The organism is Candidatus Omnitrophota bacterium (assembly GCA_016929445.1).
Classification (GTDB): domain Bacteria; phylum Omnitrophota; class Gorgyraeia; order JAFGIU01; family JAFGIU01; genus JAFGIU01.
In genome coordinates this window covers 1-47,968 of the sequence record JAFGIU010000001.1, presented here as the reverse complement: position 1 = coordinate 47,968, position 47,968 = coordinate 1, and the positions used below count along the sequence as shown (strand labels likewise).

The following is a 47,968-nucleotide window of genomic DNA, read 5'->3' as shown; positions in this document are numbered from 1 at the left end:
TCTTCCTGTCAGGTCCGGCCGCATGCAGTATTATGCAGCAAACCGTATCACGAACCGTATCATTAAGCTCTTTAGTGGTTCTTCTTTATATATCTTTGCATTCCCCAAAGTTAATTAAAGGAGCATCAGGACCTTTATAGGCCACCAGCTCCTTTGTTAACCAAAATCGTAAACAGATTTCACATGAAACAGTAACTAGAATTCTGTCTGGGGTACATCAGACTCCTTAACAGAAATGCGGACTTTGGCAAGCTTCGCGCCGCCCATTCCAAAGAGGCCCCTATTTTCTTCTGCCAAGACTCTGATTTCGACTTGATCACGTCCTACGCCCAACTGCCGCAACCCTTCGTCTATCGCTTCCTTAGCAGTCCGGCCCTCGACCTCAACCATTCTTCTTGGCTCACTCAAGAGCGTCTCCTTCTATGCGTTTGCTCCGACTTTTTGAGCAAAAAGCAGCTGGTTCCCGATCATCACAATCGTGTTGGTGAGCCAGTAGAGTACCAGCCCGGAAGGAAGATTGTAGAACACAAAACCCAGCATCAGGGGGAACCATGTCATCATCTTTTGCATCTGTTGCTGCTGATCCGTGCCCCCTGACCCGATATTTTTCTGGGACAATCGTTGCTGCATCACCATTGCTCCCATCATCATCAACGGAAGCAGATTAACGTACTCTCCCACAATGGGTAAGGCTGCAGGTATTTTCCAAAAATGGTCAGGCGCAGACAGGTCTTTGATCCAGAGAAAACCCGCCCCCCACAACTCAACGGACTGGCCCAGAACTCGATACAGCGCAATGAAAATGGGCATTTGAATAAGCAAAGGCAAACAACCTCCCATCGGATTGACCCGGTGTTCCTTATATAGGGCCATCATCTCCTTACTCATCCGCTCGGGGCTTTCCTTGTACTTGGTCCGGATCCCCTCGATCAGCGGCTGGATCTGCTGCATTTTCCGCATGGAGCTCAGACTCTTCAGACTGAGCGGAGCCAAAATAATGTTCACCATAATCGTGAGAACAATAATGGCGACACCGTAGTTCTTAAATACTCTTTCCAGGCTCCCAAGAATCCAGCGCAAGGCCTTGGCCAAGCGGCCAAAAACCCCGCTATCGATCATTCCTTGAAAGTCAGGGCTCACGGCTCCCAGGCTTTGCAGTTCATAAGGGCCGATATACATTAAGTTTGCAATACTTATCGTTTCACCACCATCCAACACAATATCATCAACGAGCTCCCACACACGAAGATCTTCTCTCCCACGCCCTTCTGCCCGCCAGCGCATCCCATCCTTGAGTTGACTTTCTTTCCAGGCCACAACAAAGTACTTGTTGGCCATGCCCACCCAACTCACCTCTTCGGACCACCCCTTCTCCAAGTTCTTGCTCAGCTTCACCTTCTGACCTTCGACAGAATCTCCCACCCGCAGCTGTGTATAATGCTGGTCTCTCTTACCGTCCAAAACAAGACCGGCCAGGGCCAGCCGCTGTACGGAAACCCTCTTCGCGTCTTGCCCTGTATTCCGGATGCTCCACTCCACCCGCATACCATACGGCATAAGCTGAGGATCCGCCTGCCACCTGGCCTGCACATGAATCTCTCCTACAGGCGCATAGTCCAGCAGGACTTGATTCTCACCAACCCTTGGGGCTTGGCGCAGCACAAGGGATTCCTCATTCAAGCTCATTGCTCCCGGACCCGGCATACCGCGCTTCACCGCCAGCACCTCCACTAAACCCTCTCCCTCACGCTTCTCGTATTCTGACATCTCTATTACTTTAATAAACCCATAGGTCTTATCAAAATAGACCTTCAGTTGGGGGCCCGGCCAAACCGTATCATCTTCGTTGTAACCCGTTGTAAACACGTCGTCTTCTGCTTTTGGCGCCTTGGACTTATCCACAGGGTGTTCCATTTCGGAATAGCTGGCGCCTTGATCCCCAAGGCCCTTCTCAGTCCTGGGCGCAGGGCTCTGTTCGGCAGGAATGAATTGTTGCAAGTAAAAGCGGTATCCCACAAGAACCGCAAGGGAGAGAACGATTGCAAGAAAAAGTCTGGGTTGCTTCATGGACGTGTCTTCCTATGGGCCGGCGAGGGCACAGGGTCAACCCCTCCGGGATGGAGAGGGTGGCACCTGGCAACACGCCAAAGGGTCAGGCCAAGGCCCTTGATAAGCCCCTTTTGGGCAAGAGCTTCCCGACAGTACTCGGAACACGTTGGGTGGAATCGACAGTGCGGGCCCAGCAGCGGACGAACCAAAATCTGGTAGCCCCGTACTATAGCCCGCAAGAAATCAGCGGGGCAGGGGAGACTTAACTGCTTGTCCAATAAGGGCTTGCATTTCATATCTTAATCTCCCCCAAGCAAGGTCCCCGTCTCCCCGATACAGAAAGACAAGGGAAGCCCCTTCCAAAGGGACTCCATCCAGACGCAGGATCTCCTTCAGTCTGCGACGGAGCCGATTACGCTCCACACTAGCGGAAACCCTCCGTTTGGGAATCACGAAGACAGGGGGTATTGTGCGATCGCCCGCTTCTTGGCAAAGCACTAAGGTCAAGGTAGGACTCTCGAATCGCTCGCCTTCGCGCAAAATCCGCGACACCTCCGCCCCCAAGCGAGTTCGAGCGCGACGTCTTGAGCCACGGCGAGAAGGCCTCTTGCCGGTCATACACCCAGGCGCGCTCTCCCTTTGCGACGGCGCGACGCCAAAACCAAACGGCCTCCGCGACTCGCCATCCGCAGCCGGAATCCGTGGCTTCGCTTTCTTTTCAAGATAGATATGGTCTTCAGGTTCTTTTTCATAATCCGGACATTATATCTATGCGCCCCAGCGGAGTCAATCGAGCATTGCCCCTTGCCTTGTATCAAAGCCCCTTGCTATACTACCTAGCACCCCTGGCCATCCCAGGCTTTCTGTGGAAACTCTGTGGATACTGTGGATAAGGGCCTTGGGAATACCTGGAATAAGCCAGGGGGGTCGCTCCTTTTAACCTGTTACCTACAATAGGGTTGTGTGGGATCCAGGTTATACTAGCTCTCCTGGGATAACCGGTGGATAACCTCTAGATATCATGACCACATCCGAGCTTTGGGAGAAATCTTTAGCCCTCTTGGGCAATAGCATCGGGGACCGAAACCTCCAGACTTGGTTCGGCCCGACACGGCTCCACAGCTGGACGGACGCCGGCGTCACGATTGCAGTCCCCAATCAGTTCCTGAGGGATTGGCTGGAAGATCACTACACGGAGGCCTTGGAAAAGGCCTGCACCACGGTGGCAGGAACCGTGATGGATGTCGAGTTTGTCACCTCTCCGGAGATTCAGGCCCCACGCGCTGTAGAAAAAAATCAATCTCTCCACGCACCTCCCTTGCAGACGCACCCACAGACAACCTATTCAGGACAACAAACCCGGCGAACAGAACGTCCCTTAAACGAAAAGTATGCCTTTGACAATTTTGTCGTGGGCCCAAGCAACCGATTTGCCCATGCGGCTTGCATGGCCATTGCCGAATCTCCGGGACGCGCGTATAACCCGCTTTTTCTGTACGGGGGCGTGGGCCTGGGCAAAACGCACTTGATGCAAGCAATCGGCAATTATCTTTTGGAGAGGGATCCGCAAACACGCGTTCTGTATATGTCGGGGGAGGAGTTTACGAACGAACTCATCAAGGCCATTCAGCACCGGTCCACCGAAGCCTTTCGCAATAAGTACCGCTCAGTGGATGTGCTGCTCGTGGATGATATCCAATTCATCGCGGGCAAAGAATCCACTCAAGAAGAGTTCTTTCATACGTTTAACGCTCTGTACGACGCGCACAAGCAGATCGTGATGTCGAGCGACCGCTCGCCCAAACAGATTCCGTCCCTGGAGGACCGCCTGGTCTCCCGCTTTGAGTGGGGCCTGGTTACGGATATTCAGCCCCCGGACATTGAAACGCGTATCGCCATTATGGGGAAAAAGTCCCAGGCAGAGGGGATCGAGCTGCCCCCGGATGTCATCCACTTCATTGCCGAACGAATCACAGCCAATATCCGTGAACTCGAAGGGGCTTTAATCCGGGTCGTGGCCTACTCCACGCTTATTAATAGAGAGGTAAGCATCCCTCTTGTGGAGGAGGTCCTGCGGGACACAATCAACAACGAACAGCGCAGGATCAGCGTGGATGCCATTCAAAAGAAGGTCGCAGACCATTTTGATATCCGGCTCTCGGACATGAAATCCCGGAAACGCACGCGAGCCGTAGCTTACCCGCGACAAATCGCAATGTATTTATGCAGGGAAATGACAGACTTTTCGCTCCCTGAGATTGGGGAGTTCTTTGGCGGCAAAGATCACACGACCGTAATGCACGCCTACGGCAAGATTCAAAAAGAGATCGCAGCAACGACACAGGTGAGGAACCTTGTGGATAGATTGCGCAATGAGATCCTCAAGCCGTCTCTGTAGTGTGGAGAACCCGCGAAACCGAACCGTATCACAGTCCGTGATACGGAATACTGGGGACTCCCGGGACGAATGCTCCACAGGGTTGTTCACACGACAACACCGTTGCATTATCATCGTTTATGGCTTTGTTCAAGGAATCCCCAGCCCTATTACGATGACTATGGGTTTTATTTAATTAAATACGTATAACCGGAGGGGAAAACGCATGCGTGTTGAAATCGAAAAAGAGGACTTGCTCAACGCAAGCCTGACAATTCAGTCGGCCATCTCGACACGAACCACTTTGCCCATCCTGGCGAATGTGCTGGTAGAGACCCAGAGCTCCGGCTTGACTCTGACGGCTACGGATCTGGATATCGGGATCTGCGCGACTGTTTGCGCCAACGTTTTGGACGAAGGATCCCTCACAATTCCGGCGCGTAAGTTCGGGGAGATTATCAAAGCCTTGCCGCCCGGAAAGGTTTTGTTGGCAGCCCGGAAAAATAATAGTTTTACAATCGAAAGCGGTCAAAGTGTATGCAGGCTTCTAGGAATTCCAAAGGAAGAGTTTCCAAAGATTCCGGAGTTGGAAAACGCGGCCGAAGTGCGGATGAATGCCTCGCGGCTAAAGGAACTGGTTGCTCTAACGTCAATCGCCATGTCTCACGACGAGACGCGCTATGTCTTGAATGGTATTCTATTAGAACTCCGCGGGAAAGAATTGAGGCTGGTTGCCACCGATGGCCGCCGGATGGCGCTGGTTCGCGAAGAACTCGAAAAGCCCTTCAAAGATAGTAAGAGAGTAATTATCCCGGTCAAAGCGGTGAATGAACTCTCACGTATGCTGGGAGAATGCGAAACCGTAGGGATTCGTTTTGCAGAGGGTCAAATTGGTTTCTGGAGTGAGAATACGTCCATTGTTGCCCGGCTGGTAGATGGCGAGTTTCCAGACTATGAGAAAGTTGTTCCTCCGGAAGCGAAGCAAAAAGTCACGGTAAATACGGAGAATTTTCTCTCCGCCGTGCGCCGGGCAAGTGTTTTCACCACACCCGATTCCCAATCTGTGCGAATCGAGGTGCGAAGTGACCGGTTGATTCTTTTGAAGAATACTCCGAGTCTAGGCGAGTTGAGAGAAGAGATTGCCGCAGAGTATGCGGGGGGCGAATTTTCGATCGGATTTAATCCCGGATATCTTATCGATGTTTTGAAGAACATTAAAGACGAGACATTGGAATTGGAATTAGTGGCTTCGGATAAGCCGGGGGTGATTCGTCTAGAGGACCGATACGTTTATATCGTATTACCTATGCAACTGAGTTGAGTGGCGGAGTGAGCGAAGCCGGCGCGTTATCCACAGTTGTTTCACAGGTGTTGAAGAGTATTCGTCAACGCCAAGGCGAAATCAGCCAACAAGACTGGCCTCGAATCGCGGGCAAGCAAATTTCAAACCACACAAAGAGCCTGGGCCTGAAAGATGGGGTGCTAACCATCATCGTAGATCACCCTGCGTGGGCCCAGCAGATTGCCGAAAGAAAAAAGAGACTGCTTGATCGCTGGAACGAGCAGGTCCCGGGGGCTCCGGTAAACGACCTGAGTGTTCGAGTGGGAGATAGATAATGGGTAAAAAGAAAGCTGCTGAGACTAAAGCCGGATCCAAATATGACGCTACCAATATCCAGGTGCTTGAGGGGATAGAGGCAGTTCGTAAACGACCGGCCATGTATATTGGCGATACTTCTGTGAGAGGGCTTCATCACTGTGTTTACGAGGTTGTGGACAATAGTGTGGACGAAGCCATGGGCGGGCACGCGCAGAATATAAATCTTGTGATTCACCAGAATGGCAGTATCACCATTACAGATGACGGGCGCGGCATTCCTGTGGATATTCATAAGTCCATGAAGAAGCCGGCCGTTGAGGTCGTTCTGACCACACTGCACGCGGGCGGCAAGTTTGACGGCGCTTCGTACAAAGTGTCCGGGGGCTTGCATGGAGTGGGGGTGTCTGTTGTTAACGCGCTTTCCGAATGGCTCGAGGTGGAAGTGAGCCGGGAAGGTAATGTCTACCATCAGCGATACGAAAAGGGTAAGGCAGTAAGTGCGCTTACGAAGGTCGGCAAATCCAGACAATCCGGTACAAGCATCACCTTTCTTCCGGACGCAAAAATTTTTGAGCAAACCACAGAATTCAGTTTTGACACACTCTGCAACCGTCTGAGAGAACTCGCCTTTCTAAACAAGGGCCTACGCATCACCATGGAGGACGAGCGCTCCGACAAGAACGTGGAGTTCAAGTTCGAAGGCGGCATTGTCGAGTTTGTCAATCATTTGAACAAGAACAAGAATCCTCTGCATCGCAAGGTGATTTATCTCCAAAAGGAGAAAGATAATGTCATTATTGAGATCGCCCTTCAATACAATGATACGTATGCAGAGAATATTTTCAGTTTTGCCAATAACATCAATACGATCGAAGGCGGGACACATCTCTCGGGGTTTAAGTCGGCGCTCACCCGTGTGATCAATCAATACGCAAAACAGAAAAAGGCTGCCAAGGACAAAGCCGCTTCGATTTCCGGCGAGGACGTGCGCGAAGGCCTTACGGGAGTGATCAGCGTTAAGCTCCCGCAGCCGCAGTTTGAAGGCCAAACAAAAACGAAGTTGGGCAACAGCGAAGTCGAAGGGATTGTTGCTTCGTTAACCATTGAAATTCTGGGCTCGTTCTTCGAGGAAAACCCCTCCGTAGGAAATGCCATTGCGAACAAAGCAATTATGGCCTCTCGCGCCAGAGAGGCGGCGCGCCACGCGCGGGATCTGACGCGGCGTAAATCAGCGTTGGATTCGGGAAGCCTGCCGGGCAAGCTGGCGGACTGTTCCGAAAAGGATGCGGCCCTATGCGAAGTCTATCTGGTCGAGGGGGATTCGGCCGGAGGCTCTGCAAAGCAGGGAAGAGACCGGCGATTCCAGGCGATCCTGCCGCTAAAAGGAAAGATTTTGAATGTGGAACGCGCACGTCTGGACAAGATTCTGAGCAACGAGGAAATCCGCACCATCATCTCGGCCTTAGGCACGGGGGTGGGGCAGGACTTCGACTTGGAAAAGCTGCGTTACCATAAGATCATTCTAATGTGTGATGCCGATGTGGATGGATCGCATATCCGGACACTGCTGTTAACCTTCCTGTTCCGTCAAATGCCGGCTTTGGTCGAAATGGAACATGTCTACATCGCCCAACCGCCTCTTTACAAAATCAAGAGGGGCAAGCGCGAGGAGTATATACAAACAGAAGGGCAGATGAGTGGTCTTCTCTTGGATCTTGGGTGTGAAGATCACGAACTGACTGTTAAGGTCGGGAAGACCCGCAAGAGTTACAAAGGCCAGGAGCTGTTGGACCTGATGCATTTTGCGACTGATTTGGAGCGTTTGGCCTCCGCGGTGGAAAAGCGTGGAGTGTCGTTGGAAAAGTATCTCGTACAGCGGGAACGCAAGACAGGCCGGCTTCCGCGATTTTTAGTGCGTCGTGAGGAGGAAGAAAAGTTCATCTACGATGACGAAGGTTTAGCGAAGTACCTTGCAGAATCCAAGGGCGAGGGAGAAGAAGAAATCCAGGTGACGGGTTTAAGAGCTGCGGGCGGAACGGATGTTCTTCGATTTTTCGGATCCAACGAGATTGAGGAAGTGGTCAACAAACTGGATAAGCTGGGGATAGATGTGCAGTCAGGCGCCTTTTCATCCGAGGATTCCAATCACGTCTTTGTCTTTGCGAACGGCAACGACTCCCAGGAAGTGCCGAACCTAAAACAGCTTGTGATCCGTGTTCGGGAGCTGGGGCGCAAAGGAATGCATATCCAGCGTTACAAAGGTTTGGGTGAGATGAATCCGGAACAACTCTGGACAACCACCATGGATCCGGAAAAACGCACAATTCTAAAGGTGACGATGGAAGACGCGGTTCAGGCAGACGAAATGTTTACCGTTCTCATGGGGAGTGAGGTTGAGTCACGGCGTAAGTTCATCGAAGAACACGCTCCCGAAGTAAAGAATTTGGACATCTAAAATGTACACACGCAACGAAAAAATCATTCCAATTTATATCGAAGACGAAATGCGGGACTCGTATATTACGTATGCCATGAGTGTGATTGTCGGCCGTGCGCTGCCCGATGTGCGTGATGGTCTTAAACCGGTACACCGGCGTATTCTTTACGCGATGAAGGAACTGGCTCTCGAGGCCAACAAACCCTACAAGAAGAGCGCGCGTATTGTCGGTGAGGTTTTGGGTAAATACCACCCACACGGTGATTCCGCCGTATACGATGCGCTCGTGCGTATGGTTCAAGATTTCTCATTGCGTTACCCGCTTGTGGACGGCCAGGGAAACTTCGGTTCTATTGACGGAGACTCTGCCGCCGCTATGCGGTATACCGAAGCCCGTATGGCGCGGCCGAGCCAGCTGATCCTCGAAGATATCGACAAAGAGACGGTCGACTTTGTTCCGAATTTCGACGAAAGCCTGCAAGAACCCACGGTTATGCCCGGGATGTTACCGAATTTGTTGGTCAACGGATCCGGGGGTATTGCCGTGGGAATGGCCACAAATATCCCGCCGCAGAATCTCACCGAGGTTGTGAAGGGGATTTGCCATCTGATCGACAATCCGGATTGTACGGTCAAGGACCTGATGCGTTTTGTGAAAGGTCCGGATTTTCCTACCGGAGCGCTGATCAGCGGGCGCGAGGGCATCAAGTCCGCTTACGAAACCGGACGCGGGAGCATCAAGGTAAGGGCCAAAGCCCACATCGAAACACAAAAGAACAACCGGCAGTCCATTATCATTACGGCAATTCCTTATCAGGTGAATAAGGCCAACCTCATCGAGTCGATTGCCAATTTAGTGCAGACCAAAAAGATTGATGGAATCAGTGATATCCGTGATGAGTCTGACAGGGACGGTTTGCGCGTTGTGATAGATCTGAAGCGCGATGTGATCGCAGATGTGGTTCTGAACCAGCTTTACAAGCACACCCAGATGCGCACCAGCTTTGGTGTAATCATGCTGGCGTTGGTGGATAACCGCCCGAAGATTCTGACGCTCAAGGGGATGATGGAGGAGTATCTGCGCCATCGTAAACAGATCATTATCCGGCGCACGCAGTTTGAGTTGGATAAGGCGCGCCGGAGAGCGCATATTTTGGAAGGCTTTAAAATTGCAATAAAGTTTTTGGACGAGGTGATTCGGTTGATCCGCCGCTCCAAAACTCCGCAGGAAGCCAAAGACGGACTGATGCAACGCTTCAAGCTTTCGGATGTCCAGTCACAGGCCATCCTGGAGATGCAGCTTCAGCGTTTAACGGCGCTGGAACGGGACAAGATCGATAACGAATATCTCGAGCTCATCAAGAGGATTGAATACCTGGAGTCGATCCTCAAGAGCGAGGCCAAAATCCTCCAGATAATAAAAACCGAACTCGAAGAGCTCAATGAAAAGTTCGGGGATGCGCGGCGAACGGAAATTGTGGCCGATGCCGGCGAGTTCTCGATAGAGGATTTGATTGCAGAGGAAGATGTGGTCATCACAGTCAGCCATGCGGGCTATGTGAAGAGACTTCCGGTGAGCGCCTACAGAAAACAGAACAGGGGAGGTGTCGGAATCTCTGGAGCGGGAACCAAGGAAGACGATTTTATCGAGAGTCTTTCGATAGCCTCCACCCATGATTACATGCTTATCTTTACGACTACGGGCAAGCTCCACTGGATCAAAGTCCACGAGATTCCGCATGCCGGACGCACCTCGCGCGGCAAAGCGATTGTGAACTTTCTGCAACTGGAGGGCAACGAGAAGATCGCCTCGTACCTGGCGATTCGTGAGTTTGCGGAAGACAGGTATGTTGTCATGGCCACGAGCATGGGCGTGATCAAAAAGACCCCTCTTGCGGCCTTTGCCAACCCGCGCAAGGGAGGCATTATTGCCATGACTTTGGAGAAGGAAGAGGAGCTCATCGGGGTGGAGATCACGGATGGCGATCAGGACCTTATGTTGTGCACTCAAGACGGGCGGGCGATTCGTTTTCATGAGACCGATGTGCGGTCCATGGGCCGGAGCGCGCGCGGCGTGCGGGGGATTGTGGTGGGCAAGAAGGAAAAGGTGATCGCCCTGGAGGTCGTGCAGTCGGACCAAAGCCTGCTGACGGTGACTTCAGGCGGCTTGGGTAAACGCACTAAGCTCAGCCAGTATCGTGTACAGACCCGGGGCGGTAAAGGGATTACCAATATCAAGTTAGCTGCCAAGAGCGGCCTCGTAACCGGCCTGGCCATGGTGACAGATGAGGACGAAATTTTGGCGATGACGAGCGGGGGCATGATTGTTAGAATGTCTGTTTCCGATATCCGGACTTCGGGCCGCAGCACCCAGGGAGTGCGGGTCATGCGGCTCAAGGAAGGAGACCGGATTACAGGGATCGCGAAGCTTCCTGTGGCGGGCACGGAGCCGGATCAGTTGAATGGGGCAGTCATCCAAACAGAGACCCCGGCGGTGCACGCCGAGCTTCCTGGCGATCTTGAAGAAGAGCCGGATGATTTGGAGGATGCGGGGGCCGGGGCGCTTGATGCCGGATCTGAGCCCGAGCCTGCAAAAAAGAAGGCGACTGCAAAGAAGTCGCCGGCTGCTAAGAAAGTTGTGAAGAAGGCTGCTCCCAAGAAGGCGCCGGCCCCAAAAGCCGTCAAGAAGAAGTCCTCCAAGAAGAAGAGCCGGTAATTAGCGTATTTTCTGCGACCCCATCGTCTAGCCTGGCCTAAGACAACGGCCTTTCGAGCCGTCGACGGGGGTTCGAATCCCCCTGGGGTCGCCATTTTTGGGTGTCAGACAACAAAGGAAACATTATGCACACTGCCGCACTCACACAAGCGCAAATCCGCGAGCGCAATCTTGTCTCCAGCGCCTTCGGTTGGATGGCAATAGGCCTGGGCGTGACCGCGCTCCTGGCTTGGGCCACGGCGCACAACGAGGCCTTGCTCCGGCTCCTGTTCAGCAATCCAATCCTTATGATCGGGCTTTTTGTTGCACAGATTGGGTTGGTCATTTATCTCTCCGCTCGTATCCAAGCCATGTCTCTACAGGCGGCCATGGGGGCCTTTTTTGTCTATAGCGGTCTGATGGGCCTGACCCTCTCCTCCATTTTTATCATCTATGCGCGCGCCACCCTCACCTCCGCGTTTACCGTGACAGCCGGGACTTTCGCCCTGACTGCGGTCTATGGATTTAGCACCAAGCGCGATTTGACCAGTGTGGGTAATTTGGCTTTTATGGGCTTAATCGGTATTATTCTGGCGAGTCTGGTGAATATGTTCATGCACAGTCCGGCTGTTTACTGGGCGACCACTTATCTCGGTGTCTTGATTTTTGTGGCCCTGACTGCCTATGATGTTCAGCGCATTAAGGCGATGGACCAGATGTCCTACTCAGGTGAGGAGAGCTACCAGAAAGCCGCAATTTTGGGTGCACTAAGGCTCTACCTGGATTTCATCAATCTCTTTCTTTTTATTTTGCGGATTATGGGCTCTAGAAGATAGTCGGAGGATAAGATGGCTCATGTAGTAACCTCTGTTTGTGAGAACTGCAAATACACGGATTGTGTGGCGGTTTGTCCGGTGGATGCGTTTCGCGAGGGCGAAAACCGGCTCTATATTGATCCGGATACGTGCATTGACTGCGAATTGTGCGTGCCGGAGTGTCCTGTGCATGCAATTTACAGCGAGGACGATCTTCCTGAAGGGCAACAGGACCAAATCGAGCTGAACGCGTTGAAGGCTGCAGAGTGTCCTGAAATCACGGAGTCGAAAGACGCTCTCCCAACCGCGCCGCCCCGTCCGGAATGACGGGCGAGACCGATGACCTGAGAAGCGCAGCGAAGAAGGATCTGTGTAAATAGGGCCCTTCCCCACGATTGTGGGCGAGGGGCTTTCTTCTGAGAGGAGAAATTACATGGGGATGGATGAGCGTATCTTGGTGGTGCCGCGAACGGAACTTTTTGCCAAAGAGGCTTTGCAGGGCTTTTGTGCGCTGAATGACCGGGATTACCTGGCGACGATTTTGAATTCGTATCAGTATAGGGTGCGCGGCGAGGTAGAGTCAGACCCTTCGTTCAAACAGATTATTCCTTATGTCATGATCCGTGAGATGGGCGATCCTGGGGCGGCCCCGCGTTACTTTGTGTTTCAGCGCACCAAAAAGGCGGGGGAGAATCGCTTGCATGACCTGTTTTCCATCGGGATCGGAGGACACATTTCTCAAGAGGATGAAGGAGTGATCGAAGTTCCGTTGGGCCTGGAGACCGGGCAGCTGGAGCAACAGCTGGGAAAGGACAGCCGGACCTTTTTGAAGGGACCTCTCTTTGCTGGATTTTTGCGGGAGTTGGGGGAAGAAGTCAGCTTGCCGGAACGCACGGAGGTGAGTCTGGCGGGCTTTCTCAACGACGATTCTAACGAGGTGGGCCGGGTTCATCTGGGTTTGGTTTTTGAGATCGATGCTTGGGGCCCGGTGAAGCGGTCGGCCGAAGTGCAGGAGTTGCTCGGACAGACCCGGCCTTTGGATGAGATCGAAACATTGGTTGAGAAGATGGAGACGTGGTCTCAGATTCTGGTGACCCAACATCTCCTTGTGAAGCATGCCTAGCGTTCCGCTGGATCATGATTTGTATTTGGTAGCCACTCCCATCGGGAATCTGCAGGACATGAGCCCGCGGGCCGTGGAGGTTCTTCAAGGGGTGGATCTCATTGCCGCAGAAGACACCCGGCATACACGCAAGCTTTGCGCGCACTGGAATATCTCCACCGACATCCAGAGCTTTCACGAACACAACGAGCGCGACAAAGCCCCGGGGCTTGTGGCTGCCATGAAATGCGGACGCCGCGTGGCGCTGGTTTGCGACGCGGGCACGCCATCCATTAGCGACCCGGGATTCCCTTTGGTGCGGCTCGCGATCAAAGAGAGCCTGAAGGTGGCGGCTGTTCCCGGCCCGTCCTCTCTCTTGGCTGCGTTGGTTGTGTCGGGCCTGCCCACGGACCGATTCCATTTTGAAGGATTTCTCTCCAACAAAGGCGCTACCCGGCGCCGCAGGCTCAAAGAACTTTCGGAGTACAGCCACACGCTGGTCTTTTTTGAAAGCCCTCACCGCATTGTGAAGGCCCTGATCGATGCGGCGGAGATCCTGGGCGATCGTCCTGCCAGTCTTTCCCGTGAACTCACCAAGAAGTTCGAAGAGACCCTGCACGGTACCTTGCCGGAACTGCTGGACCATGTGCAGACCAAAGCCCCCAAAGGCGAACTTGTGCTCGTCATTTCCGGCGCTAAGAAATAACGGTGCCAGGCACCGGTGCCTGGCACCGAGTGGGACACCGAGGCTTGACCCCGATGCGATCGAGTGATACGCTTAACAACAATCCACGCCAACCTTTAACTCGGTCCGGAGAGGCTGAGAAGGTCAGAGAGAAATGCTAAACCTTAGAAAACAAACGAGTTTTAACCCCGGCTCTGTGCAGGGTGCGCGCAGGGGACGGGGTATTTTTTTGCCTTGATGGGAGAGGGAATGAATTCTGGACACCAGATTATGGATTCCGAGGGGATGAACCGGGCGCTCACGCGCATGGCCCATGAAATCCTGGAACGAAACAAGAGCATTGAAAACTTAATCTTGATCGGGGTTCGTCGGCGGGGGGCGGTGCTGGCAGAACGCCTGGCCGAGCTCATCAAGAGTATTGACGGTACGCCTCCTCCGGTGGGGGCCATCGACATCAACCTGTATCGGGATGATCTCTCTACAGTGGCGAGTCAACCCATTGTGCGCGAAACCGAAATCCCATTGGATCTCAAGGACCAGAAGGTGGTTGTGGTTGACGATGTTCTCTTCACAGGGCGCACGATTCGCTCAGCGCTTGTGGCTCTTATGGACTTTGGCCGGCCCCAATACATCCAGCTGGCCGTATTAGTGGATCGCGGGCACCGGGAACTTCCGATACGTCCGGATTATGTGGGAAAGAATCTGCCTACCAATTTCCGGGATGTGGTGCATGTGAATGTGCGGGAGATCGACGACTCCGACGAAGTCATGGTGGAGGTTTCCAATGAGTAGACTCCAAGAAAAACCCGCAGCCAAATGGAGTCGCAAGGATCTGCTTGAGTTACGGGAGATGAGTGCTGAGGAGATTCTGTTGATTCTGGATACGGCGCGTTCTTTTCGCGAAGTCACTACACGGGCCGTTAAGAAGGTGCCTGCCCTGCGTGGTAAGACTGTGGCAATACTCTTTTCCGAGCCTTCCACGCGCACCCGGATCTCTTTTGAATTGGCAGCCAAGCGGCTGAGTGCGGATATCATCAGCGTCCAGACAGCTCAATCGAGTTTGGTCAAGGGCGAAAGCCTGCACGATACGGCCCGTAATATTGAGGCCATGCGCGCAGACATCTTGGTTGTGCGGCACGGTGCAAGCGGTGTGCCCCATCAGCTGGCGCGTGTTGTGTCCTGCTCGATCGTCAACGGGGGCGACGGCTCTCACGAACACCCCACCCAAGCTTTGCTGGATCTATTTACCATCCGCGAACACATCGGCCACATCGAGGGACTCAAAGTTAGTATCATTGGCGACATCGCGCACTCGCGTGTGGCGCGTTCCAATATCGCGGGCATGACCAAGCTCGGTGCCAAGGTGACCGTGTGCGGACCGCCCACGCTCATACCAAGGGGTATTGAACAGCAGGGTGTGGATGTGACGTATGACGTACACGAAGCCATTGAGGATGCGGATGTGATTTATGTGTTGCGCCTGCAACTGGAGAGACAGGACGAAGGACTCTTCCCTTCCATCCGGGAATATGCTGCGACCTTCGGCATTAACAGTGCCAAGATGCAGAGGGCTAAGCCCACGGCGTTAGTGATGCACCCGGGTCCGATCAACCGGGGGATTGAGTTGTCTCCGGACGTGGCTGACGGGTCGCACTCGGTTATTTTGGAGCAGGTTACTAATGGGATTGCGGTTCGCATGGCTTGTTTGTATTTGATTGCAGGAGTGAAGGCCGGAGAGTGAGGAGAGTTGAACGATGCGTATTCTGATTAAGGGCGGCCATGTGGTGGATCCGGCCAATAAAATTGACGAGCTGCGCGATGTATTGATCCAGGACGGCCGGATCGTAAAGGTGCAAAAGAATATCAAAGAAGCCGTGGACGAGATTATCAATGCCTCGGGCAAGCATGTGTTTCCGGGCCTGGTCGATGTGCACACTCATCTGAGACAGCCGGGACAGGAAGGAAAGGAAACCATCGAGAGCGGCAGCCGGGCCGCAGCCAAGGGCGGTTTTACAAGTGTTTGCTGTATGCCCAACACCAAGCCGGTGATTGATGAGCGCTCTCTGGTGCAGATGATCTATGCAGAGGCCGAGCGGGTAGGACTCATCAAAGTGTTTCCTTTCGGAGCCGTGACCAAAAACTTGGAAGGCAAGTTGCTGTCGGAGATCGGCGAACTCAAAGATGCGGGTGTGGTCGCCCTCTCCGATGACGGCCGCCCGGTGTATTCCAGCAAGGTCATGCGACACGCCTTGGAATATGCCAAAATGTTTGATCTGCGGATCTCCGACCACTGCCAAGACCTGGATTTGTCCGAGGGTGCGGTGATGCACGAGGGTGTCGTATCCACCGAGCTGGGGCTTAAGGGGATGCCCGCGGCCAGCGAAACCGTGATGGTGGCCCGGGATATTGAGCTGGCGGAAATGACCGGCGGAAAATTGCACATTGCGCACGCCAGTTGCGCAGGGTCGATATGGCAGGTGCGCGAGGCCAAGGCGCGGGGTGTGGATGTGACCTGTGAAGTCTGTCCTCACCACTTTAGCCTTTCCCATGAGGCCGTCCGCAACTATGACCCCTGTACGAAAATGTATCCGCCTCTGCGCACGCAGGAAGACATCATTGCGATCAAAGAGGGTCTGGCCGACGGCACTGTGGATTGTATTGCCACGGACCATGCTCCCCATACTCAGTGGGAAAAGGAAATGGAATACAATGTGGCGCCTTGCGGAATCATCGGACTGGAAACAGCATTCTCTTTGTCTCTAAAGGAACTGGTCCACACGAAGATTCTGACGCTTTCGCAGCTCATTGATAAAATGAGCTCGGCCCCGGCCAAGATTTTCGCTCTTCCTGCGGGATCGTTGAGCGAGGGGGTTGATGCTGATGTTGCCCTGGTGGATTTAGAGTCCGAGTGGACCGTGAAAGAAGAAGAGATTCATTCTAAATCCAAGAACACTCCGTTTATGGGAATGACTTTGCCCGGGGTTATTGAAATGACCCTGTGCCGCGGCAAGATTGTGTATCGAAAATAACGGTGTCAGGCACTGGTGCCTGGCACCGGTGCCTGGCACCGCTGTTGGAGTTTTATGACCCAACTCATCACTGCCCTTGATGTGGAGACCCTGGACGAAGCCAAGCGCCTCATGGAGCGGATCGGAGAACACTGCCGCTTCTACAAAATCGGTTCGCGGCTTTTCACCACCTGTGGTCCGGCGGCCATTAAGGCGGTGCACGCGGCCGGCGCGCAGGTTTTTCTCGATCTCAAATATCATGACATTCCCCAAACCGTAAAGGGAGCGGTCATTGAGGCCACTCGCCACCAGGTCGCCCTCATCGATGTGCATGCCCTGGGGGGTGCGGATATGATGTGCGCCGCAGCCGATGCCTGCCGCAGGGAATCCGGGCGCCTGGGCATTCCCAAACCTCTCCTGATTGCCGTGACCATTCTCACCAGTCACGACCGCCAGGCCCTGAATTCCATGGGCATCATGCGCAGCGTAAGAGGGAGTGTCCTCCATCTGGGCAAACAAGCTTTGGGTGCAGGGCTCGACGGCTTGGTTTGTTCGGCCCAGGAGCTGAAAAAACTGCGCCAGGTCTTGGGCAAGGATGCTGTGCTGGTAGTGCCGGGCATCCGGCCCGCAAACTCTGCCGCGGGAGACCAAAAGCGCATCGCCACGCCGGCCGAGGCAGCTTCGGCCGGGGCCGATTACATTGTGGTGGGTCGCCCCATTTTGGATGCCTCAGATCCGGCTGCGGCTGCCGCGGTGATTCGGGAGGAATTCTGCACCAACCCGTAGAGGCATCATCTGATACAAGGCCTTCCTTTTTGCGGGTGCGGGGCTCCCAAGTGTCTTGTTGTCTTGCTATTAAAGGGTATAACTAAGTAATATTCAGCAGTCCTGTGAGCAGGAAGGTGGTACACTTTGTCCAGAAACAGAGTGAGGTGCCGCCGCCATGTCCTTCCGCAGCCTGATTTTCATTTTTTGTATTGCCGTCTCCTGTATTCTTCCTACCGGGATATGGGCAGCACAGCCCGCACAACTTGCCGTTACTTCCACCTTTGAGGAAGGTATTCGACGATCATGGACCTCTTGGCTTCTCGAGCGAGGAGGGATGGAATCGGTCTTGCGAACTCATGGTGAACTTTCGCAGTACTTCGGCGCTAAAGAGGGACCGGATGCCGAAGCCTTCTATACTGCGCTGATGCTTGCCGCGGCTGCTGAACCCGCATACGATTTCCCAACCCAGACAATTGTACAAGATGCGGGTCGAACTCATTCTGAGAATCTTGATGTAGGTGCTCGTGCCTTCGCCCTGCTGAGAGACCGGGTGGGATTTAAAAATTTGGGGCAGGACCGTGAAAAGACGCTCGTTGAATGGTACCAGGGGGGCAATCCTGAGGAGGAAGTTTTGCGCAGCGAGGATGCGCCCTCTGGGGGAACCGGCACGGAGACGGAGCACGTGTCCCCGGCTGCAGTAATGCGGTCAATGGAGGGAGTGATCTTTGGGGTAGAGCCCTATCCGCTTGAAACAATGACGCAGCCCGAAGCACAAGCATTTTGTCGAAAGGTGGAGGCTCCGGTCAGCCTGGAAGGAACAGAGGTCCTTGTGCCGGGACACATTGTAAACCGGATGACTGCCACTGTGACCATTCAGTCACCCTCAGGAGCTCTCCGGGAGGTGCATTTTGTGAGCACGGTGCATGACCGGGAAGCAGCCAACTTTGTTTACCGGGACGGATACTCTTTGGAGGGCGAGTTAACCAAGCCGACGGACTCTGAGAAGAGTCATATCAAGGAGGGAATGGCTGCCCATCCCAAGGCGCGGGTGCTGATGGTTGAAGAAGGCAATACCCATGCCGAAAGCTCCCTCCACGGCTGGATCCTTGAATTGTCTCGAGATGGCAGCAGTCTCGGGAATGCCGTTCAAGAGGGGCTCAAGACTGTTTGGTTCGAGAACGAAATGAGCTACGCGGTGGACCATGCCCTGAGTACCGGCCGGAGAGCCGTGAATGTGGATATCAGAGCAAGCCATGGCGGTTTGCGTGCTGTCTACGATGAGCTTGGTTTGCGGAGCGCGGCTTTCTATGCGTACAGAGAGATCAGCTCTCACGTTTTTGCTTGGCAGGTGCCAATGCCTGAAATTGCCGCCAGATGGTTCCAGGATTTGGGAATTCAGGTGTCTCTCCCAGCGATGCGAGAGCTCTACGAGGAATATGAAGGGATTCGAGATTCGGAGGAGGATGTGCGCATCGAAAATGATATGCGAGACCGCCATATGGCTTGGCAAATTCTTAATGCGGAAGAAGACGTGCTTGTGGTGACACACACACGTCATGCTTTCGGGATTATTCGAGCACTTCAGGAACACATGGTCTCCTTTGATGGAGGAAGTGTTCTCAGGGCAGCCGGCCAGTATTCTGTTTATCGAACACAGGCCCTCTGGGCAAGAAAGGGCATAAAGGCGTTACCCGACAGGGACAATCTTAAAAGTCTTCGGCAAGCGGAGGCCATCAAACAAGGCTCCACTGCGATGAGCCTGCTGTTAGAAAGCCTGTAAGTCCTCCCAGGGCCCGGCGCGGCCCACCACTCCATGCTATAATATGCGTTTGTTGCCTGTCGTATGATTTAGCGCAGCTTGAGTTGCCACCCCCCAAGGATCCCGCTATAATGACTCATCGTCCTGACCAAGGGCCTCGCCCTGAGGCAGAAGATTACTCCTCTGCTATGAGGCAGTTAGGTCTCTGGCTGACCCTGCCTATCCTGCTGGCCGTGGCGCCGCTCGTGGGCCTTTTCGCAGGCCAATGGGTGGATCGCAAGTTTGGGTGTGCTCCCTGGGGTGCCCTAATCCTAACCTTTGTCGGTCTGGCAGCGGGAGTTGTCGAAACACAGCGCCTGGTCAAAACGGCACAACGCATACAAGACACCAAGAAATGATCGCCTACGCTGCTGAAACAGCCCCACATGCGGCAGAAATGGCCCATAGCGCTGCCGCCGAGGGCGGGCACATGGTGCCCGAACTGCCCAACCTTGTCACTGTCCTGAACCTGCAATTCGGGGATGACCCTGTTTGGGGCCCCTTTGTGCACCTGTTGCACCGCTGGGAGAATGTGTTTTTTGCCTTGGTTGCGATCATGGTGCTCACACTCGTCTTTCGCCACGTGTCGCGCAATATTCATCAAGTGCCCGGCAGGCTCCAGTCCTTTGTGGAGCTCATCGTGAGTACCATCGAAGGTTTTGTAGTGAGCGTGTTGGGATCGAGCGGCCGCAAATTTACTCCGCTTATCGGCACTTTCTTTATCTATATCATCACCATGAATCTTTTCGGGGTGGTGCCTTTGCTCAAGTCGCCCACGGCCAGCATTAATCTCACCGCAGGCCTGGCCCTTTGCGTGTTTGTGATTGTGCAAGGCCTGGCCCTCAAAAGTTTCGGGTTCTTGGGCTACCTCTATCATCTGATGGGCGAGCCCAGGGACCTTGTGACTTGGATTTTGTCGCCGTTGATGTTTGTGATCCACATTGTCGGGGAGATCGCCAAGCCTTTGAGCCTGGCCATCCGGCTTTTTGGGAATATCACGGGAGAGGATGCCTTAATGGCCGTGTTCGCCGGGCTCGGAATCAGCCTGATGGCCTTGGTGCACTTTCCTGTGGGGTTTCCGCTGCATGTTTTGGTGTATCCGCTGATCTTTATCTTCAGCACATTACAGGCCTTGGTCTTTAGTTTGTTGAGTACGGTGTACATCTCAATGGTTCTTCCTCATGGGGAGGATCATTAACACACGTCATGGCGAGCGCAGCGTGACACTGACGGAGGAACAAATGGAACAAGCAACGAATTGGTTGGGCCTGACCTTGCCCCTGGGTTTTGCAATGGCGGCATTTGGCGCGGCTTTCGGTTTGGGCAAAGCAGTAGCCTCTGCTATGGATGCCATGGGCCGGCAGCCTGAGGCAGCGCCTCGCATTCAGTTAGCCATGATCATCGGATGCGCATTGATCGAAGCGATTGCGATCTACGGCCTGGTGGTTGTGTTTGTTTTGGGCTCAAAGGTATAGGCAAAGACCATGAATATTATTTGGCAGGAAGTCCTTGTGCACGCACTCGCTTTCCTGGTTCTCTTTCTTCTGATGAAGAAATATGCCTGGGGGCCTTTGTTACAGGCTTTGGACGCGCGCAGTGAGAACGTGGCGAACGAGCTCAAGAGCATTGCCCGGGCCAAGGAAGAAGCGGAGCATTTCCGCGCGGATTATCAGGCGCGACTGGTTCATATTGAGGAAGAGGCCCGCGCAAGAATCCAAGAGGCGTTAGAGCAAGGCAAACAAGCCTCCGCTGAAGTGCAGGAAAAGGCCCGTGCGGATGCGCGCGCCATATTGGAGAAAGCCAAACAGAATATGGTTTTGGAGTTGGAAAAGGCCAAAATCCAAGTGCGAGATTATGTTGTGGAAGCTGCGCTGGCCTCAGCGGAAAAGCTCATTCGCCGGGAGATGACGGCCCAGGACCACAAACGGTTGGTGGAGGAGTTTGTGACAGAAGAATTTGAGAAGGATTCGTGATGGACAATTTCCGGCTTGTGAAGCGCTATGCGCTGGCTCTTCTGAATCAGGCCCGGAAATCGGGAGAGGAAAAGAAGGTGTCCGGGGATCTGGCTGCTCTGCAGACCCTTGTCGCGCTCTCACCGGACATTTTAGAGGTCTTCGCAAGCCCGAGACTTGCCAAGAATGACAAGGATTCCTTTCTGGAAAAAATCACGACCGGATCAATGAGCGAATTGACGGCGGATTTTCTGGGTCTATTGATTCAGAAGAAGCGTATCGGATTGCTTCCCGAAATCGTGAGCGCGTTCACCGAACTCCTTAAGGCATCGCAAGGTTTGAAGCAGGCTCATGTGTGCACGGCAGTGGAGCTGGAGCCGGATATGCGCGCACGAGTGATTGATAAACTGAAGAAGCTCTCGGGCTGGGATCTGGAGGTGGAATTTGCCGTGGATCCCCGGTTGCTCGGCGGCATTGAAGCGCGCATTGGGAATCAGGTGGTGGACAGCACGGTGCGTACTGGGCTGGATAGCCTGCGCCGCAGGCTGTCTGTAGTAAAAGTCGATATTTAGGAGGCTTGAAATGGCACTAAAGCCCGAGGAAGTCACCTCCATACTCCAAAAGGAGCTCGAGGGATTTCAGGAAAAGATGCGGGTGGATTCTGTAGGCACGGTCCTGGAGGTCGGCGACGGGATTTCTCGCGTTTACGGGTTGGATGATTGTCAGGTCAGCGAGCTCCTGGAATTTGAGGACGGCACTTTGGGTATGGCCCAAAACCTGGAAGAGAGCAATGTGGGTGTGGTAATTCTGGGAGACGACACGGAGATTGAGGAGGGCCAAACCGTTAAGCGCACAGGCAAACTTGTGGAGATTCCTGTGGGTGAAGCTCTGAAGGGCCGGGTCGTGGATCCTTTGGGGCGGCCGATAGACGGCAAGGGACCTGTGCCGGCAAAGAGTACCCGGCCTTTGGAAGGGCGCGCGCCCGGAGTGATTGCGCGGCAGTCTGTGAAGAAACCCCTGATGACCGGACTCAAGGCCATTGATTCGATGATTCCGATCGGCCGCGGACAGCGGGAGTTGATTATCGGCGACCGCCAAACCGGAAAGACCGCGATCGGCGTTGACACGATCATCAATCAGAAAAGCGGGAATGTTCACTGCATCTATGTTGCGATCGGCCAAAAACTTTCTTCCGTGGTCAGTGTGGCCGACACTTTGGAAAAACACGGGGCCATGGAATACACCACCATTGTGGTTGCCTCGGCCGACGATCCCGCCCCGCTCTTGTACATTGCTCCTTACGCTGGTTGCGCAATCGGCGAAGAGACCATGTATAACGGTGGGCATGCCTTGGTCATCTACGATGACTTATCCAAGCACGCCCAATCGTACCGCCAGCTTTCCTTGCTTTTGCGGCGTCCGCCCGGACGCGAAGCCTATCCCGGCGATGTTTTCTATTTACATTCCAGGCTTTTGGAGCGCGCGGCTAAGCTACGGGATGACCTGGGCGGCGGTTCCTTGACTGCGCTGCCGGTTATTGAGACTCAAGCCGGAGACGTTTCCGCCTATATTCCCACCAATGTTATTTCCATTACGGACGGACAAATTTATTTGGAGAGCGATCTTTTTTATAACGGCGTGCGTCCGGCCATTAATGTGGGGCTTTCGGTTTCGCGGGTGGGCGGGAACGCCCAAACCAAGGCCATGAAGACGGTTGCGGGCCGTTTGCGTTTGGACTTGGCTCAGTATCGGGAGCTCGCCAGTTTTGCGCAGTTCGGCACGGAGCTGGACAAGTCCACCCAATCGCAGCTGACGCGCGGTGAACGCATGGTAGAGCTTCTCAAGCAAGCGCAGTACGAGCCGCTGAGTTTGGAGGAGCAGGTTGTTTCCATTTATGCCGGGGTGAAAGGCTATCTGGATGACTTGGATGTTTCCCGGATAGCCGAATTTGATAAGGGTCTGCGCAAGTCTATTCATGAGCGCTACGCGGACATCCCTCACACCATTGCCAAGGACGAGGTGGTATCCGATGCGATTGCGCAGAAGCTGGACAAAGCGATCGCCGAGTTCAAGGCCAAGTTTGTGGAGACATAATGGCCACTCTCAGGCAGATCCGCCGCCGCATTCGCAGCGTTGAAAACACCAAGCAGATTACACGGGCCATGCGCATGGTGGCGGGCGCCAAACTCAAAATCTTTGAGAAGGCGCTGTCTACATATCAGGTCTACCAGAGCAGCCTTGAGGGCATTGTGGCGCGGTTGCTTTCAGGCGCAGAACCTGGTGAACATCCGTTTCTGCTGAAGTCCGAGGAAATCCGGAGACGTCTGTATTTGGTCTTCACTTCAGACACCGGGCTTTGTGGGGCTTATAACCTGAATTTGATCAAACATGTCCAGGAGCTCATCCATGAAGATCCAGGTGTTATAAGTGTCTTCGCGCTGGTGGGTAAGAAGGGTGTGAGCATTTGCCGGCGCCGTCCCTTGGGTGAAATCAGGGCTCAATGGACGGACCTTCGCGGCCAGATAAATGAAGAGGTTCTTTCCGGGTTGGCAGACCTGGCTGTGGAGCTCTTTTCCAAGGGAGAAGTCCAGGAAGTGTTTGCGGCGCACACGCACTTCAAGAGCGCCTCGCGCTATGCGCCGGCTGTTAAGCAGCTCTTGCCCATCGATCCGGAGCGCCTGGTTGCTGAGACCGTCGGCGCGAGTGGCGATGCGGCCAAGCAATCTGACGGGGCGCAATTACACTATCTGGTGGAGCCTGATCGGGAGAGCGTGGTGAAGAGCTTGCTGCCGCAATACTTAAGGGCTTTGCTGCGTTTGGTCTTACTGGAGTCTTTTGCCTCCGAACAAGCGGCTCGTGTTTCAGCCATGCGCCAAGCCACGGACAATGCCACGGAGGTTTTGGATGCCTTGGTGCTGCAGCGCAATAAGGCGCGCCAGGCCAATATTACAAGGGAATTAATCGAAGTCATTTCCGGCGCGGAGTCGCTGAGTTAAAGGAATTCTATTATGAGCAACGGAACCATCGCCCAAATCATCGGTCCCAGCGTGGACGTGCGTTTTGAAGCCGGACATTTACCCAAGATGCGGGATGCCTTGATTGTGGAAGACAAGGAAAAGGGCATCAATCTTACCCTGGAGGTGGCCCAACATACCGGGGACAACATGGTGCGCTGTATTGCCATGGCCTCCACGGACGGACTTGTGCGCGGGATGGAGGCAAGGGCTACGGGCGAGCCCATCCAGGTGCCTGTGGGAGATCAATGCCTGGGCCGCATGTTCAATCTCCTGGGGGAACCCATTGATGAGCAAGGGCCGGTGGCTAATCCCGGTCAAACTTATCCGATTCACCGGGACGGGCCTTCTTTTGAGGATCAGCTGCCCGTGAGTTCCGTTTTGGAAACCGGTATCAAGGTGGTCGATTTGCTTGCGCCCTATCCCAAGGGCGGGAAGATCGGCCTTTTTGGAGGAGCCGGTGTGGGTAAAACCGTGGTGGTGATGGAGCTTATCCACAATATTGCGACCCAGCACGGTGGTGTGTCGGTGTTTGGCGGAGTGGGAGAGCGCACCCGTGAAGGCAATGATTTATGGCATGAGCTCAATGATTCCGGGGTTATCAAAAAGACCGCCTTGGTCTTCGGCCAGATGAACGAACCCCCGGGCGCGCGCTTGCGCGTGGCGCTTTCGGCCTTGAGTATGGCGGAGTATTACCGCGATGAAATGGGCCAGGATGTGCTGCTCTTTATCGACAATATCTTCCGTTTTACGCAGGCGGGCGCGGAGGTCTCCGCTCTCTTGGGCCGCATGCCTTCAGCGGTGGGTTACCAACCTAACTTGGCTACGGAAATGGCGGAACTCCAGGAGCGAATCACCTCGACCAAGAAGGGGTCTGTCACGTCCGTGCAGGCCATCTATGTGCCGGCTGATGATTTGACTGACCCTGCTCCCGCCGCAGCTTTTGTGCACTTGGATGCCACGAGCGTGTTGAGCCGCCAGATTGCGGAGTTGGGAATTTATCCTGCCGTGGATCCTCTGGACTCGACTTCCCGTATTCTGGATCCGCACATTGTGGGAGAGGAGCACTACCAAGTAGCCCGCGAAGTCCAGCTCACCTTGCAGCGCTACAAAGACTTGAAAGATATTATCGCAATTCTCGGCATGGACGAACTTTCCGAGGAAGACAAGGCCGTAGTCATGCGCGCCCGCAAGATCCAGAACTTTTTGTCGCAGCCGTTTTTTGTGGCTGAGCCCTTCACAGGGCGCCCGGGTAAGTTTGTGAAGCTGGAGGATACGGTCCAAAGCTTCAAGCGTTTGGTGAACGGCGAATTCGATACTCTGCCTGAGCAGGCCTTCTATATGGCAGGGGATATTGAAGAAGTCATCGCGAATGCCGAACAGTTGAAACAGCAATCGTAGATTGTCACCGCGAGCGCAGCGTGGCGGTCTTTGCGGAACAAAGATCCCCACGTCGCTTTGCTCCTCGGGATGACGGGACCCAGTGATATGTCAACGAAACCCTTTACCCTCAACATCCTCACCCCTGACCGCATGGCGTATGAAGGCCAAGTCACCTCCGTGATTGCGCCTTCGACCCAAGGCGCGATCGGGGTCTGGGCGGATCATGCTCCCCTGGTCTCCGCCCTTGCCGGCGGATCTCTCCGGTACCAGCCTGCCGGAGGCAGTTGGCAGTCCCTCCAGGTAGGCCCCGGCGTGCTGGAGATGGCCCGGAATACCCTGACACTGCTCCTGGAGAGCGTGGAAGGGGAGTCCGCCGCAGTCGCGGGCCCTTACGCTTAATATGTAACCCGTTGTTAGTAATAGTGATAAGGGTTTGTTGTCTTTTGGAAAAAGACTTTTATTATACCTTGTTTTAGTGCGGTGCCCATGCTACACTTTTCCCTAAATCTATAGGGGCAGCTATCTCCGAGCTTCAGGAGACATATCTCCAACGGAGATGTGTCCCCTAATGTCATGAGCAATTCAGCCACACGCCTCGTCGCACTCCTATTTACGCAAGTCTTCTTGGTGACCAGCATCACTCCCGGCTGGGCGCAGATGCGGGAGTCTGCCTGCATTCCTCCTTCTGTGAATATCCCCGTTATGGGACAGGATGCCGGTCCCGCAATGCAGAGAATGATACAGGTAATGGAGGCCGCTGCCTCAACTGCGGAGCCGATTCAGTGGTCTCGGAGAATCGACAATGCGCCTGTCATGGCGGAAGCGTTTCGTAAGGCGCTTTTGACTGCTTTTGATCGTCATGGTTCTGGTGAGTTAATTCCCCTGGAAGATGTCCTCAAAGATCTCCTGGAGTGGGACCTTCAGTGCCTGCTTCCTGAAATTAACTCTGCCGCAATTCCCCGCGCGATTTGTGCTGCGCATCACTATCTAAATGCGGATGTCCGGAAGGCTTTTGATATACGCTTGCAACATCTTGCTCCTCACGACTATGCGGGTCACCGGCGGTATGTCAAAGATCTTCGCCTTTCTCTTCTTAGGCAAATGGCTTTGGGAGACGGTATCCGCTCCGCCAAAGCAAAGACAATGCTGTCCGATCAACTTCTTGAAATGGGAATTCTGCGTCCAGATGAGGTTCCGGCCTTTGGCAAGAGTTTGTCCGGGAATTGGCCCGCAGTCTGGAGTAAGTGGATCAAGGGGCAAGCCATCTTAGTCAAGGGAATACCCGTTCGCTACGATGTCCTTTCCGGCCGGATTGTCGTGGAGAATTCATTTGACTTGCGATCCTTTTCCGCAGAACTGTTTTCTTTGAACGCCCCTCCGAAGATTGTGATCACCACACTCAATTGGAATGGCGGGAAGGAGACAGAAAAGTTGCTCCGGAGTCTGGAGCAACTTGAGTATCCCTATGTGGAACTCGTGATACTGGACAACGGGTCCACTGAGGATAAATTTTATGAAACACACAAAGCAAGCCTCCTGGAGAAGTTCCCGAATCTGTGCGCGACCCACCTGCTGCGGTCTGATACGAATTTGGGTTTTGATGAAGGCCACAATGTTGCTGCTGAATTCGGGTGCGATGTATTGGTCGCGGAGGCAATATGGTGTCTGAATAACGACGCGGCGGTTCAACCAGGCGCTCTTGCCGCCTTAGTGCGTGTGCTTCAGGAGGGAGCGGAGGACGTGCCCGCAGATGACATCGGGGTGCTTGGCAGTGTCATTGTCTCCTTGGAGAAGCCGGACGAGATTCTTAATGCGGGATCCAGATTTCTAGGGAGCACATGGTTAAAACGGCCGGGGATTCGCACGATCGATCCTTCTCAACCAGCAATGACGGTGGATACTGTTTCTGGAGCGGCGATTCTTATTAGGGAAAAAGTCTGGCACGGGATTGGAGGCTGGCCAGGCCATTTTTTTGCCTATGCTGAGGAAAGCTTTCTGGGAGGGAAGTTGCAAGATGCAGGATTGTGCACAGTGCTGGTCAGTGACAGCCGAGTTCAGCATACCCGGGGAGGAGGAAGCACGGGAGGCCCTTCCAGTCCATTCGTGCTAAGGAATAGCGCGCGAAACCACATTGCTGTGGTGCGAAGTTTTGGAGGGGTTTCACTTAAATGGCTGTTTCAGTATTCGGCCATAAACGCAGTGAGAGTGCTTCGTGGAATTCGCTCCGGCAAACCTAGGGCTTCATGGGCTGTGCTGCAAGGGATGACAGACGGAGTGCGGGGGATAGATCACCGTCTTCCAGTACCCAATGTTCAAGGGGTCAGCTATGTTTCCGGGAAAGCTTACCGGCGCACGGAGGAACAAAAAGCGGCTGGGTTAGTCGCCTCAGGCTATATGGCCGCCTTTTCGTCCGGCTCCCAGCGCGAAGCAGCCAATAAAGAAATGGGAGTCCGGGCAAGGATGGGGGCCCAGAGGGAATACGAAGCAGGCGGGGATCATGCAGAAGCCGTTCGAGCCAAGCTTTCCGGGTGGACTGCATCCGGCAGTGTGACAGAAAAGGAGTCCCAAATTCTGGAGGTTCTGGCGCGCTCTTTAGATCGTCGGGAAGTTCGTCTCTTCATCAGTCCTCAGAGTAATCTGGGGCCCAATCCCGGCCAATTGGCCACAGCCTGTAGTATTCCGCGAGAGGGTGGCGGCCTCGATATTTACCTGGCTTCAAATCTCAGTGAAGAGGTGCAGCTGGAGGCTCTCTTTGAAGAGATCTTCGAGAATCTTGAATTGCTTCCAGGCGCTGTGTTTGAAGGGATGTCTCGGGTTCCTCCCATGAATTGGAGCCATTCCCTGGCATCGAGTTTTGCGCGCCTGTCCCACGATCCCACGAGAGGCCTGCCGTCGGATTCCTTTGAGCTGCGCCTGCAAGCGCTGGTGCGCGCCAAGGACTTGGCCACGCTCTTTCAGCTTTATGGAGAAAGCAGGCAGTGGTTGGAAGATCATGTCCGGCGCAACGATATTCCCAGCGAGAAGGAAGACGCGGAGACATATGTTCGTATAAAAGCCCTGGTTGAGACAACGGGCTCCAGAATTGGGGAAGCCTATGAGCAGGTTCGCCGGGAAGTCTATGCGGAGCGTTTGCGAGACCTCCGGATTCCGGGGATTCTTATGCCTTCGGATATTGTCAGGGATGTCATGCAGGCGGCAACCAGCGGGGACGGTGTGCGGTATGCGCTGCTTAAGACTGAAATTCTTGAATGGGCCAATTACCTTGTGCAGCATCAGTATATGCTCCTGCAGGAGGACTATGCCGTTGCTGTAGTGAATCCACAAGAAGCAGCTCTGCATGCGACCGCTTTTGTGCAAACCTTTGAAGCTACTCTGTCGCAAAGTGTGGCGCTCAAAGTTATGGAAGACAGGGCCGTTAACGCCATCCTTACCAAGAGGTGGAAGGACCTTGAGTTCGTCACTGCCCAGGTATCGGAAGCCTTCGAAAAAATCCAGAGATCCGGGCAAGGGCTGGATGCCCCGGATAATCCTTTTGACTACAGTTCAAGGCAGCTGAAAGCTCTAGCCGGCGTGTACTGGGATTGGCAACAGAATGTTGAATTGGCGAGCTTGGCAGCGCAATTATTTGATCGTGCTTTTCAAGAAGGTTCTCCGTTGATCCACCCTGGAGTCAGGCAAATCCTGGGCGAACTGGGTGTGCATGATGTCCTGAAGCAGGACAGTATTATCCTCTTGATCTTGAAATGGATTGATATTGCCGGGCAGAATCAAGATCATCCCGATGTTTCCAGGGCCCGATTTGCGGCTGTGGCCTTGGCTGAACTGGAACAGCAGGACTGGTTCACTCAGCGTGCGGACCGGCAGCAGCTGATGCAGGATATGGGATTTGAGGATGTGGCAGATCTGGCAGATCTGGAAGGGCTTGCCGGAAATGTGCGCGCCTCCATGTCCCCAGGGGATCAGGATGAGATCCCCGGAGAACGCTTTTTTCGGACGTTAAGGCTGGTCAACAGCCTGTTTCCTTTGGGTGGAGCAAGCCAACCACTCTTTAGTGAGGGAGCATTCGATCAAATGCAGACAAATTATGTCTACTCCGATTCGGGCAAGGCCCGAATTGTGCGTGAGGCCTTGTTATGGATTAACGAGGTGCAGTTCTTAATGACGGAAGCTTCCGTGGACCCCAATACCGGAGAAAACATTGCGGCTGCCTTGGACCATGAGTACGAAAGGTTTTTGCACAGCGATTCCGGAGCGTTTTTTGATCAGGTGGGCAAGATAAGAGTTTTATCGGCTGTTGATTTCCTGAAAGAGGTGGGGGAGGAATTGGAACACAGGGATTTTGAGCGCGGAGATCTCGCTGTGGCAGCGGCGAATATTTTGCTTTTTGGACAAGAAGCAGTGAAGAGAGATCCTGTCGTTGCCTTCTTGAGAAAACACGGTGTCGTGAATACAGACCTTCTTGGAACCATAATCGCCTATGCGCACCAACTGCGGATGAGAAAGGACCTGGTGGTAATGCTCTGGGAGAGATTCGACTTGATGAACCAGGGGATCGAGGCCGCGATTCTGGGAGCGCATGCTCAAGATGTCGCCACGATTCTGGATATTTTGGAAAACTCAGCGAATGCGGCAGGGGCAATCACACGTCTTAATGCAATGGAAATCAAGACCGCAGGCCCGAAGCGGATCGGGATGACAGTGGTTGTTCAAAGGCTTGTAAAGCAACTGAGGGCTGGTGAGGATTCCGGCGGGCAGGGGTATAGAAATTACAATGCTTCAGACACTCTCTTAGAGCAGGCAAATACTGCCGGCATTCTTGAACTGGGATTGTAACGTCCACTTTGCGCCACAAAACACTGAAATCCTCACAAACACAAAATTCCCAAGACAACCAGGAATAGGATCAGCAGCATGCCGGAGTTTTGCAGGGACATCCGGTTTTCATCCGGATTCCAGACAGGCAGCACAATTGCGTGGGCGGCGTTGAGCAGTGCCTGAAGACTCTTGGAGAAGACCGCGTTAACGCCTCCGACCAAGGCGCTTGCGGCAGCCAGGCCTGGTTTTCGGTAGAACCAATCAGTATCAACTGTAAGGGTGTCTTGGATTTTGAGTTTCTTGAGAAGCAAGAAGAATCCGGCGGCCGTGAAGATCAAGATTTGCATCATCTCCGCGAGATGATGCGCTGTGTAGGGTTGGTAATGCACGGCATAAGGCAGGTGCGGATACAAGAGAGCCGGCATCACGCCTGAAACAAAGCAAAGCGCGGCAACAGCCCCCATTCCCCAAACCATATTTTGCGGTAGAGGTTTGACTTCCAGCGGAGATAGCGACTTGCCCGCCCAGGCAAACCAGGGCAGTTTGAGGCCGATACTCAAGAAGGTTCCTACGGAAGCGAGCTGGAGGCCGTAGAACATCCAGTAGTGGTGTTCGTGATGAGCCGCTGCCACGACCATGCTCTTGGAAATGAATCCGTTGAAAAGAGGGAAGCCGCTGATCGAAAAGGCGCCGATCATATAGAGCCAAAAGGCCAGGCGCATGCGGTTGTACAGGCCGCCGAGTTCGGTGAGTTTGGATTTTCCGGTGGAGTAGAGCACTGTGCCTGCACCCATCAAGAGCAAGGCTTTGTAGAGGATGTGGCAAAAGGCGTGTGCCGTGGCGCCGTTGATGGCCATTTCTGTGCCCAGGCCCACTCCTGCGACCATGTATCCCACCTGGGAAATGATGTGATAGCCCAAGAGGCGGCGGATATCGTTTTCCAGGACCGCAAACACCACGCCGTACAGAGCCATCATCACCCCCAGCCACAATAGAAGTTCCGTGCCCGGGAAGGCGCGTGCCAGGCAGTAGACTCCGGCCTTGGTGGTAAAGGCGCTGAGGAAGACCGTGCCTGTGACCGTGGCTTGAGGGTATGCGTCCGGGAGCCAGGCCCCCAAAGGCGGTACAGCCGCGTTCAGGAGGAAACCAAACAGGATCATTCCGCCTGAAAGGCCGCTAAAATGGGCCCCCACAAAGGCGAGAGAGCCTGTGGCATTCCAGTGCAAAAGGATCCCGGCCAGCATCACCGTGCCGCCAAAGAGGTGCATGAGGAGGTAACGCAGGCCGGCGGCCAGGGATTCCGGGTTACGGCGCAGCCAGACCAGGGTGGCTGCGGTTACGGCCATGACCTCCCATCCCGCATACAGGGTGAGCAGATCCCCGGCAAAGCACACAATCTGAGTGCCTGCGGCATACAGGAGGACGGCTGTCTGTTCCTTGGCATCCTTGTTGTGCAGGGCGTAGACAGATCCGAGGGCCGTGATGAGCGCAAAGATAAAACCGAACACGCGGCTGAGCTTGTCCACGGCCAGGAGCTGCAGATTAAAGCTCATCAGATTTAGGGACAGCGAGGACTCTGCGCCGAGGCCCGTGATCATCCAGAGGGCCAGTGCCCCGGCAAGCACACTGAGCCATGGGCGCAGCTTTGGCGGCAAGACCCAGAGAAAGACCGCTCCCAAAAGCAGGGGTAGTGCAGGGTGTAAAGTCACAGGGACGCTTCTCGACTGTTAGGGAGGCTGCCAGACGATTGAGAACCGTCCCTAGCCCCTGAGTAGTAATGCTCATCTTTTTGCAGGAAGAGCTTTCCCATCCACTTGCTCACCACAATGATGACCAAGCATCCGATGAGCCCGAATACCGACCAAAATCCAGGAAACGACGTGACCGTCATCATATTTCTCCAATCACGGTGCCTGACACCGGTGCCTGGCACCAGTGCCTGACACCGGGTCACACCGGGTCAGAATGCGGACTTGACCACGAGCTGAGCCAAGTCCACAAAGTGAAACACGGCATTGGGGGCGATTCCCAACACCAAGGCGGCCGCGGCTGTGATCGTCAGCGGCACCACCATCGGAGCCGAGGCCTCGTTTACGCGTATCTCCTTTGCAGGCGCTCCAAAGAATCCCCTCAGGAACACGGGGAAGAAATACGCGGCATTGAGCAGCCCGCTCAACAGGAGAAAGCCCAGGAACCAGAAGTCCCCGGCATCCACCGTGCCCTTGCCCAGGTACCACTTGCTGACAAAGCCGCACACAGGAGGCACGCCGGCCAGCCCCAGGGCCCCGACGGTGAACGCCCCAAAGGTAAAGGGCATTTGCCTGCCCAGCCCGTCCATATCCGAGATATTCTCCAAATGGGCTTTTACGTAAATGGCCCCGGCGCAGAAAAAGAGGGTGATCTTCATGACTGCGTGAAAGGCCAGGTGCAGGGTGGCTCCGGTCAGGGCCGCAGGCGTCAGCACCGCAGCCCCCATCACAATATAAGAAAGGTGGCCAATGGTGGAATAGGCAAGCCGTCGCTTGAGATGGTCCTGGCGCAGCGCTACAAAGCTCGCCAGCACAAAGGTGATGGCCCCAGACCAGGCCAAAATATCCGCAACCCCGATTGAGGATAAGGTGTTGGGACCAAAAATAAAGAACACCACCCGGACCACCCCAAAGACCCCGGCCTTGACCACGGCCACGGCGTGCAGCAGCGCGGACACAGGGGTGGGCGCGGCCATGGCGGTGGGCAGCCAAGAATGCAGGGGCATGATGGCTGCTTTGACTCCGACACCTAAGATAAACAAACTAAACAAGATACGAAGCTCACCCTTGCCGGTCATAGCGGGGACCAGGAAGCCCCCGGCCTTAAATTCCAATGTGGGCGCGAGTTGGGAGGTCCAGGCTGTGGCCAGGATGAGCAGGAGTCCGGCGCTCAGGGCATAGGTCAAATACTTACGCCCTGCGGCGAGGGACTCCTGATTCTCCTTGTGGATAACTAGTGGATAAGTCGCTATCGATAGCATTTCGTAGAAGATGAGGAAAGTGATGAGATTTCCGGAAAAGGCAAGGCCGATGGTCGAGCCCAGGCATACGGCAAAGCTGGCAAAGTACCGGGTTTGCTTTGGCGAGTCCAGTCCGCGGATATATCCAATGGAATAGACGGAGGTGAGTATCCACAAGGCAGAAGCCACCAGCGCAAAGAAGAGTCCAAAGGCGTCCACGCGCAGATATAAGGGAAGTCCCGGGGCCAGGGAGCCCAAACGCGCGATGGGGGTTTCACCGCTGAGGACTGGGCCAAGCAAGGAAAAGACCAGCCCGAACTTGATCACTGCCGCTGCCAGGGTCCAGAACTCACGCAGGTTCGGCCGCCGGCTGCTGGCCACAATAAGCGGCACAGCGGCGAGGCTCACAGCCACTGCTAAAATTGGTATAGCGGATGTCGTCTGGTTCATTCTGTTATCTCAGATGCCGGGGACGGTTCTCACATAACCCGCTGTAGCAAAAAGGGCTGGCGGGAACCGTCCCTGTCATAGGATTCCCTGTATTCCCTTCAAAATTACACCGGATACGATCCCCGAGCTCAAAACGCCCGCAGCCAGCACGGCGATCGCCAAGCCCACGATGGGGATCGTTATCGCCAGAGCCTCGGGGAGGGACGTATCTCCGGAGGAGATGCGTCCCTTAAGGTCTGCAGAGGTGTGTCCCTCAGCATTTGACTCACAGGGACGTATCTCCTCCGGAGATACCTCCCTGGCCCCTGCGTGCAAATACATACGCTCCAAAATGCGGAAGAAATAGACGGCATTGAGCAGAGTGCTCGAAAGAATGGCAATAAGGAGGACCCAATGCCTTCCGTGCAATGCGCCCAGCACCAAATACCACTTGCTGAAAAACCCGGCCAGCGGCGGTACGCCCACCATGGAGAGTGCTGCCACGGTAAAGCAGGCTGCCACCATAGGTTGCCGTTTGCCCAGTCCGGTTAAGGAACGGATGGGGAGGGTGTCAGGCTCTTCCGGTCCCAGAACCGTCTCCGGCCCCTGCGCCTGTCCCCCCACCAAGAACAGCAAGGCCTTGGCCACGGCATGGGCCAATATATGGAAAAGCGCGCCGGTCAAGGCCCAGGGATTGGCCATCCCGATCCCCACGGCGATATAGCCCACCTGCGCCACGCTGCTGTAGGCGAGCATGCGTTTGTACTCTTGTTGAGCAATAGCCAGCACGGAGCCTGCCACGATGGCCACTGCTCCGAGTCCGGCGATTACTTGCAGGACAGGGTCGCAGTAATTCCCGTGCCCGGCATTAAAGACCCAAAACAAAACGCGCACCAGCGCATAGGCCGCCACCTTGCTCATGGTCGAGGAGATCAGCGCAGAAATACCCGTGGGCGCATAGCTGTAGGCATCGGGCAACCAGGTATGCAAAGGAAAGAGTGCCATCTTCAAGCACAGGCCGCTCACAATTAAAATCAGCCCGAGCTGGATCACAGGGGAACTCCACACCCCGGGCAAGAGCATTGCCATATCCGCCATGTTGAGCGTGCCGGTCAGCACATAAAGCTGTCCGACTCCGAGCAAATAGAGGGAGCCGGCCAGAGTCCCCAAGAGCAGGTAGCGGAAGGCCGCAAACGCGGAACGCGCGCTGCCGAGAGCGATGAGTGCATAGGCGGCCAAGGAGGAGATTTCCAAAAACACATAGAGATTGAACAGGTCTCCGGTGATGACTATGCCCAACAACCCCGCGATCAGCAGCAGCACCAGGGCATAGAAAGCTCCCGCCCGCGCACCGAGCCGAGGCAACATGCGGGCCTTGGTAAAAAGCACCACAGCCGCGGCAACGCAGGCAATCACGCTGCTCACGTACCCGGCAATAGGATCCAGCACGTACTCAATGCCCAGCGGAGGGGCCCAGCTGGCGATGGCATAGGACAAGGGGCCGTTCATCAATACGTAACGAAGCCCGGCCAAAGCACAAGCCGCAGAACCTAAGCTGCCCGAGAGCGCAAGCCCAAACGCCGCATGCGGCCGTTTCCATGCGAGCAGCGGGATCAGAACCGCCGCAAACAGGGGTATGAAGACCGTGAGCAAGGGGTAATGGACGAGGGTCATTTAAGGCTTTCCAGAAGCTGCGGCTCTTCGAGAGTTTTGTACCGGCTGTGGAGGGAAATCAAAAGGGCCAGTCCCACGCCCAGCGTTGCGACCCCCACCACAATGGCGGTGAGCATCAGGACATGCGGCAAGGGATTTGTGTAATGCGCATCTTTCACGCCCTGCATGAGTACGGGGACTGTGCCTTGGTGATTGGCCGCGACATTGATGTAGAAGAGGATAATCCCGGACTGGAAAATCCCCAGTCCGATGAGCTTTTTCAAAAGGTTGGGGTGCAGGAGCATTCCTCCCAGCCCGATCAAGAGCAGCACCACGGTGGCGATATAGGCGTAACGGTCCGTGAAAAATGCGATCATGCTTCCGCCCTCCCCACCAACGCATCAAAGATCAGGGCAAGCACAGAGTAAACAGCCAGGCCCACGCCGATTTCCACCATGAGGATGCCATGGCCGCGCCACGCAGCCAGCCCGGCATGGGAGTGTGCGCCCATGGCCTCTGCCAGCCAGTGATAGTCCAGATACGGTAATCCGTACAGCAGGGCCGGCAAACCGGTCCCGGCGTAGATCATGACTCCGGCTGCGCCCAAAAGAGGCGCAATGGCCGGGCGGGCCAAGCGGCCCGCAGGCCCGGGGCCGAGCGTGAGTCTCAAAAGCAGGGCTGCCGCGGCCAAGAGCACGCCGCCCTGGAATCCTCCGCCCGGGCTGTAATGCCCGTGACCGATAACATAGAGCGCAAAGAGCTGGATAAAGGGCAGCATGATCCGGCAACTTTGGTTGACCACGAGGCTGGTGTGTTTTGTGATCATGATTTCCTGGTCCTTCCCCCGAGCAGAAGAAACGCGGCCATGCCGGCCGTAAAGACCACCGTGGTTTCTCCCAAGGTGTCATAACTCCGGTAGTCGGCGAGCACGGCGGTCACCATGTTGGGCGTGTGGGTGTCGTCATAGGCGCGTTCGATATATTCGGGGGCCACATGTTGCATGGCAGGATTCACGGAACTCCCAAAGTCCGGGTACGCGGCCGCGGCAAGCATCAACAAGATCCCGAAGCCCGCCAGGGTGCCAAGCGTGAGGACGATCCCGGAGGTTTTCGGACTCTCAGGAGACACATCTCCTGGGGAGATAGGTCGGCTGATGCCCGTGGGCTTAGGCATGCGCATTAACGCGGCTATAAAAAAGAGAGATGAGATGGCGGCCCCGACCACGGCCTCGGTGAAGCTCACATCCACCGCATCCATGACGGCAAACAGGGAGGCGATCACAAAACTGAAGAAACCGAGCAGCATGGCTGCTCCGGTCAGACTCCGGGTCGTGAGCGAGGCAACGGCCAGGAGCACCAAAAGCGCAAACAGGGGGATGTAAAGCAGGATCACAGCTGGCTCTCCTCATGTCCGGGCTTGGATTCGAGAGTCCAGGGCTTAAGCCCGCGGTGCCAAGCAGCGTGCACAACCGCGTGCGTTGCCACAGGGTTTGCCAGCCAGAGAAAAACCGGGATCAGCGCCAGCTTTACGCTATCGATGCTCCACCCGTGGTGCAGGGCCAGCCCCAGACAGAGCAAGCTAATGCCCAGGGTGTCGGACATTCCTGCCGCGTGCACGCGGGAATAGAGATCAGGCAGCCGCAACACACCCAGGGATCCCAGGCCTAACACGAGCATTCCTAAACAGACGAGAACCAGGCTGAAGGCCGTCATATGCTTGAACCTCTTCTCTCCAAATACTTGGCAAAAGCAATGGTCCCGATAAAGTTGAGCAGGGCGTAGCCAATGGCGATATCCACGAACATGTCAATACGGCCATAAGCAAACCCCAACAAGCAGATGAGGACAACGGTTTTGGTGCCCATGGTGCCCACGGCCAGGAGCCGGTCAAAGAGCGTGGGGCCCCGCAAGGCGCGGTACAAGAGAAAGAGGATGTAGAGAATGATCACAAAGCAGAGGGAGGTGAAGAAATCGCTCACAGGTCCATCTCCTCATGCTTTCGCGCAATCCGGGGCAGGTCCTGGCCTTTGGGCAATTTGAAGATGCGTCCCACGCGGCTCTGCATGTCCAGGGTCATCAGGCTTTGCGCGGCTGCGGGTGTGATTGCGTGTACCAGAAACTCGCCGCTTTCCTCGACCTCGATTGTGATAGTCCCCGGAGTCAGTGTGATGGAGTTGGCCAGCGTCGTTTGAGACAGATCCGAATCCAGGTTTGTGCCAAAGCGGAGAATCAGGGGATCAAGAGCGGATTTGGGCCGGAGAACAAGCAGGGCCACATGAATGTTGGCCAGGATCACTTCCCGGATAAGCCAGGGCACATAGGCCCAGAATCTCAGCCACATGCCGGGATGGCTTGTGAGGTACTCTTCGCGGGTTCCTTTCTGCCCGTGTACTCGAGTTGTTAGGAGCGGGCCGGTAAGCCGGGCCACAATGAGCGCACTCAAGACGCCCATGAGCAGGTGAAAGCGGTCGAGCTTTCCGGAGAGGCTCACCCAGAGCCCGAACATGGCCAGGCCGGCCATGATTTCGTGAACAGCCTCGGAGGCACGGGAATGCTTGATTGGAGTCTTGGGACCTTCGGAAAACAAAGGGGTCTAATCCTTTCACCAGTGGACGGCCAAAACAGAATCATACTATTATACAGACAGCGCATTCTTAGTCGATGCCGGAAACCTTATATGCCAGAGATCCCAAGCCAATTTCTAGACCGGCTCCGCCAGATCCTTCCCCAAGACCGTAAGATCGCGGTCCTGGAGACCTTTACCTTTGCCAAACCCCCGAGTTTTCGCCTTAATCGCGCGGGCCTCCATCCGGAGGAGATCCGGCTGCGTGTTTCCTCCCAGGGACTGGAGGTTGTGCCCGTGGCCTGGTACCCGGGGGCCTTTATCTTGCGCCTGGGTTCGATCAGCGAGCTGGAGCGGACCCCGAGCTTCCGCAGCGGGGATATTTGCGTGCAGACCTTGTCTCAGATGTTGCCGGCATTGGTGCTGGACCCCCAGCCCGGGGAGCAGGTCCTGGATTTGGGAGCAGGGCCCGGGGCCAAAGCCACGCAAATGGCCTGTTTGATGCGGGGCCAGGGACGGTTAGTGGCCGCTGAAAAGGATCGCCTGCGTTTTCGCGACTTGAGTGCGGGCGTGCGCATGCAAGAGGCGGGCAACGTAACCTGCGTTCACCAAGATGCCTCCGAATTTGCCGCTGCCAACGGCGATTGCTTTGACAAGGTGATGGTGGATGCCGGCAGCACGGAGGAAAGCCGCTTCTACTTGGCCGATCCGCGCACCTATCTGTCTTGGAGTGAAGAGGAGATCGGCGCCATGGTGCCCGGTCAACTCAGCCTGCTCCGCGCCGGTGTGCAGGCTTTGAAGCCGGGCGGGGTCCTGGTCTATTCCACGAACACCTTTGCGCCTGAGGAGAACGAGGCTGTGGTGAACACGGTGCTCCAGGAGAATGACGGCCGCGTCGAACTGGAGGAGTTTGAATTGCCTATCCCCAATGTGTCCGGGGGCCTGTGCCAATGGTCCGGGACGGAGTATTTGCCGGAGCTGTCTAAGGTGCGGCGGGTGTTGCCTTCCGCGGTCTTGGAAGGCCTTTTCTTAGCCCGCCTGCGAAAGCGGTAGTTTTCTATGCCGGCTCTTCCCCCCAAATTTTTGCAGCGCCTGCAGCGTATCTTCCCCGCTGATATCTACGAATCCGTTGTCCAGACATTTTTAGTTCCTAAGCCCGTCACCTTTCGCATTAACTGGCTGGATGTGCGTCCGGACGAGGTGCGTTCCCGCCTGGCCCGGGAGAAAGTCGATGCGGTTCCTGTGGCGTGGTATCCCAGTGCCTTTATTTTGCGTACCGGGACGATACGCGATTTGCAGAGCACGAGTGTCTTTCGCAACGGTGAGATTTATATCCAACGGCTCTCCAGCATGTTACCTGTGTTGATTTTGGATCCGAAGCCCGGAGAGAAGGTCCTGGATATGGCGGCGGCCCCGGGGAGCAAGACCACGCAGTTGGCCTGCATGATGAAGGGTCGCGGAGAAATCGTGGCCAATGACAAGAACCGGAAGCGGTTCTTCAGACTCAAAGCCAATGTGGAGCAGCAAGCCTCGGGTATTGTGCAGTGCACTCTCAAGAACGGCGCGGCCTTTGGGCGTACTCACGCAAATTGTTTTGACCGGGTCTTAGTGGATGCTCCCTGCAGTTCCGAAGGCCGTTTCTTATTGGCGAAGAAGGAGTCCTATCGCTATTGGTCGCCCCGCAAAATCAAGGAGATGGCCGGAGTGCAGAAAAGGCTTCTGTTGGCCGGAGTTAATGCCCTGAGGCCGGGTGGGGTCCTGGTCTATTCCACGTGTACCTTTGCTCCCGAGGAGAATGAGTTGGTTCTGGACTGGGTCCTGAGACGCATTGGAGGACAGGTAGAGGTGGACAAGCTCGACATACCCTTGCCTCGCGGCAAGCAGGGGCTCATTCACTGGGACGGCAAGGAACTCCATCCTGAAACGCGCAAGTTCTGGCGCATCCTGCCCAGCGCGGTCTTGGACGGATTTTGCATCCTGCGCCTGCGCAAGAGGGCAGCCCACGAGATCTATGGATAGCCGTGTCCTGTAATCTAAAACCCCGGCAAATTGCCCCAGACCATCTATTGAATTGCCGGGCCCTCAGCGGCTTTCCAACTGCGCGTCATCTGGCATGAATGCTTGTGGAGGAATTGCTCTATGGAGTTCTCATGCAATATCCAGACCAGGATTCTGGTTGCGATTGACCCGCCCGGGGTGATGTGTGAGAGTTTCGTGGGGTTATTATATGATACAGCGCAGCGTTAGCCCATTAAAGTCAGACTTTTCCTGATGTTGTAGAAATCGGAGGTTTAAAGAGGATGTATACGTTACTTGGCAAGCACTGGCATCACTTACCAACAGAGGAAGTGGTCCAAATTCTCGAAGTGGATCTTAATCGTGGCTTAGACAGGTTTGAGATTGAAAACCGGAGAGCCCATTTTGGGGCGAATCTCCTCAAAGGGAAAAAAGGCAAGAGTCCTTTTGTTCGATTTATTCTCCAGTTTCATCAGCCTCTGATCTATATTCTGCTTGCAGCAGCTATTGTTACAGCTCTGTTTAAAGGGACTGTGGACGCAGCCGTCATATTGGCTGTAGTCATCATCAACGCAGTTATAGGTTTTGCTCAGGAGGCCAAAGCGGTCCAGGCTATTGAGGCTTTGGCAAAAACAGTGATCACACAGGCGACTGTTTTGCGCTCGGGAGAAAAATGCGTGATTTCTTCCGACCAAATCGTCCCAGGGGATGTGGTTTATCTCCAATCAGGTGACAAAGTTCCAGCGGATGTGCGGCTTATCGAGGTAAATAATCTCCAGACAGAAGAAGCCTCTTTGACAGGAGAATCCGCTCCGGTCCAGAAGTCACAAGAAACGCTTCCTCAGGAGACTTTATTGGCGGATCGCCAGAATATCGCCTACGCCTCTACCCTTGTGACCTTTGGTCAGGCTCGAGGGTTAGTTATTGCTACGGGTCACCAAACAGAAGTTGGAAGGATCTCCGAATTGTTGGAGGCGACTGACGAGTTGCAGACACCTCTGACAAAGAAGATTGAGCGATTCAGCCACATATTGCTTTATTGGATATTGGGGCTCACTGGAGTCACTTTTGCGATAGGAATTTTACGAGGCCAAGAGATGGTACAGACCTTTATTGCTGCCGTTGCGCTTGCGGTGGCGGCAATCCCGGAAGGTTTGCCGGCGGTGGTTACCATTACCCTCGCAATTGGTGTTAATAGAATGGCCAAAAAGGGGAGCCTGATTCGCAAGTTGCCTGCTGTGGAGACGTTGGGTAGCACAACAGTTATCTGCTCTGACAAGACCGGCACTCTGACCGAGAATCAAATGACCGTCACGGAGGTCTTTGCCGGGGGGGAGTTCTACCAATTGACGGGTTCTGGCTATCAGCCTGAAGGTGAAGTTTTGTCTTCGGCAGGCGCCCCATTGGACGATGCTTCCCTTAGAGAATGTATGATGGCTGGTTTGTTGTGTAACGATAGCCAGCTGGTTAATGAGGGAGGACTCTGGAAGGCCCAGGGAGATCCGACTGAAGTGGCGCTTATTGTGTCTGCAGCCAAAGCACGGATCCAGAAATCTGAGTTGGATGCGCATACGAAGAGATTAGACTCGATTCCCTTTGAATCTCAATACCAGTACATGGCAGTCGTTACAGAGGATACTCAGAAGCACAGCAAGAATGTTTATGTGAAAGGAGCTGTTGAAAAGATCCTGGAGAGATGCGAGCTAAGCAAAGCGGCTCGCGAGAAAGCCTTGGCAAACCAACAGCAGATGGCAGAACGCGGATTGCGCGTGCTGGCTTTTGCAAAGATGGGTGTCCGTGATGCTGATTTTAGGCTTAACCATGATTCGATTTCCTCTGGGCTGAGTTTTATCGGCCTGCAGGGGATGATTGATCCTCCCCGGGCAGAGGCCATTAGTGCGGTGGCAGTCTGCCAGAGTGCCGGAATTGATATCAAAATGATTACGGGTGATCACGTGGTCACAGCACATGCAATTGCGGCAGAGCTTGGTTTAGGCCGGCCGTCAAAAGAGGGAAAGAGAATCGTTGCTCTGACAGGCTCCCAACTTGAAAAGCTTAACGACGCAGGCCTCATCGATTGTGTCGAGGAGACCAGTGTTTTCGCCCGTGTTACCCCTGAGCAGAAGCTGAGAATTGTTGAGGCGCTTCAAGCACGGGGGCATGTCGTTGCAATGACCGGCGATGGGGTCAATGATGCCCCAGCCCTTAAAAGGGCTGATATTGGAATCGCAATGGGCATTTCAGGTACGGAAGTGGCTAAGGAGGCTGCTGACATGATCTTGACCGATGACAATTTTTCGACGATTGAAAAGGCGATAGAGGAAGGTAGAGGAGTTTTTGACAATTTGAAAAAATTCATTGCATGGATTCTGCCTACAAATTTGGGCCAGGGGCTGGTCATTTTTGCCGCCATATTAACCGGTCTGCCGCTACCGATTTTGCCTGTTCAGATTCTATGGATCAATATGACGACGGCTATCTTTTTGGGGTTGTCGCTTGCATTCGAAGCTAAGGAACCGGATATCATGAACAAACCTCCCAGAGATCCCAGCGCCGCGCTTTTGAGTCCAGATATGCTCATCCGTCTATTCACGGTTGGAGTTGCCCTGATGGCCGGGGCCTTTGGTCTTTTTGAGCTTGCGATTTGGATGGGTGGAAACGTTGAAGCGGCCAGAACGGTATCAGTGGGCGTGTTTGTGTGGGGTCAACTCTTCTATCTCCTAAACTGCCGCTCCTTGGATAAATCTATTTTGGAGATCGGCATTTTCTCGAACTTGTGGATATGGGTCGGTATCGGCGCCATGTTGTTGGCTCATGCTTTATATGCTTATCTGCCGCCGATGAACTACCTGTTTCATAGCCATCCGGTTGGATGGGTTGGATGGGCAAAAGGCTTTGGGGTCGGCCTGGCTATCTACGCTCTGGTGGGATTGGAAAAAAAGCTTAGGAAATCAATGCAGCTTCGTCGCGCCTGAAGAACTCTCTTTTCCCGGCGAGACCACGACAATCCAGTATGCGATGCTGGTAGCTAACACAACCCCTGCCAGCCCCCACAAATCAGCAGCCTGGACTTCTTTCATGTCCAAGATGATCACTTTTCGGGCTATGGCCATAAGAGCTGTGGCCATAACGATTTTGACATGGATGACATCTTCTCTCAGATAGATTGTAATGTTGACAAAGATTTCGATGGCGATCAAGACTGCCATGAAGGCCCCAAACGTGGCCAATATATCACTAATCTGAAGCAGAAACTTGGGTGGGCTCATAAGTTTTTCGTAAAGCACCCAAATAACATCGACGACCCCCAAGATAATGACGACGGTCATCAGAACGGCAAGGGCGCGCACTGCCACACGAATCGCTGCTTCAAGTTTCCGTATGAGCGGAGAATCGTGGGCCCTATCTACGAATACTTCTTGCTCAGATTGAAAATCTTCCATGGTTCTTCTCGGTTGACAGTGATGAGGATATCCGAATAGCTAAGATCAGAACAAGCATATTGAACACTATTAACGGGATTCTTGCAACCAGCCTGCGGTGTGTCTGTGCAGCCGGTGGGAGACTGAGGTGGGCGCAATAATGAACTTAAATTCCTATTAAGCTTGCCCACATCTTTCCTTGCGTGGAGATAATCTCTCCTGCGCGCCAGGCGAAGAATGGCGTGACCAGTCCCAACACAATCAGTGTTACCGAAAGGACGCGGCCCAGCATTTTGTAGCGGGAACCTGCGGCGCGTTGACCGATATGGATGCCTGTGGCCAGGGCGAGAATGCTGGCAGCCACGCAAAAGCTGACCAGTCCTTGGGCAAGCTTCTCAGCCACCTCCGGGGGCACGACTCCAGGGAGCTGATGGACCTGGTATTGATACACTTGGATGCAGGTCCATCCGAAGACCGTGAGGCCCAGGCTGACGAGAAGACCTGCGATGACGATGGGTGAGAGTTTCATGGAATTATTATATGATTGATTGTGCCCTGGAGTAACCCTTGATTAATCCTTTACTTGCGGATCTTGTGAGCGTCCTTATCCTGGGGGTGACGGCCCAGTGGCTGGCCTGGCGGATGCATTTGCCGGCCATCCTGCTCTTGCTCCTATTCGGCTTTGTGGCAGGTCCTGTCACGGGCTTTCTCAATCCCGACCATTTCCTGGGGGACCTGCTCTTCCCGGTAGTTTCCATTTCGGTTGCCCTGGTTCTTTTTGAGGGGGGTCTCTCCCTAAACCTTTCGGAATTGCGTGTGGTCGGGGGGGTGGTCCGCAACCTCATTACCGTGGGTATTGTGGTGACTGCAGGTTTGACCGTTCTTGCGGCTTCTCTTCTGCTGAACCTCAGTTTCTCTTTGGCTCTTTTGCTGGGTGTGACCTTGGTGGTGACCGGCCCCACGGTGATCGGCCCCTTGCTCCGTCAGGTAAGGCCTACTCAGCGCATTTCCTCAGCCCTCAAGTGGGAGGGCATGCTCAACGACCCCATCGGGGCCATCCTCGCGGTCTTAGTCTTTGAAGGGATTCTGGTGGGAGGATGGCAAAAAGCCACGGCCCTGGCAGTCATGGGGTTGACTCAGACGGTTTTGGCCGGGGCGGCGGTGGGGACCCTGGGCGCGTGGATTATGGTGCTTATGCTGCAGCGCTATCTGATTCCCGAGTTCCTGCAGAGCGCATTCACGCTCATGGCCGTTGTGGCGGTTTTTGCGGGCTCCAACATGCTCCAGGCCGAATCCGGCTTGTTGGCCGTTACGGTGATGGGCATTGTGTTGGCTAACCAGGGAAGCGTGGTGGTCAAACACATTATTGAGTTTAAAGAGAATCTGCGCGTTCTGATTATCTCCATGCTTTTTATTATTTTGGCCGCGCGTCTGCACGCAGGATTCTTGCAGCTTCTGACTTGGCGCAATCTCCTTTTTGTCTTCTTCCTTATTCTTGTCGTGCGGCCGGCTGCGGTATTTCTGTCGGCCAAGGGCTCCGACTTTGATATCAAAGAAAAGATCTTCCTGGCTTTTATGGCTCCGCGGGGGATTGTGGCGGCAGCAATGGCCACTCTCTTTACCTTGCGTTTGGCGGAAAGAGGCTATGCCCGGGCCGAAGAAATTTCCAATGTCACTTTTGTGGTGATTGTGATCACCGTGCTTTTCTATGGTATCTTCGGGGGGCCTTTGGCGCGATGGCTGCAGATTCAGCGCTCCGGCGCCAAGGGGATGCTTCTGGTCGGGGCGCATGACTGGGCTCGCTACTTGGCCAAGTTTTTGCACGACGAAGGCTATTTGGTCGGGTTGGTGGATACCAACCGCGAGCATGTGGAACTCGCGCAGCAGGAGGGACTTCAAAGCTATTGCATTGATATCCGGTCGCCTTACGTGAAAGATGAAATCGACTTTGAGGACTTCGGCCGCTTAGTGGCGCTGACCTCCAACGACGAAGTCAATTCTTTGGCGGCTCTGCATTTTGTGGATGATTTCGGCAGGGCCGAGGTCTATCAGCTCCCTCCGGAGACGGGATATACGGGACGCCAGCGATCTCATCTGAGGCACCTGAGGGGGCGCATTCTATTTGGCCCGCGCTCGAATTACTCGGATTTGGAAAAGCGCTTTCTGTCCGGGGCAGTGCTCACTAAGGCTACGTTGACGAAGGAGTTTGGTTACGAGTATTTTCAAGCTTTGTATGGGGACCGTGCCGTAACCCTTTGTGTGATTGATGAAACCGGGGCGCTCACATTCTTTACCGAGGACAATCCTCCCACACCGCGGCCGGAGCGCCACACTCTGATCAGTTTGATCAGCCCCTTGGAGTAATGCATGGATCCGGAAAGAAGATCGATTTGCACGATCGGATGTGAAGACATGGACTTGAGCGATTTTGTGGACCGCCTCAAGGCAAGCTGTGTTGAGATTCTGTTCGATTTGCGGCTCGACCCCAAGGCCGTGAAGTCCGAATTTTCGGGTGAGAATTTGGAACAAGTATTGGCGCACGAGGGGATTGGGTATGTGCACATTGAGGCTTTGGGGAGTCCTAGGGCCGCGCGAGAAGACTTTTGTGAAACAGGCAATTGGCAGTCCTTTCGCCAGGTCTATATGAAACATCTCCACAGCCAGGGAGAGGCTCTGCATACGGTCTTGCAGAGCGCCAAATATGCGAAGGTGTGTTTGATGGGCCGCGCCCGCGATCCGGCGCACTGCCACCGGCTCATGGTCGCTGAGCGTTTAAAGGAGCTGGAAGAGGGAAAACTGCAGATCAGGCACATTTGACATGAAACGGATCCTTATCGCGTCCATCGTGACTTTTTGCTTGATTCAGTGGTACTGGATTGAGAATCAGAATCTGTGGCAACAGGCGGGTCCCCAAACAGCGGACGAAGCGATCCAGATTGCCCAGCGTATTGAAACCCTGCGGGAAAAGACCGATTACCTAACCCTCCAGGCTCGCGAGTTCTACCGTTCCCGGGAATTTCAGGAGGCCTATGCGGTAGCTCTGTATGTGTTGCAAAATCTAGACGATGCGTCCGAAAAGGCCCGGGAAATCATGGAGAAGGCCCGTAGCCAAATCCAAATTGCGTCGGTTGAAATGCAGAAAGGCCTATCTCCGTGAGCGTCCTAGCGCTCCTACTATTTATTGCAGGTCTCGTGCTTTTGGTCGGCGGGGCCGAGGTGTTGGTGCGCGGATCGGTGCGCTTGGCCGCGTTGGTCGGCATGTCTTCTTTGGTGATCGGCCTGACGGTGGTGGCTTATGGAACAAGCCTTCCGGAGCTTGCCGTGAGTGTGCAATCCGGGCTGGCCGGACGCGCGGATGTGGGTTTGGGCAATGCCGTTGGCAGCAATATCATGAATATTCTGCTTGTATTGGGCCTTTCCGCTGTGGTGGCTGCCATGCCGGTTTCCAAACGTCTTTATCAGTTTGATTTGCCGGCTATGGCCGGTTCCTTTGTCCTGGTCTGGGTCTTGTCTCTGGACGGGGCTTTGGGCATGTGGGACGGGGTGATTCTTGTGGCGGGCGGTCTGCTCTACACAGGCTGCAGGGTTTCTCTGGGCCGCAGAGACGATGCGCTTGCCCAAGAGCTTGACGAGGAGTACAGCGAAACAGGGGGCAAACCCGTGCGCCCCGTTTTCTTTTATGTGGGGATGGTCTTGTGCGGTTTGGTTCTGATTGTGGTCGGGGCGGACTGGTTGGTCGATGGGGCTGTGTCCATGGCGCGCGCCTTGGGGCTGAGCGAACTGGTCATCGGGCTTACGGTGGTGGCTGTGGGGACTTCCTTGCCGGAGTTGGCGACTTCGGTTGTGGCGAGTGTGCACGGGCACCGGGATTTGGCAGTGGGTAATATTGTGGGCAGCTGTTTTTTTAACATTGCTTTTGTTTTGGGGATTGCGGGATGGGTGGTTCCGGGAGGGCTGGCCGTTTCTTCTATTGCTTTGCGGGTGGATATCCCGGTCATGATTCTTGTTGGCTTCATTTGTTTTCCTATCTTCCGCTCAGGCTGGCGTATCGGACGATTAGAAGGGGGATTTTTTCTGTTGTGTTATCTTGTGTACGTTGCCTATTTGGTTTTTGGCACGAGTTTTGCTTCAATTTAGATGGGATACTTCACGAATGATCGGGGGATGGTATGAAAAGAAGACTAAAAAATATTCTAGGTGGTTTCGTGGCCCTTGGGTTTCTTTTAGGGCTTTCCACAAATGTTTTTGCCGCAACCTATGCGGATGTTGTGTTGGTTGTGGATGAATCCAGTTCCATGGGCGGAGAGCATGCCTGGCTCCAAACCATGGTTCCCAGTCTTCAGGCAGCATTGCTTACGGCCGGGGTCGGTACGGGCGCGGATGTGAACCGTTATGGCTT

General features: G+C 54.5%; 47 protein-coding genes, 1 tRNA gene and 1 pseudogene. 33 read left to right on the top strand and 16 right to left on the bottom strand.

Annotated elements, in window-relative coordinates:
* Window positions 1-195 precede the first annotated feature (195 nt).
* The 5 genes from JW937_00245 to rpmH form a co-directional block, all read right to left on the bottom strand.
* On the bottom strand, window positions 196-408 hold the full coding sequence (locus tag JW937_00245; protein MBN1585839.1) for a Jag N-terminal domain-containing protein: 213 nt from the start codon (window positions 406-408) through the stop codon (window positions 196-198).
* A gap of 12 nt (window positions 409-420) precedes the next feature.
* Window positions 421-2,067: a YidC/Oxa1 family insertase periplasmic-domain containing protein gene (locus tag JW937_00240; GenBank protein MBN1585838.1), complete on the bottom strand. Its 1,647-nt coding sequence runs from the start codon at window positions 2,065-2,067 to the stop codon at window positions 421-423.
* Window positions 2,064-2,345, bottom strand: a complete 282-nt coding sequence (yidD, locus tag JW937_00235; GenBank protein MBN1585837.1) for a membrane protein insertion efficiency factor YidD — start codon at window positions 2,343-2,345, stop codon at window positions 2,064-2,066. Before yidD ends, JW937_00240 begins: the two co-directional genes overlap by 4 nt.
* A complete protein-coding gene (locus tag JW937_00230; protein MBN1585836.1) occupies window positions 2,293-2,601 on the bottom strand; it encodes a ribonuclease P protein component in 309 nt (102 codons plus the stop codon). The genes yidD and JW937_00230 overlap by 53 nt, the downstream gene beginning before the upstream one ends.
* A 62-nt stretch (window positions 2,602-2,663) precedes the next feature.
* Window positions 2,664-2,801 (bottom strand): 50S ribosomal protein L34, encoded by a 138-nt coding sequence (rpmH, locus tag JW937_00225; protein ID MBN1585835.1) that lies wholly within the window; start codon window positions 2,799-2,801, stop codon window positions 2,664-2,666.
* Between the two features lie 269 nt (window positions 2,802-3,070).
* Between rpmH and dnaA the strand changes: the two genes are divergently transcribed.
* The 25 genes and pseudogenes from dnaA (at window position 3,071) to JW937_00100 (ending at window position 30,516) form a co-directional block, all read left to right on the top strand.
* Window positions 3,071-4,447: a chromosomal replication initiator protein DnaA gene (dnaA, locus tag JW937_00220; GenBank protein ID MBN1585834.1), complete on the top strand. Its 1,377-nt coding sequence runs from the start codon at window positions 3,071-3,073 to the stop codon at window positions 4,445-4,447.
* A gap of 205 nt (window positions 4,448-4,652) precedes the next feature.
* Window positions 4,653-5,747, top strand: a complete 1,095-nt coding sequence (gene dnaN / locus JW937_00215) for a DNA polymerase III subunit beta (protein ID MBN1585833.1) — start codon at window positions 4,653-4,655, stop codon at window positions 5,745-5,747.
* A gap of 8 nt (window positions 5,748-5,755) precedes the next feature.
* The gene (locus JW937_00210) at window positions 5,756-6,043 is read left to right on the top strand and encodes a DUF721 domain-containing protein (protein ID MBN1585832.1); all 288 of its coding nucleotides are present in this window, start codon (window positions 5,756-5,758) and stop codon (window positions 6,041-6,043) included.
* Window positions 6,043-8,481, top strand: a complete 2,439-nt coding sequence (gyrB, locus tag JW937_00205) for a DNA topoisomerase (ATP-hydrolyzing) subunit B (protein MBN1585831.1) — start codon at window positions 6,043-6,045, stop codon at window positions 8,479-8,481. Before JW937_00210 ends, gyrB begins: the two co-directional genes overlap by 1 nt.
* A 1-nt stretch (window position 8,482) precedes the next feature.
* Window positions 8,483-10,894, top strand: a pseudogene (gene gyrA, locus JW937_00200) (DNA gyrase subunit A).
* Window positions 10,895-11,195: 301 nt separating this feature from the next.
* Window positions 11,196-11,273: transfer RNA gene (locus JW937_00195), tRNA-Glu, on the top strand.
* Window positions 11,274-11,304: 31 nt separating this feature from the next.
* Window positions 11,305-11,994 (top strand): Bax inhibitor-1/YccA family protein, encoded by a 690-nt coding sequence (locus tag JW937_00190; GenBank protein MBN1585830.1) that lies wholly within the window; start codon window positions 11,305-11,307, stop codon window positions 11,992-11,994.
* A gap of 12 nt (window positions 11,995-12,006) precedes the next feature.
* Window positions 12,007-12,300, top strand: coding sequence for a 4Fe-4S binding protein (locus tag JW937_00185; protein MBN1585829.1), 294 nt, complete (start codon window positions 12,007-12,009; stop codon window positions 12,298-12,300).
* A gap of 112 nt (window positions 12,301-12,412) precedes the next feature.
* Window positions 12,413-13,096, top strand: coding sequence for a hypothetical protein (locus tag JW937_00180; GenBank protein ID MBN1585828.1), 684 nt, complete (start codon window positions 12,413-12,415; stop codon window positions 13,094-13,096).
* On the top strand, window positions 13,089-13,781 hold the full coding sequence (gene rsmI, locus JW937_00175) for a 16S rRNA (cytidine(1402)-2'-O)-methyltransferase (protein ID MBN1585827.1): 693 nt from the start codon (window positions 13,089-13,091) through the stop codon (window positions 13,779-13,781). Before JW937_00180 ends, rsmI begins: the two co-directional genes overlap by 8 nt.
* Before the next feature lie 216 nt (window positions 13,782-13,997).
* Window positions 13,998-14,552, top strand: coding sequence for a bifunctional pyr operon transcriptional regulator/uracil phosphoribosyltransferase PyrR (pyrR, locus tag JW937_00170; GenBank protein MBN1585826.1), 555 nt, complete (start codon window positions 13,998-14,000; stop codon window positions 14,550-14,552).
* On the top strand, window positions 14,545-15,501 hold the full coding sequence (locus tag JW937_00165; protein MBN1585825.1) for an aspartate carbamoyltransferase catalytic subunit: 957 nt from the start codon (window positions 14,545-14,547) through the stop codon (window positions 15,499-15,501). Before pyrR ends, JW937_00165 begins: the two co-directional genes overlap by 8 nt.
* Window positions 15,502-15,514: 13 nt before the next feature.
* Window positions 15,515-16,789 carry a dihydroorotase gene (locus JW937_00160; GenBank protein ID MBN1585824.1) on the top strand — a complete coding sequence of 425 codons (1,275 nt, stop codon included), beginning with the start codon at window positions 15,515-15,517 and terminating at the stop codon, window positions 16,787-16,789.
* A 54-nt stretch (window positions 16,790-16,843) separates the two neighbouring features.
* Window positions 16,844-17,554: an orotidine-5'-phosphate decarboxylase gene (gene pyrF, locus JW937_00155; protein ID MBN1585823.1), complete on the top strand. Its 711-nt coding sequence runs from the start codon at window positions 16,844-16,846 to the stop codon at window positions 17,552-17,554.
* Window positions 17,555-17,870: 316 nt separating this feature from the next.
* Window positions 17,871-19,316, top strand: coding sequence for a hypothetical protein (locus tag JW937_00150; GenBank protein MBN1585822.1), 1,446 nt, complete (start codon window positions 17,871-17,873; stop codon window positions 19,314-19,316).
* A gap of 167 nt (window positions 19,317-19,483) precedes the next feature.
* Window positions 19,484-19,693 carry an AtpZ/AtpI family protein gene (locus JW937_00145; GenBank protein ID MBN1585821.1) on the top strand — a complete coding sequence of 70 codons (210 nt, stop codon included), beginning with the start codon at window positions 19,484-19,486 and terminating at the stop codon, window positions 19,691-19,693.
* Window positions 19,690-20,532 carry a F0F1 ATP synthase subunit A gene (gene atpB / locus JW937_00140; GenBank protein MBN1585820.1) on the top strand — a complete coding sequence of 281 codons (843 nt, stop codon included), beginning with the start codon at window positions 19,690-19,692 and terminating at the stop codon, window positions 20,530-20,532. Before JW937_00145 ends, atpB begins: the two co-directional genes overlap by 4 nt.
* A 43-nt stretch (window positions 20,533-20,575) precedes the next feature.
* Entirely contained in the window at window positions 20,576-20,809 is a 234-nt protein-coding gene (atpE, locus tag JW937_00135; GenBank protein MBN1585819.1) for an ATP synthase F0 subunit C, read from the top strand.
* A gap of 9 nt (window positions 20,810-20,818) precedes the next feature.
* Entirely contained in the window at window positions 20,819-21,307 is a 489-nt protein-coding gene (atpF, locus tag JW937_00130; GenBank protein MBN1585818.1) for a F0F1 ATP synthase subunit B, read from the top strand.
* Entirely contained in the window at window positions 21,307-21,858 is a 552-nt protein-coding gene (gene atpH, locus JW937_00125) for an ATP synthase F1 subunit delta (protein ID MBN1585817.1), read from the top strand. Before atpF ends, atpH begins: the two co-directional genes overlap by 1 nt.
* Window positions 21,859-21,868: 10 nt before the next feature.
* Window positions 21,869-23,380 carry a F0F1 ATP synthase subunit alpha gene (locus JW937_00120; GenBank protein ID MBN1585816.1) on the top strand — a complete coding sequence of 504 codons (1,512 nt, stop codon included), beginning with the start codon at window positions 21,869-21,871 and terminating at the stop codon, window positions 23,378-23,380.
* Window positions 23,380-24,282 (top strand): ATP synthase F1 subunit gamma, encoded by a 903-nt coding sequence (gene atpG / locus JW937_00115; protein MBN1585815.1) that lies wholly within the window; start codon window positions 23,380-23,382, stop codon window positions 24,280-24,282. Before JW937_00120 ends, atpG begins: the two co-directional genes overlap by 1 nt.
* Before the next feature lie 12 nt (window positions 24,283-24,294).
* Window positions 24,295-25,701 carry a F0F1 ATP synthase subunit beta gene (atpD, locus tag JW937_00110; protein ID MBN1585814.1) on the top strand — a complete coding sequence of 469 codons (1,407 nt, stop codon included), beginning with the start codon at window positions 24,295-24,297 and terminating at the stop codon, window positions 25,699-25,701.
* A gap of 87 nt (window positions 25,702-25,788) precedes the next feature.
* Entirely contained in the window at window positions 25,789-26,082 is a 294-nt protein-coding gene (locus JW937_00105) for a F0F1 ATP synthase subunit epsilon (protein ID MBN1585813.1), read from the top strand.
* Window positions 26,083-26,241: 159 nt separating this feature from the next.
* Window positions 26,242-30,516 (top strand): glycosyltransferase family 2 protein, encoded by a 4,275-nt coding sequence (locus JW937_00100; GenBank protein ID MBN1585812.1) that lies wholly within the window; start codon window positions 26,242-26,244, stop codon window positions 30,514-30,516.
* Between the two features lie 32 nt (window positions 30,517-30,548).
* On the opposite strand, the gene JW937_00095 is transcribed toward JW937_00100, so the two are convergent.
* The 9 genes from JW937_00095 to JW937_00055 form a co-directional block, all read right to left on the bottom strand.
* Window positions 30,549-32,207 carry a Na(+)/H(+) antiporter subunit D gene (locus JW937_00095; protein MBN1585811.1) on the bottom strand — a complete coding sequence of 553 codons (1,659 nt, stop codon included), beginning with the start codon at window positions 32,205-32,207 and terminating at the stop codon, window positions 30,549-30,551.
* Between the two features lie 251 nt (window positions 32,208-32,458).
* Window positions 32,459-33,937 carry a monovalent cation/H+ antiporter subunit D family protein gene (locus JW937_00090; GenBank protein ID MBN1585810.1) on the bottom strand — a complete coding sequence of 493 codons (1,479 nt, stop codon included), beginning with the start codon at window positions 33,935-33,937 and terminating at the stop codon, window positions 32,459-32,461.
* A gap of 75 nt (window positions 33,938-34,012) precedes the next feature.
* Window positions 34,013-35,590, bottom strand: coding sequence for an NADH/ubiquinone/plastoquinone (complex I) (locus tag JW937_00085; GenBank protein MBN1585809.1), 1,578 nt, complete (start codon window positions 35,588-35,590; stop codon window positions 34,013-34,015).
* Window positions 35,587-35,946, bottom strand: a complete 360-nt coding sequence (locus JW937_00080) for a cation:proton antiporter subunit C (GenBank protein ID MBN1585808.1) — start codon at window positions 35,944-35,946, stop codon at window positions 35,587-35,589. The genes JW937_00085 and JW937_00080 overlap by 4 nt, the downstream gene beginning before the upstream one ends.
* A complete protein-coding gene (locus JW937_00075) occupies window positions 35,943-36,395 on the bottom strand; it encodes a sodium:proton antiporter (protein MBN1585807.1) in 453 nt (150 codons plus the stop codon). Before JW937_00075 ends, JW937_00080 begins: the two co-directional genes overlap by 4 nt.
* Window positions 36,392-36,961 (bottom strand): DUF4040 domain-containing protein, encoded by a 570-nt coding sequence (locus JW937_00070; GenBank protein MBN1585806.1) that lies wholly within the window; start codon window positions 36,959-36,961, stop codon window positions 36,392-36,394. The genes JW937_00075 and JW937_00070 overlap by 4 nt, the downstream gene beginning before the upstream one ends.
* Window positions 36,958-37,281 carry a monovalent cation/H(+) antiporter subunit G gene (locus JW937_00065; protein ID MBN1585805.1) on the bottom strand — a complete coding sequence of 108 codons (324 nt, stop codon included), beginning with the start codon at window positions 37,279-37,281 and terminating at the stop codon, window positions 36,958-36,960. The genes JW937_00070 and JW937_00065 overlap by 4 nt, the downstream gene beginning before the upstream one ends.
* Window positions 37,278-37,547, bottom strand: coding sequence for a pH regulation protein F (locus JW937_00060; protein ID MBN1585804.1), 270 nt, complete (start codon window positions 37,545-37,547; stop codon window positions 37,278-37,280). Before JW937_00060 ends, JW937_00065 begins: the two co-directional genes overlap by 4 nt.
* The gene (locus JW937_00055) at window positions 37,544-38,155 is read right to left on the bottom strand and encodes a Na+/H+ antiporter subunit E (GenBank protein MBN1585803.1); all 612 of its coding nucleotides are present in this window, start codon (window positions 38,153-38,155) and stop codon (window positions 37,544-37,546) included. The genes JW937_00060 and JW937_00055 overlap by 4 nt, the downstream gene beginning before the upstream one ends.
* Window positions 38,156-38,245: 90 nt before the next feature.
* Between JW937_00055 and JW937_00050 the strand changes: the two genes are divergently transcribed.
* The 3 genes from JW937_00050 to JW937_00040 all read left to right on the top strand — a co-directional run bounded on the left by JW937_00050 (window position 38,246) and on the right by JW937_00040 (window position 43,122).
* Entirely contained in the window at window positions 38,246-39,184 is a 939-nt protein-coding gene (locus JW937_00050; protein ID MBN1585802.1) for an RsmB/NOP family class I SAM-dependent RNA methyltransferase, read from the top strand.
* Window positions 39,185-39,190: 6 nt separating this feature from the next.
* Window positions 39,191-40,150, top strand: a complete 960-nt coding sequence (locus JW937_00045; protein MBN1585801.1) for an RsmB/NOP family class I SAM-dependent RNA methyltransferase — start codon at window positions 39,191-39,193, stop codon at window positions 40,148-40,150.
* Window positions 40,151-40,431: 281 nt separating this feature from the next.
* Window positions 40,432-43,122, top strand: coding sequence for a cation-transporting P-type ATPase (locus tag JW937_00040; protein ID MBN1585800.1), 2,691 nt, complete (start codon window positions 40,432-40,434; stop codon window positions 43,120-43,122).
* Here JW937_00040 and JW937_00035 read toward each other — a convergent pair.
* A complete protein-coding gene (locus JW937_00035) occupies window positions 43,099-43,590 on the bottom strand; it encodes a phosphate-starvation-inducible PsiE family protein (protein MBN1585799.1) in 492 nt (163 codons plus the stop codon). The two genes, JW937_00040 and JW937_00035, sit on opposite strands and share 24 nt — an antisense overlap.
* A 145-nt stretch (window positions 43,591-43,735) precedes the next feature.
* Window positions 43,736-44,098, bottom strand: a complete 363-nt coding sequence (locus JW937_00030; GenBank protein ID MBN1585798.1) for a hypothetical protein — start codon at window positions 44,096-44,098, stop codon at window positions 43,736-43,738.
* Window positions 44,099-44,136: 38 nt separating this feature from the next.
* On the opposite strand from JW937_00030, the gene JW937_00025 reads away from it, so the two are divergent.
* From JW937_00025 to JW937_00005, 5 genes are all read left to right on the top strand, one after another.
* A complete protein-coding gene (locus JW937_00025) occupies window positions 44,137-45,933 on the top strand; it encodes a cation:proton antiporter (GenBank protein ID MBN1585797.1) in 1,797 nt (598 codons plus the stop codon).
* Between the two features lie 3 nt (window positions 45,934-45,936).
* Window positions 45,937-46,386 carry a DUF488 domain-containing protein gene (locus JW937_00020; GenBank protein ID MBN1585796.1) on the top strand — a complete coding sequence of 150 codons (450 nt, stop codon included), beginning with the start codon at window positions 45,937-45,939 and terminating at the stop codon, window positions 46,384-46,386.
* A 1-nt stretch (window position 46,387) separates the two neighbouring features.
* Complete coding sequence (locus JW937_00015; GenBank protein ID MBN1585795.1) at window positions 46,388-46,726, top strand: hypothetical protein; 339 nt, start codon at window positions 46,388-46,390, stop codon at window positions 46,724-46,726.
* A complete protein-coding gene (locus tag JW937_00010) occupies window positions 46,723-47,706 on the top strand; it encodes a calcium/sodium antiporter (protein ID MBN1585794.1) in 984 nt (327 codons plus the stop codon). The genes JW937_00015 and JW937_00010 overlap by 4 nt, the downstream gene beginning before the upstream one ends.
* 32 nt (window positions 47,707-47,738) lie before the next feature.
* Window positions 47,739-47,968 (top strand): PEP-CTERM sorting domain-containing protein (locus tag JW937_00005; GenBank protein ID MBN1585793.1); only part of this gene is annotated, 230 nt, incomplete at its 3' end.

Coding starts and splice junctions, on each gene's coding strand:
- JW937_00190 (MBN1585830.1), top strand. CDS start 11,305: ATGCACACTGCCGCACTCACACAAGCGCAAATCCGCGAGCGCAATCTT.
- JW937_00045 (MBN1585801.1), top strand. CDS start 39,191: ATGCCGGCTCTTCCCCCCAAATTTTTGCAGCGCCTGCAGCGTATCTTC.
- JW937_00105 (MBN1585813.1), top strand. CDS start 25,789: ATGTCAACGAAACCCTTTACCCTCAACATCCTCACCCCTGACCGCATG.
- dnaN (MBN1585833.1), top strand. CDS start 4,653: ATGCGTGTTGAAATCGAAAAAGAGGACTTGCTCAACGCAAGCCTGACA.
- rpmH (MBN1585835.1), bottom strand. CDS start 2,801: ATGAAAAAGAACCTGAAGACCATATCTATCTTGAAAAGAAAGCGAAGC.
- JW937_00185 (MBN1585829.1), top strand. CDS start 12,007: ATGGCTCATGTAGTAACCTCTGTTTGTGAGAACTGCAAATACACGGAT.
- JW937_00065 (MBN1585805.1), bottom strand. CDS start 37,281: ATGACGGCCTTCAGCCTGGTTCTCGTCTGTTTAGGAATGCTCGTGTTA.
- JW937_00075 (MBN1585807.1), bottom strand. CDS start 36,395: ATGATCACAAAACACACCAGCCTCGTGGTCAACCAAAGTTGCCGGATC.
- JW937_00160 (MBN1585824.1), top strand. CDS start 15,515: ATGCGTATTCTGATTAAGGGCGGCCATGTGGTGGATCCGGCCAATAAA.
- JW937_00020 (MBN1585796.1), top strand. CDS start 45,937: ATGGATCCGGAAAGAAGATCGATTTGCACGATCGGATGTGAAGACATG.
- gyrB (MBN1585831.1), top strand. CDS start 6,043: ATGGGTAAAAAGAAAGCTGCTGAGACTAAAGCCGGATCCAAATATGAC.
- JW937_00085 (MBN1585809.1), bottom strand. CDS start 35,590: ATGACCCTCGTCCATTACCCCTTGCTCACGGTCTTCATACCCCTGTTT.
- JW937_00120 (MBN1585816.1), top strand. CDS start 21,869: ATGGCACTAAAGCCCGAGGAAGTCACCTCCATACTCCAAAAGGAGCTC.
- atpF (MBN1585818.1), top strand. CDS start 20,819: ATGAATATTATTTGGCAGGAAGTCCTTGTGCACGCACTCGCTTTCCTG.
- dnaA (MBN1585834.1), top strand. CDS start 3,071: ATGACCACATCCGAGCTTTGGGAGAAATCTTTAGCCCTCTTGGGCAAT.
- JW937_00180 (MBN1585828.1), top strand. CDS start 12,413: ATGGATGAGCGTATCTTGGTGGTGCCGCGAACGGAACTTTTTGCCAAA.
- JW937_00240 (MBN1585838.1), bottom strand. CDS start 2,067: ATGAAGCAACCCAGACTTTTTCTTGCAATCGTTCTCTCCCTTGCGGTT.
- JW937_00035 (MBN1585799.1), bottom strand. CDS start 43,590: ATGGAAGATTTTCAATCTGAGCAAGAAGTATTCGTAGATAGGGCCCAC.
- JW937_00145 (MBN1585821.1), top strand. CDS start 19,484: ATGAGGCAGTTAGGTCTCTGGCTGACCCTGCCTATCCTGCTGGCCGTG.
- pyrF (MBN1585823.1), top strand. CDS start 16,844: ATGACCCAACTCATCACTGCCCTTGATGTGGAGACCCTGGACGAAGCC.
- JW937_00015 (MBN1585795.1), top strand. CDS start 46,388: ATGAAACGGATCCTTATCGCGTCCATCGTGACTTTTTGCTTGATTCAG.
- JW937_00050 (MBN1585802.1), top strand. CDS start 38,246: ATGCCAGAGATCCCAAGCCAATTTCTAGACCGGCTCCGCCAGATCCTT.
- pyrR (MBN1585826.1), top strand. CDS start 13,998: ATGGGAGAGGGAATGAATTCTGGACACCAGATTATGGATTCCGAGGGG.
- atpH (MBN1585817.1), top strand. CDS start 21,307: ATGGACAATTTCCGGCTTGTGAAGCGCTATGCGCTGGCTCTTCTGAAT.
- atpD (MBN1585814.1), top strand. CDS start 24,295: ATGAGCAACGGAACCATCGCCCAAATCATCGGTCCCAGCGTGGACGTG.
- JW937_00090 (MBN1585810.1), bottom strand. CDS start 33,937: ATGAACCAGACGACATCCGCTATACCAATTTTAGCAGTGGCTGTGAGC.
- atpB (MBN1585820.1), top strand. CDS start 19,690: ATGATCGCCTACGCTGCTGAAACAGCCCCACATGCGGCAGAAATGGCC.
- JW937_00080 (MBN1585808.1), bottom strand. CDS start 35,946: ATGATCGCATTTTTCACGGACCGTTACGCCTATATCGCCACCGTGGTG.
- yidD (MBN1585837.1), bottom strand. CDS start 2,345: ATGAAATGCAAGCCCTTATTGGACAAGCAGTTAAGTCTCCCCTGCCCC.
- atpG (MBN1585815.1), top strand. CDS start 23,380: ATGGCCACTCTCAGGCAGATCCGCCGCCGCATTCGCAGCGTTGAAAAC.
- JW937_00150 (MBN1585822.1), top strand. CDS start 17,871: ATGGAATCGGTCTTGCGAACTCATGGTGAACTTTCGCAGTACTTCGGC.
- atpE (MBN1585819.1), top strand. CDS start 20,576: ATGGAACAAGCAACGAATTGGTTGGGCCTGACCTTGCCCCTGGGTTTT.
- JW937_00040 (MBN1585800.1), top strand. CDS start 40,432: ATGTATACGTTACTTGGCAAGCACTGGCATCACTTACCAACAGAGGAA.
- rsmI (MBN1585827.1), top strand. CDS start 13,089: ATGCCTAGCGTTCCGCTGGATCATGATTTGTATTTGGTAGCCACTCCC.
- JW937_00165 (MBN1585825.1), top strand. CDS start 14,545: ATGAGTAGACTCCAAGAAAAACCCGCAGCCAAATGGAGTCGCAAGGAT.
- JW937_00030 (MBN1585798.1), bottom strand. CDS start 44,098: ATGAAACTCTCACCCATCGTCATCGCAGGTCTTCTCGTCAGCCTGGGC.